We start from the raw sequence: 57,671 nt of genomic DNA, 5'->3' as shown, positions 1-57,671 counted from the left end.
CATAAACCTGCCAATCCAGAAAGTAGTCCGATGATTAATGCCCCGCCAACACCCACAGTACCCGCAGCAGGCGTAACACCGACTAACCCAGCCAAACACCCAGAGCAAGCCCCTAATAATGAAGGTTTCTCCCTGAAAAGCCATTCCGCTAAAGTCCACGATAAGATAGCGCCTGCCGCAGCTGCGATAGTGTTCACAAACGCGAGTGCAGCAATACTATTTGCACTTCCAGCCGAACCTGCATTGAAACCAAACCAGCCAATGAATAATATGGAAGTTCCCATAAATACCATAGGTAGGTTATGAGGTTTAATGGCTTCTTTCCCTAACCCGGTACGATGCCCCAGTAAGTAAGCACCAACTAAGCCTGCAACAGCCGCATTGATATGAACAACCGTACCTCCAGCAAAATCTAATGCGCCATCTTGCGATAAAATACCACCTCCCCACACCATATGTGCCATTGGCAAATAAGCAAATGTAGTCCAAATAAGGGTAAAAATTAGAATTGCAGAAAATTTAATTCGCTCTCCTAATGCACCAATCACTAATGCAACCGTTAAGCATGCAAATGCACCTTGAAACACGACGTGAATAAATTGAGGGATCGGTCCAGATAAGCTTTCTACAGTAATATCTTTCAACATGATCTGGCTAAAACCACCGATAAAATCATTTCCCTCACTAAAAGCTAAACTGTATCCATAAACAATCCAAATAACAGACACCAAAGCAAAAATAACTGCAGTTTGAGCCATCAAAGAAAGGACATTTTTGCTTCTTAGTAGCCCACCATAAAATAATGCGATACCTGGCAGTATCATAAAGATAACTAAAGCAGTCGCTATCATCATGAATGCATTATCCGCTTTATCCAGAGCTTCCTCTGCAGCAAACACGGTTATTGGAAAACCACCCATTAATAAGAATAAGTATTGGAACCCTTTGCGCATAGTTGTTCTCCTACAGTGCTTCGTCTTGTTTTTCACCTGTACGAATACGTACCGCTTGTTCTAATGACAAAATAAATATTTTTCCATCCCCAACTTGGCCCGTATAAGCTTTTTTTTCAATTGTTTCAATTACCTGCTCCACTAACTCATCAGAAACGGCTATTTCCATACGTACTTTAGGTAAAAAGTCGACAGTATATTCAGCACCTCTGTACAACTCGGCATGCCCTTTTTGCCTCCCAAACCCTCTAACTTCAGTAATGGTTAGCCCTTGAACTCCAATATCTGATAACGCTTCTCGGACTTCATCTAATTTAAATGGCTTAATGATCGCGATGATATATTTCATGTTCACTCCTATAAGTCAGGTGAATAAACTGCTCAATGCTTTGAACAGCACTGACGTTATAGCAAACCGTGTGCCAAAATATATTTATTCATATAATTCAATAAGAAAGGGCAAAATAAAAAACCACTCGGATGAGTGGCTTTAGAGGATGCATTATAAGAGTGCAGAACAATTAACTAGGTATAGCCTCAACTTCAGCATCACTATGGGCATTCAGTGATTCCCCAACTTGTTGCAACTGGTACATTTGATAATAGCGTCCTTTTTGTTGCAAAAGCTGTGAATGCTTACCTTGCTCAACAATTGCACCACGATGTAACACAACGACTTGATCAGCATCGACGATCGTCGATAAACGGTGAGCTATCACAACTAGAGTAGTATGTTGGCGGATCATACGTAATGCTTTTTGTATCGCTTGCTCTGTTCCTGAGTCAATGTTCGCGGTTGCTTCATCCAAAATTAAAATTTTAGGTGTCACCACAAGAACTCGAGCCATCGCTAGTAATTGTCTTTGCCCAACAGATAACGTATTTCCTTGTTCTCCGAGCACGGTATCTAACCCATCAGGTAACGCACGAACCAACTCAGCAAGCTGAACAGTTTCAAGAACTTCCCAGACTTTATCTTGGCTAATTTCACGTCCTAATGCGACGTTATCAAAAAATGACGCGGCAAGAACGACAGGATCTTGCTGTACCATCGCAATACCATTACGCAACACTTGGTGCGATAGTGAATTTAAATCGCGCCCATCTAGTAAAATTTCACCTTCCTGCCATGGGTAATATCCCATAATTAAATTTGCAATGGTACTTTTACCACTTCCTGTATGGCCGACCAACGCAATAAAATTATGATCAGGCACTTGTAAATTAATGTCTTTAAGCACAATGTTGTTATCACGATAGGCAAAGGATAAATGGTTAATTGAGATTGAACCACCTTGTAACGGCTCAATACTTGCGCCATAGCCTTGTTGCGGGCTATCCATTAATTCAAAAACACGCTCACCAGAAACAACGGCTTGCTGCAACATTGACTGCTGAGAAGTTAATTCAATGAGCGGTTCATTCAAGCGGCCTAAATAATTAATAAAAGCATATAAAACACCAACACCAATGGTGGTCGTTCCTTCGAATCCAAATAGCAATAGTAAACCACATAATACTGAGGCAGAAAGTAAGCTCAACAATGGCCTTAATAATAAGCCATCAAGCTTTAATGCTTTCATTCTTGCAAAATAATGGTCTTGGCTAAGACTTTGCATTTTTTCGCCAAATCTAGCTTGCTGGATAAATTGCTGGATAACGGTCATTCCATTGATAACCTCATTAAAACCGTTATTAATATCAGCAAGGTAAGACCTAACACGGCGTACTATCGGCGTACTTAGACGCTGATAGACAATCATCACGACACATACCGCAGGAAAAATCATTAAAGCAACTAATGCCATACGCCACTCTAATGAAAACATTGCCACTAACATGGCACAAATGAGTGCTAAGCTGCGAAAAACGGTGGGTACAACCATCACAAACAGGTCTTTAATAACCTCAGTGTCATTTGTCACGCGTGAAATTAGTTGGCCAACAGGTTGCTTATCGAATGCGCTCAAAGGCTGCCTTAATGCAGCGTTCATCACATCCGTTCGTAATGTTTGCACTACCCCCACAGAAGCTTTATTAAATAAAATAATTTGATAGTAATGTAATAGTGCAGCAATAACTTGGAGCAATATAAACCCAACAGCCATATATAAAGCCAGTGGCATGATGATTTGTTTTTTCGCTATCATGTTATCAATAAAATAACTGATTAGCAGAGGCCCACTAACTTCTGCAATAGCAGCTAGCCATAGCATTGCAATGGCAATAGCCATGGTTCCTCGGTACGCTTTTCCATAAGCAAGTAAACGCTTAAGTGCTGGCCACAGCGGTTTCTTTTGGCTCATAGATCACCATCCAAAGCTGCTTCAATCTGTTGATATTGATACATATCTTTATACCAACCCGATTGCTCAATAAGCGCGTCATGTCTACCTCTGCTAACAATAGCACCTTGAGATAGCACTAAAATATTGTCCGCCTCTACCAATGCAGATAGACGATGGGCGCTGATGATCATGGTTCTATCTTGTCGCCAATGGCTTAAATTTTGTAAAATTGTAAACTCAGTCTGCCCATCAACGGCAGAAAGTGCGTCATCTAGCACCAAGATTTCCGCATTCTGCAAGATAGCCCTCGCAATAGAAATTCGTTGTTTCTGCCCGCCTGATAACATGACGCCTCGCTCACCAACCTGAGTGGAATAGCCTTCAGGTAAACGTAAAATATCATCATGTACACAAGCAATGCGTGCAGCCTGTTCAATTTCTTCTTGAGTGGTATCAGGTCGCCCAAGCGCGATATTGCCTGCGACGGTATCTGAAAACAAAAATGGAGACTGATTTACGATAGATAACCGAGCACGCCATTCATCTAAACGAATTTCGGGTAACGGTAAACCTTGATAGAAAATAACCCCTTCCGTAATATCAAATTGACGTTGTAATAACGTCAACAATGTTGATTTTCCAGATCCTGTTGGCCCACATATCCCTAAAAATTGCCCAGGTTTTAGGTCAAACTTAATATCATGTAATGCTGTTCTCGAGGTTTCTGGATAACTAAATTTGATGATATTTACATTCAAATTTCCCTTTTCAGGCTGTAATGAATGCGAACCATCCTGAATGACTAACGGTTCATTGAGTAAACTAAGAATACGGCTATAAGCTGCACTACCCCGTTCAACGATATTAAACATCCATGCGAGCGCTAACATCGGCCAAATCATTAACCCTAGATACATCACAAAGCTCGTTAATTCGCCTAGCGTCAGTGTGTCGTTTAATACCATCCAGCTTCCCCCTGCAATAGCGAGTAAGTTGGCCATACCAATCGCCATAAAAATAGTGGGGTCAAAACGAGCATCAACTTTAGCAACATGCATATTGCGACGCCCTGCCTCGGTAGCTACCTGTTCAAATTGATTTGATTGATGATCTTCGAGGCCAAAAGCTTTAATCATGCGAATACTTGTTAAACTTTCTTGTGCATGATTATTTAAAGACGAAAATGCCCCTTGGGCATGCTTGAAACGCTGATGAAGCTGATCCCCATAACGTTTAATGACTAATGCCATAATTGGCATTGGAATAAGTGCAAGTAAAGTAAGCTGCCAACTAATTTCAACGCTCATCATAATGAGCACCGCACACCCCATCACTAATGAGTCAACTAATGTTAAAACGCCCTCTCCTGCAGCAAACACAACTCGGTCAACATCATTCGTTGTACGTGCAATTAAATCTCCCGTTCGGTACCTAAGGTAAAATGCTTGGTTTTGCAGACTTAGTTGCCGATAAAATTTTTGTCGTAGTTGTACGGCTAACTTATAAGAAGCACCAAATAACCATAAACGCCAGACATAGCGCAAACCATACACAACCAATGCAATCAACAGCATGACTAAAACATAAGTGATCAATTGCTTTGTCGACATTGCCCCTTTACTAATTCCATCAACAACAACACCAACAATGCGTGGGGGAACTAATTGTAAGATAGCAATGATAATTAAAAAGCAAACAGCGCCGAGATAGCGCCGCCATTCACTCAAAAAATACCAACTTAGTTGTGAAAATAATCGCACGTAATACTGCCTTGAATATATTGATTTATTGATGCCTAAGAATGAGAGCCCGTAATTATCTAAGTTATTACAGGGTTAATCAGGAATAGGCAATACTGTCGTATACTTGATTTTTTCCATTGCAAAGCTTGAAGTTACATCGATTAAACCATGAACACCATTAACTAACTTTTTATAAAACAAGTCATATGATTTCATATCATGAACTTCCACTTGCATAAGATAATCATACTCCCCAGCCATACGATAAAACATCAGAACTTCAGGAAGTTGACTAACAAAAGAAACAAATTGCTCATACCACTCACTATTATGATGCTGTGTTTTAATTGTCACAATCACCGTTAAACCTAAACCTAACTTCTCACCATCGAGTAAAGTGACTCGCCCTCGAATATAACCTTCATCTTCAAGCCTTTTTAATCTTTTCCAGCACGGAGTAGAGGTTAAATTAACAGCTTCCGCAAGGGTATTTAAGGATAAGCTGCTGTCATTTTGCAATAAACAAAGCAGTTTTTTGTCTATTTTATCTAACATAATTACTCTCTTGGCTTGGGTGTAAGTGCTTTTATCGTTATTTTATTAGCTGTATAACTATATTATGCAAAATTGAATAATTAAAAAACAATAAAAATGTTACCAAATACCATGATTATAGAATATTTTTATACAGATAACCAAATCAGCATATAAATAGTCCTTCAATCAAACTAATTTGATAAAAATAGAACTATGAATTACATCCCAGTATCGCTAACATGCTTTACTCTCTTTCCATCACATTTTGATAATGATATATCACCAAGGAGTACCTATGAAACGCGCAGTTGTGGTTTTTAGCGGAGGCCAAGACTCAACAACCTGTCTTATTCAAGCTTTGCAAAACTATGATGAAGTTCATTGTGTTACTTTCGATTACGGCCAGCGCCACCGTTTTGAAATCGAAGTCGCACAGAAATTGAGCGTATCTTTAGGTGCTACAGCACATAAAGTGTTAGATGTCACATTACTCAATGAATTAGCAATCAGCAGCTTAACTCGAGATAACATCCCAGTTCCTGATTTTTCAGAAAGCGAGTCCAGTACTTTACCCAGCACTTTTGTTCCAGGGCGCAACATTTTATTCCTCACATTAGCAGCAATTTATGCTTACCAAGTAAAAGCAGAAGCGGTGATAACCGGTGTTTGTGAAACTGATTTTTCAGGTTACCCAGATTGCCGAGATGAATTTGTCAAAGCCCTCAATCATGCTGTAGACCTCGGTCTTGCCAAAAATATTCGCTTTGAAACCCCATTAATGTGGTTAAATAAAGCCCAAACATGGGCTCTTGCCGACAGTTATGGCCACCTTGAAACCATCAGGCAGCAAACACTGACTTGTTATAATGGTATTCAAGGTGATGGTTGCGGTGAATGTGCTGCCTGCCATTTAAGGAGCAAGGGCTTAAATGAATATTTAAATGATAAAGAAGCCATCATGCTCTCATTAAAGCAAAAGCCATAATGAATTAGTCAAACACACAGCCTATCATTAGCTTATTCGTAATATTCAAGCTAATGGTAGGCTAGTTTTGAATAAAATCTTCAGAACCCACCTTGAATGACTCTAACTTCTCACGCAGCTGTTCATCGATAATAATTGCTTTATTCTCGATATTATTGATAAAAACAAATGTCACATAAGCATCTGAAACAACCTCTTGAATTCCTGCTTTAGTGCGAATAATTTGTTGATAACATACTGCGCTTTTACTGCCTATTTTGTCCATACGGGTCACCACAGTCAGCTCATCACCGAGTAAGACACCTTGTATATAATTTACATTAATATTCACCGCAGCTATTGTTAAATTGTTTTCTATAGCCCACCTAATAAAATTGCGTTTATTCATCCATTCCCAGCGGTCTGCTTCATAGAATTCTAAGTAACGTGCATTATTAACGTGCTGAAAAACATCTATATGATAACCATGAACTTTAATGTGTGTTGTCATAACTACTCCGACCAGTTTATTTTTTAATAACATAAAAATAACAAATGTACGGAAAATGTGCTGAATGATTATCAAGAATAAGACTTAGCTCCCAAATTATTTACAAGATGCTTAGTTTTCTGCTTAATTATTAACCTTAAATATATTCCCCCATACTTTGTATGGGGGATTTTAGTTACAAAGTTAACTTATCTTTATTCTTTTCTAAAAATGCAGGACCTATCCCCTGAACTTCTAAAATATTCTCAATGGAATTAAAAGCCCCATATTTTTGCCTATATTCAACGATAGCTTTAGCTTTTTGCCTACCTATGCCATTAAGTTTTTCGGCAAGTTCCTCTTCACCTGCTAAGTTAATATTTACCTTGTCAGACTGCTCATGGTTAGTTGATGGTGAGTTATTACTTACTTGTTTTTTTTGAGTGACAGCCGTAGTGGCTTTTTCTGGCTCAATTTTCTTAGCCAAAGAAAAAGAAGAAAATGAGCATAATAAAGAAAGGAGCAGAACAATACCTAATCTGCATTTATTGACTGAATTCCATAACATATTTGTTCTCCTGTGTATGTTGAGACACAACGATGCCATAGAAAAATATGGAACACTTTTTAATAAAATTAAAAATACGAAAGGCCACCCAAAGGTGGCCTTCTATTCATAACGTTACAATTTTACTTGCGAAGCTGCTCGCAATTATTCAATATTCAGCACTTCAATTTTTGCATTTTCACGCAAGTTAAGCATCAAAGCTTCGTTAACCGCAGAACTCATAGCGCCTTGGTATTCACGAGTTAGTTGTTTTAACTCGTCATCCGTTGGCTGACCTAATGTTACTTTATCTAGCTGAATAACCACATAGTTATCAGACTCATCACGCGCAAGTGCGTAGCTTGGTTTACCATCAACAGGTTGTGGCATTTCCATTGTCGCATTGATAACCGCTGTTTGTGGCATTAAACGAGAAACGGTTTGAGCATCAGAGAATTTAACACCCGTGGCACTTAGAGCTTCAGCCCCTTTACCCGCTTTTAACTCAGTAAGTAATTTATCGCCCGTAGCTTTCAACTCTGCTTCGGCTTTTTGGCGTTTAACCAGTGTTTCAATTTCTGACTTAACCTGTTCAAAAGGTTCAACACTTTCAGGTTTGTACTCTGTAACACGCACAACAAATGCACGGTCACCTTCCACGTTAATAACGTCTGAGTTGATTCCTTTAGAACCATTTTTATCCACTAAACGATCGCTAAATACTTCACTGACCACTTTAGGGAAATTAAGCGCAGCAGGTGGGTTTGTTCTATCAAACCAATCCGTTGTCACAGCCTTCAAACCAGATACAGATTCAACTGATACTAATGATTCCATATCACTCGTGGCCGCTTCACTGACTTTTTGCTGTAAGTCATAGAATTGCTTAATGTTTTTATCTTGAAGCAAGCTAGTTTTAATACTTTCTTCAACTTGCTCAAACGGTTTAATCGATTCTGGCTTAATATCATCTAAACGAAAAATAACATAGCTATTTTGTGATTTAACAGGTGCCGAAAGTTGCCCTTTTTCTGTTAATTTAGCATCCACAATTTCGCTTGGCGTTGATGCAGCTTCCATCCAACCAATCAGGCCTTTTTGCCCTGCACTGAATTTATCCGTTGATTTTTCAGCGGCTAACGTTGCAAAGTCTGCACCTTGTTTTAATTCATCCAGAATATCATTCGCTTCTTTTTCAGAAGCAACCTGAATCATACTGTACTGCTTTTGCTCTGCTTGAGTATAATTTTTCAGGTTTTGCTCATAATAGGTTTTTACTTCTTCATCAGACACTGTCGCTGGTGCCATCGATGCTGCATCCATTTCAACATAGCTTACTTGCACCTTCTCAGGTGAAATAAAGCTATTTTGGTTAGCATCATAATAGGACTTTAATTCTTCTTCAGAGGCTGTTTGTTTTGCTTGAACCTCTGCTAAATCTAAAAGTGCAGTGCGAATTTCACGCTCTTGCATAAATAATTCAGCATACGCTTTAACTTCAGATGGTAAAGCGAAATCCGTTCCAGTAAAAGTTTTGGCTAGCTGAGCACGTGTAAGATCTTGGCGAATTTGAGCCGCAAGGCTATCTGCATTAATGTTGTTACGGCTTAAGATCTCACGATATTTTTCGCTATCAAACCGGCCATCTGTTTGGAAAACAGGCATTGAGAAAATATATTGCTCAATTTGCTGATCGCTTGCTGAGAGTTGTAGTTCATTAGCATACTGATTAATCAATTCATTGTTAATCAAGTTATCAAGAGCTTGGCGGCGCAGTAAATTCATGCTTTCTTCATTACTAGCGACTTCTGAAAATTTATCCCCCAGGTACTCTTGTAATGATTGGCGCTCTTGTTGAAAAGCCTGCTGTAGCTGCTCTCGGCTTATTGACTGCCCGTTAACTTCAGCGGCATTATTTGCACTGTTGCCACCAAGGCCACCCATCATAACGCCACCCAACACGAATGAAAGGATAATCAGCGCCAGTATTATTTTGAGCAAAGGACTATTCGCCTTTGTGCGTAAATTTTCCATCATAAAAAGGCTTAACTCCGCTTTGTTGAATTCAATTTCCTGATAATACGCTAATCTTAACTCAGAAAGAAAAAAAAGCGCACCATTTCAATGGTGCGCTTATATATTAGCTGATTAAAGACATTCCGTCAGTTTGAGTTTTCGCAAAAATACGAGAAAGACAAACTTAAATACCTAATTAGCTATTTACAGCGTCTTTAAGACCCTTACCTGGACGGAAAGCAGGAACTTTCGCCGCAGCTATTTTAATTTCTTTACCCGTTTGAGGGTTACGGCCTGTACGTGCTGCACGCTCACGAACAGAGAAAGTCCCAAAGCCAACTAGAGCAACATCGTCCCCTTTACTCAAAGAACCCGTTACGGTAGCAACGAACGCGTCAACAACACGACCTGCTGCAGCTTTAGAAATATTCGCATCAGAAGCGATTTGATCAATCAGTTGAGCTTTATTCACTCTTATCATCCCCATATTAGTTGGACTATAAATCTCTTAATTAACTATAGCAGTTATTAGTATAGTTAATTAATGATGCAGCCGTTATATCAATCCTGATTACCAATGGCAAGAGAACAGATTGCATACAAACAATTATCAGAATCATCGTTAAATTAGCGATGAAAAAAAAGGCTGACAAGCCCTAAATTAGCTGTCAGCCTTAATTTTATACAAACTTCTTGATTCAGCTCACTCTTTTAGCTTTCTTTTTAACTACTTCAGCTCCAAAAGGAGGATTAACTAAAGCCAAAGATAAGACTTCTTCAATCGTTTTCACAGGGTGAATTTCAAGATCTGCGATCACATTTTGAGGAATTTCTTCTAAATCACGTTCGTTTTCTTTAGGAATTAATACTGTTTTAATCCCTCCACGGTGTGCCGCCAATAATTTCTCTTTTAAGCCACCAATTGGGAAAACTAACCCTCTTAATGTAATTTCACCCGTCATAGCAACATCTGCTCTCACCGGATTACCCGTTAGGCAAGAAACTAATGCTGTAGACATCGCAATACCTGCACTTGGACCATCTTTTGGCGTTGCCCCTTCAGGTACGTGCACATGGATATCGCGTTTTTCATAAAAATCGCTATTAATACCCAGTTTTTCCGCTCGAGCTCTAACAACCGTTAATGCGGTTTGAATAGACTCTTGCATCACTTCACCTAAAGAACCGGTATAGGTTAGTTTGCCTTTACCGGGCACACAAGCAGTTTCAATAGTGAGTAAGTCACCACCAACTTCAGTCCAAGCAAGGCCTGTAACTTGCCCAACACGGTTTTCTGTGTCTGCTTGGCCGTAATCAAAACGACGAACTCCCAGATAATCTTTCAGGTTGTCCGCATTGATTTCAATGTGCTTGAGCTTTTTGTCCATAAGTAGCGCTTTAACCGCTTTACGGCATAATTTAGAGATTTCGCGCTCTAAACCACGAACTCCAGCCTCACGAGTGTAATAACGAATGATGCTCATTAAAGCACTATCATCGATAGTTAACTCATTCTTTTTCAACGCATTACGTTCAATCTGCTTAGACAGCAAATGTCTTTTCGCAATATTCAGTTTTTCATCTTCTGTATAACCAGAAAGGCGAATCACTTCCATACGATCTAACAATGGTGCAGGGATGTTCATTGAGTTCGATGTTGCAACGAACATCACATCAGACAAATCGTAATCCACTTCTAAGTAGTGGTCGTTAAAGGCAATATTTTGTTCTGGATCAAGCACCTCTAGTAATGCAGAGGCTGGGTCGCCACGCATATCAGATGACATTTTATCAATTTCATCCAGTAAAAATAGTGGGTTTTTGACGCCTACTTTTGCCATCTTTTGGATCAGCTTACCTGGCATTGAACCAATATAAGTACGACGGTGACCACGGATTTCAGCTTCATCGCGCACCCCACCTAATGCCATACGTGTATATTGGCGACCCGTAGCCTTAGCAATAGATTGCCCCAAAGAGGTTTTACCTACACCCGGAGGCCCAACCAAGCAAAGGATTGGCCCTTTAATTTTACTGACGCGGCTTTGCACTGCCAGATACTCTAAAATACGGTCTTTCACACGCTCTAAACCGTAGTGGTCGGTATCTAACACTTCTTGTGCTTTAACTAAGTCTTTTTTGACTTTGCTACGTTTATGCCATGGAACCTGCACCATCCAATCAATATAGCTACGGACAACAGTAGCTTCTGCTGACATCGGAGACATCATTTTCAGCTTCTGCAATTCTGCTTCGGCTTTTTCTTGTGCCTCTTTTGGCATTTTCGCTTCTTCGATTTTACGTTTTAGCGATTCATATTCGTCTGGCGCATCATCCATTTCACCCAGCTCTTTCTGAATAGCTTTCATTTGCTCATTCAGATAATACTCGCGCTGGCTTTTTTCCATCTGTTTTTTAACGCGGTTACGAATGCGTTTTTCCACTTGCAGCAACTCAGTTTCTGACTCCATCATGGCCATCAAAAACTCTACGCGTTCAGCAATATTTGCCATTTCTAAAACGCGTTGTTTATCTGCTAATTTTAATGGCATATGAGAGGCAATGGTATCTGCCAGTTTATCTAGCTGATCTTGTTCAATTGCATGTAACGCAGTTAGTACTTCAGGTGGAATCTTTTTATTCAGTTTTATATAGCTTTCAAACTGACTAACAATAGTGCGATACAATACTTCGTTTTCTTTTTCATCAAGTGCATCTGATGATTGAGAACCCGCTGCCGTTTCATCATACGGTGCGTGTTCAGATTCACTATTTTGCTCTGTTGCCAAATACTCTGCTTGCGCTAAGAAATATTCGCCATTATCTGTCAAACTGGTAATACGTGCGCGTCGTAGCCCTTCAACGAGGACCTTAACTGTACCATCAGGCAGTTTTAGCATCTGGATAACGGATGCAACTGTACCGACAGCAAATAAATCATTCACCCCTGGCTCATCAGTCGAGGCTTCTTTTTGTGCAACCAGCATTACCTGCTTGTCATGATCCATCGCTGCTTCCAGACTGTGAATGGATTTTTCACGTCCAACAAACAGTGGGATCACCATATGTGGGTATACCACTACATCACGCAGAGGCAATACTGGTATTTCAATGCGTTCGGAACGCTCAGGATTCATAAAGCTCTCTCTTCGTTTAGCTCACGCTAGTTTAAGGGTTTCTGTCTCTTGCTTTAAAATTGCTTTCTAAAACAAGGAAACCACACCTCAGAATATAAACTATATGGGGACAAGATTTTAGCATTCAATGGCTAGTTGAACATAAAAAACAAAATGAGGGAAACCCCTCATTTCGTTTGATTAACTATTGAACGTTTTATATGGGATTAGTTATCGCCGGAAGCTTGAGCATCAGGTTTGCTATATATCAATAGCGGCTCTGATTGCTCATTAATGACGTTTTCATCAACGACAACTTTTTCAACATTACTCATTGAAGGAAGGTCATACATCGTATTTAACAATGCAGCTTCAACAATAGAACGTAAACCACGAGCTCCGGTTTTACGTGCCATGGCTTTCTTAGCGATGGCTTTTAATGCTTCCTCACGGAACTCAAGCTCTGTATTTTCAAGACTAAATAAGGCTTGGTATTGCTTAGTTAATGCGTTTTTAGGTTCTTTCAGAATCTGAATTAATGCTTCTTCACTTAATTCAGTTAATGTTGCAACAACAGGCAAGCGACCAATAAACTCAGGGATTAAACCAAATTTAATTAAATCTTCTGGTTCTGCCTGCGTTAACAATTCGCCTTCCGTTGCTTTATCTGATTCACCTTTCACTTCTGCAGCAAAACCGATACCTGAACGGGTATTTAAACGCTGACCGATCACTTTATCGAGCCCTGCAAATGCCCCGCCACAAATGAAGAGGATCTTTGAGGTATCAACCTGCAAAAACTCTTGCTGAGGGTGCTTACGTCCCCCTTGTGGTGGTACTGCCGCAACAGTTCCTTCAATTAGTTTCAGAAGTGCTTGTTGCACACCTTCACCGGAAACGTCACGGGTAATTGATGGGTTATCTGATTTACGTGAAATTTTATCAATTTCATCAATGTATACGATACCACGTTGGGCTTTTTCAACATCGTAATCGCATTTTTGCAGTAATTTTTGAATAATATTTTCAACGTCTTCACCAACATAACCAGCTTCAGTTAATGTCGTTGCATCAGCCATTGTAAATGGTACATCCAAATAACGCGCTAAAGTTTCAGCTAAAAGTGTTTTACCACTACCTGTTGGTCCAATTAGCAAAATATTACTTTTACCTAATTCAACACCATCACTGGTTTTATCACCATTACGTAAGCGCTTGTAATGGTTATATACCGCAACAGCTAAAACTTTTTTCGCTTTTTCTTGACCGATGACATAGTCGTCAAGATGCTGCCGAATTTCATGTGGTGTAGGCAGTTCACTACGCTCACGATGCGGCGTAAGTTCTTTGATTTCTTCACGGATGATATCGAGACATAAATCTACGCATTCATCACAAATATAGACTGACGGACCGGCAATCAGCTTACGTACTTCATGCTGACTTTTTCCGCAGAAAGAGCAGTAAAGCAGTTTTCCTGTCCCCTCTTTGCGTTTATCTGTCATCAGTTGACCTCACTTTTATCCATATTGTTTCGTTTTCGTTGATTAAAAAAACAAAACAACGATTTTCTTTAAAATAGTTTATGGTATGAACTAATTATACCAAAAGTTAACCCATTAACGGCTACTATAAATTTGGTCGACTAAACCATACTCTTTTGCTTCATTTGCAGATAAGAAACGGTCACGCTCTGTGTCTCGAGTAATTTCTTCAATGGATTTTCCCGTATGCAGAGCCATTAACTCGTTCATTCGAGATTTCACTTTAAGAATCTCTTGGGCATGGATTTCGATATCTGACGCTTGGCCTTGATAACCCCCTAACGGTTGGTGGATCATCACGCGTGAATTTGGTAAGCAGAAACGTTTACCTTTGGTACCCGCCGTCAATAAAAAAGCCCCCATGGAACAAGCTTGCCCCATACAAATAGTGCTTACATCAGGCTTGATAAACTGCATCGTATCGTAAATTGACATTCCTGCGGTAATAACGCCACCTGGTGAATTAATATACAAATGAATATCTTTTTCAGGGTTTTCTGCTTCAAGAAATAACATCTGAGCGACGATTAAATTCGCCATATGGTCTTCCACTTGACCGGTCAGGAAGATAATACGTTCTTTTAATAGACGTGAGTAAATATCATACGAGCGCTCACCACGAGAAGTTTGCTCTATGACCATAGGCACAAGGGCCATTTGAGATGCTAATTGTTCCTGACTGCCAAAATGTGACATCGAAATCTCCTATTAAAAACGTTCTGGTGCTTGCGCCTAATTTGCTGTCTGCCTGCTATTTTGAGCAGAGATCATGCCACAAACAACGGTTTTAAAAAATTCCTGTGTCTGCAGGCTCTTTCAATTCTCTTATTTTTCTAGTTTAGCTAATATTTAACCAAATAACTGCAGAAATAAGAAGAAAATGCAGCTAAGTATGCTGCAGTAAATAAGACGCTCTTTAAAAGAGTTTAACACAAGTCTATTGGGTTACATGGAATTATACCATTAGAAAACCATACTTGATTTTCAAGGGAAACAAAATAACTCAGTTGGTTAATATCACCGTTTTCGACAATGTTAAGCTATTCAAAATAGTTCAAATTGCAATTAAAATCCCATTTAGACTACTTGAAGTATAGATAATATAATTAGGGTTTAAATGTGTTTTTCAAGGGTATCCTAATTAAATTCGCTAAAGTGATAATTTAAAGGCTTTAATTGACAAAAAACCCGTAGCAGTACACCACGGGTTTCATTATTTTATACAGCAAGAAAAAATTAACCTGCTTGAACTTGGTTCATCAGTTCAGTGAAGTTAGTTTCTTTTTCTGTCACTTTAGCAACTGCCAATACAGTTTCAACAGCTTGTTCTTCTAAAGCTAAATTACGAACGCTGTTCATCAGCTCTTCGTTTTTGCTGTAGTATTCGATAACTTCAGCTGGATCTTCATACGCAGAAGCCATTTCTTCAATCAGCGCTTTAACACGATCTTCATCAGCTTTCAGTTCGTTTTTGTTGATCACTTCGCCTAACAGCAGACCAATCACTACGCGACGTTTTGCTTGTTCTTCAAACAGTTCACGAGGTAATTCCATCGCTTGTTTTTCGTCGCCACCAAAGCGTTGTGCCGCTTGACGACGCAGAACATCAATTTCACCATCAACAACTGCAGCTGGAACTTCGATGTCATTCGCTTTGATTAAGCCATCAAGAACTTGTGCTTTAACACGGTTACGCACGGCATTTTTCAGCTCACGTTCCATGTTTTTACGTACTTCTGCACGCAGGCCATCTAAAGAACCATCAGCGATACCAAAACGCTTGATAAATTCTTCAGTGAATTCAGGCAGTTCACGTTGTTCTACTTTCTTCAGAACGATAGCAAATTTCGCAGCTTTACCTTTCAGGTTTTCAGCATGGTAGTCTTCTGGGAAGTTAACTTCGATATCGAATTCTTCACCCGCTTTATGACCAACAACACCTTCTTCGAAACCTGGGATCATACGACCTTCGCCCATAACCAGAGCGAAATCTTCTGCTTTGCCGCCTTCGAATTCTTCACCATCGATAGAACCGGTAAAGTTGATAGTGATGCGAGAGTCAGCTTCTGCTGCCGCTTCAACTTCTTTCCACTGCGCTTGTTGCTTACGCAGAGTTTCTAACATATTTTCCAGATCTTCGTCTTTTACAGAAACTGCTGGTTTTTCAACTTCAATAGTTTCTAAACCTGCTAATTCGATTTCTGGGTAAACTTCGAATTCAACTGAATAAACAAAATCTTTACCATCTTCGAGTTGCTCAGGCTTGTAGCTAGGCGCACCCGCTGGATTGATTTTTTGTTCAATAATTGCGTTGATGAAGTTACGTTGCATTACATCGCCCAGAACGTCTTGCATAACAGACGCGCCATAACGCTGTTTAACGATGTTCATTGGTACTTTTCCTTTACGGAAACCATCAACACGTACTTTTTTAGCAACACTAACTAATTCGCTATTAACTGCTTTTTCAATATCAGTGGCAGGAACGGTGATTGTTACACGACGCCCAAGGCCTTGAGTCGTTTCAACAGAAACTTGCATCTTCTTACCTCAAAATAAATCTTAGTGATCGGTCTACTCCAGAGTTATGCCATTAAATCATAATGGCTGTCTCCCTTCCAGAACCGGGGGGCGTTACTTTCGTAACGGTCAATCCCTGATATCAGAAGCGTCCCGAAACCTTACTGAAAATTAGACGCAGCATTATACCGATGCATGCGCCCTGAGTCGAGAAAAGCTGAGAAAAGAAGCGTTTTTTCCTCATTATTTGTGACTTTTCTGACTAAATTTTTTGTTTTTTCACCTAAAGTGAAGAAAAAACATTCACCAAGCTCATCATTGAGCATGGCTGATTATGTAAAGCATAGTCTCAGTGTATTAACTGAAACGAAAAACTACCGATTAACACCGCCAACACCACGACAAGCTGGTGATTTTAACGCAGTGTCAGCAAGCTCATTCCACTCTTGTTGTGTATATGTATGCAAAGCAAGGGCATGGATCCCTCCCGATAATTCGTCCGCTAAAATAGCATAAATTTCGCGGTGACGGGCAAGCATTCGTTTATTTTCAAATTTATCACTCACTAAAATAACTTTGAAATGGCTTTCAGACCCCGGTAACACATTGTGTTGGTGGCTTTCATTAATGACCTCCAAATGTGTAGGTTCAAAAGCAACGTGTAACTTTTGGTTCACGAGAGATTGCATACTTTGAGCTGCATTAGCGACCATAAAATGTTCCTTAATTAAAAATTATGCCCAGAGGCAATTATTTTTATTGTACGCGTTGATTATTGCTATCTTCTTATTATAGAAATATCCGATAATAACTTGCCAATGTTATGATAGCGGCACATTGATGCGAATTTTTTCAAAAATTGTTGTCTAATAGTTCAGGATAAATAAGCCGCTAAGCTTTATATTGAACGACGGATACCCGCACCATAACGAAACATTTTCAATTAGGAAAGATGAACTGGAAAAAATTATGTTAAGAAAACTGTGTTTTCCACTTTTAGGGTTATTTCTTCTTGCGGGCTGTGCAACCAGCAGCAATACATTATCACTAGAGCCTAAGATAGCTTTACCTGCGAAAAACCCTACACTGAATGCAACTTCAATTAGTGTCAGCAGTGTCGATAACCGTACGAATAAATCCTTAGCAGAAGTTAATCGTAATGGTAGTTTAGTTGTACTGAACCCTTCACGCGACCCTCGTTATCTGATGCAAGAAGCCGTCGAAAAGCAAATGGCTGCACGTGGGTTTATGGTGACATCACCGGCAAATGTGAATTTAGTCGTTCAATTGAATAAACTCGATACCAAAGTAAGTGAAGGCAGCCTGCGCCATAATATTACTGTAAACTCCAGTGTCAGTATTATTGCAACAGCGCCAAATGGCTCGACAAAAACACGTTCATTTACCCGTAATTTTAATACACAAGAATTATTGGCTGCCAATAATGCCAAGATAGAAACGGCTATCAATAGCGCATTAACTGATTTAATTGCAGATATGGCAACAGACCAAGAAATCACCGATTTTATCAGACAAAATTCACGCTATTAATTGAGCAATCATTATCATTAAGTATTAAGCTACCTAAGCTCTCATTGATTGAGCTTGGGTAGCATAGCGCAGCCAATACCTCTGCAGCGCAATGTATTGCAGCAATATCACACTGGCTTAGAGGGAAATAATGCCTCGTTTTACTCTACCAAATAACATCACTTTAATCCTTTTAGGCTTTGTTTCTGGTCTACCTTTAGCTTTAACTGCAGGTACATTACAAGCTTGGCTAACTGTTGAAAATGTCGATATAAAAACCATTGGTTTCTTTTCATTAGTCGGACAGGCTTATGTGTTGAAATTTCTTTGGTCTCCAATGATGGACCGCTATACCCCACCCTTTCTTGGTCGTCGAAGAGGATGGCTATTAACCACTCAAATTCTGTTGATTATCAGCATTGCCGCTATGGGCTTTATGAATCCGTCAGAACATTTGTGGTACCTTGCTGCACTGGCGGTCACTGTTGCATTTTGTTCAGCCTCGCAAGACATTGTTTTTGATGCTTATAAAACCGACTTGCTGAGTGCAGAAGAACGTGGAATTGGCGCTGCAACCTCAGTTATGGGTTACCGGATCAGTATGTTAGTCTCAGGCGGCCTTGCACTTTGGTTAGCGGATAAGTTTTTAACGTGGAAACAACTTTATTTAGTCATGGCAGGGCTAATGATTATCGGTGTTATTGCTACATTACTTGCGAAAGAACCCGAAGAAAGTTGTGCTGCGCCAACGTCACTAAAAAAAGCGATTTACGAACCACTCGCTGAATTCTTTAGCCGGAACAATGCTTGGCTAATCTTACTACTGTTAGTTTTTTACAAACTCGGTGACGCCTTTGTGATGGCGCTCAACACCAATTTTCTATTAAATGCCCTTGGTTTTAGTTTAAGTGAAGTGGGTACCGTCAATAAAACTGTCGGTATGGCCGCAACCATTATTGGGGCGTTACTTGGTGGTTACTTAATGAAAAACATGAGCTTATTTAAAGCTCTGTTTATTTTTGGGCTTCTACAAGGTGGCTCTAATATAGGCTATTGGTTCTTAGCGATAACACCACCTCATATCCTAACCATGGGGTCGATTATATTTCTAGAAAATATCTTTTCTGGTATGGGAACCGCTGCTTTTGTCGCCCTATTAATGACACTATGTAATAAATCGTTATCCGCAACGCAATTTGCACTTCTTTCCGCTCTTTCGGCTGTAGGCCGTGTTTATATTGGCCCAGTTGCGAGTATTTTCGTCAGTAATTATGGCTGGCCACTATTCTACCTTATTTCAATCGCAGTTGCGGTTCCGGGTGTTTTGCTTTTATTAGCTTGCCGGACATCCCTAATATACACACAAGCAACAGGTTTATTTCAGCGGCGCCAGCTGTATGCAAAAGGCTATCGCATTGCCGTATATGCACTTATTACTGCCGTTAGCTTCCTTGCTATTTGGTTACTTTCATTACTTGTATTTTCATTTAATGGTATGAAAGTTTATCTATTTACTACACAAATTGAATTTTGGCTGAGTTTACCTCACTACCAAAATCTTATTTTTAATACTGGCATTAGTATTGGTGCTATCAGCCTAGTTATTGGTGGTAGTTTAGACTACCTCGCCGTTCGCAAGACAGTACAACAATAACCCTTTCTATACTTTTCTCATTAACCTAACGATTACCTAAATAAAGTTTATTTATTTAGGTAATTTGATCTTTACCTATAAATTAGATCCAAATAACAAAACAAAGCGATAATGTCAAAATATCGTGATTGCGATCACTTCATACGTGCAAAATATTTCTTAATTGCAACTTTCAAGTCTAATATATCACAAGTTATAAATTGGTTAGCTAAAATGTTAATAACTAACGCTTTACTAAACCCCATTAATCTATAAGTGAAAATAATCTATATATGAAAAAAATCATTTACATTGCCACCTTAATTTCTCTAGCAGGTACGGCATATTCTGACGATATTATTGGCTATAAAAATGGCTTTGCTGATGTCAATGTAAACTATTTAGATTGGTCACATCGTACTGAAAATAAAACAGAAAATACGACACGTAAAAAAGACTTTGCCTATATTGAACTTGAAGGAGGTGCCAATTTTAATTGGGGGGAGTTATATGGTTTTTTTGATCTCGAAAACCCATTCCACAGCCAACACACCGATTCAGGACGAAATAAACGTTATACCATTAAAACAACAGGCCGCTTTTATTTAGGTGACACTGGTTTCAACCTATATGGCCATGTTTATGGTACTTGGTCATTACCTGGTGCCAAATATGGTGGTAATTTCCATGATGTGAACACTTTATATGGTATTGGCTATAACACGGCATTCGGTGACTTATGGTTTAAACCTTTTATTGCCCTTAATTACACCGACCAGACATTCTATTCAGGTAATAATGGATATGTCGCGGGTTGGGTAGCCGGCTATAATTTCAGCGTATTTGACGAAAATTTCATGATAACGAACTGGCATGAAATGGAGTTTGCTAGGAACAAACGCTATAACGGAGGCAAGAGTAATGGCATAAATGGCGCTCTCGCTTTTTGGTGGAATGCCACAAACCATGTTTCTGCTGGGGTACAATACCGCTATGCTGATAATAAATTAGGCGATACTTTCTACCAAGATGCAATCATTTATACATTAAAGTATACCTTTTAGCGCTCGATAGAAAATTGTATCAGAGTTAATAGTTTTCTTTTTTTTATCAGTAAAATAAGAATTTTTTTTATGATTTAGCCGATAAAGCAACCAAAATAGCTTTATCGGCAATAAAAACTGTAACTTCCCTTAGCATATTACTAATCATTTATATCAGTTTCACTGTTTTTTCATTTCTTTTGTATATATTTTTCTTTGAAAAATTACTAAGATAATTTACTATTAATTGAGTTTTATCAATGCATACTTATAAATCGCATCAATTTTAACGTTTTCTTTATAAGCTCTTTACATGTGATCATATTAACATAAAGAGCTAACAATTCCGTTTCTTTGCCTTACAATCATTTACACTCGCATAACCTTACCGTAAAATGCCCGCACTGATGAAACGACAATTAGAATCTTTGTCATTTGGGGTCGTGGATGAGACTTATGAACTACAAAAAAAGCATTGGAGCAATCTCACTCGTTGTAGCTACCTTACTATTAGGTGGTTGCGATATGGTGTTGATGGATCCAAAAGGCGCCGTTGGCGTTAAACAAAAAGAGCTAATTCTTATTGCAATTGGCTTAATGCTACTTGTTGTTATTCCTGTTATTTTCATGACGATTATCTTCGCAAGAAAATACCGTGAATCCAACACGTCAGCTACTTACCGTCCTAACTGGGCTCACTCGAATAAAATTGAGTTAGTCTGCTGGACTGTTCCTATCATCATTATCATTATTCTGGGTGCTATCACTTGGAAGACGACACATGAGCTGGACCCGTATCAGCCATTAGTGAGTGATCAGGAACCTGTCACTATTGAAGTTATTTCCGCTGACTGGAAATGGATATTCATTTATCCAGAGCAAGGAATTGCAACAGTTAATGAAATCGCATTCCCTACAGGTGTGCCAGTTAACTTCAAAATCACGTCAGATTCGGTGATGAACTCCTTCTTCATTCCATCTTTAGGTGGCCAAATCTACGCGATGGCGGGTATGCAAACAAAGCTTCACTTAATCGCTAACGAACCAGGTACTTATAAAGGCTTCTCTGCAAGCTACAGTGGCCACGGTTTCTCTGATATGAAGTTTAATGCTATTGCAACTCCAGATCGTCAAGGTTTTGATGAGTGGGTACAAAAGGTAAAAGCTTCTCCTAAAACAATGGACACCATGCAGGCATTCGACGAAGTCGCTAAGCCAAGCATGAACGTTCCTGTTACCTACTTCTCTAGCGTGAAGCCTAAACTTTATGAAGATATCGTTCTGAAGTTTGGTCATGAGCACCATAAAGGTCACGCTCCTGTAGAAAATCAAAGTCATTCAATGACTGACCATAACGATGCTACAGGCAATTCAATGCAAATGAGCCACAGTGCTCATGCAGCAGGCGCTGAGGAATAAGGGCATGTTCGGAAAATTAACACTAGATGCAGTTCCGCTCCATGAGCCGATTATCGTTGTTACACTGATTGCTATTGTCCTTGGTGGGCTTGGCTTAGTCGGTGTGATCTCCTACTTCGGTAAGTGGAAATGGCTGTGGAAAGAATGGTTAACCTCTGTTGACCATAAGAAAATTGGTGTCATGTACATCATTGTGGCGATGGTCATGTTATTCCGTGGCTTCGCTGATGCAATCATGATGCGTGGGCAGCAAGTTCTAGCTTCTGCTGGCCAAGAGGGTTTCTTAAATCCTCATCACTATGACCAAATCTTTACCGCGCACGGCGTTATCATGATTTTCTTCATGGCAACTCCATTCGTTGTTGGTCTGATGAACTTAGTTGTGCCTCTGCAAATTGGTGCACGAGATGTGGCGTTCCCATTCCTTAACTCATTGAGCTTCTGGTTCTTTGTTGTTGGTGTTGTATTAATCAACATCTCTCTAGGGGTAGGTGAATTCGCACAGACTGGTTGGTTGGCTTATCCGCCGTTATCAGGCTTGGAGTACAACCCTGGGGTCGGGGTCGATTACTGGCTCTGGAGTCTCCAGATATCCGGGATTGGTACACTATTAACAGGGGTTAACTTCATCGCGACTATTATCCGTATGCGTACGCCGGGTATGTCGATGATGAAAATGCCTGTATTCAGCTGGGCTGCGTTATGTACTAACGTATTGATTGTTGCTGCTTTCCCTATCTTAACTGTTACATTAACGCTTCTGACGTTAGACCGTTATTTAGGCACCCATTTCTTCACTAATGATATGGGCGGCAACATGATGATGTACATCAACCTGATTTGGGCATGGGGTCACCCTGAGGTGTATATCCTTGTTCTGCCTGTGTTCGGTGTATTCTCTGAAGTTGCAGCAACCTTCTCGAAAAAACGTTTATTCGGTTATACCTCATTAGTTTGGGCGACAATCGTGATTACCGTTATGTCCTTCATCGTTTGGTTGCACCACTTCTTTACGATGGGTTCAGGAGCGAACGTTAACGCCTTCTTTGGTATCGCCACAATGATTATCGCAATCCCTACAGGGGTTAAGATTTTCAACTGGTTGTTTACCATGTACCAAGGTCGTATCGAATTTAAATCACCTATGCTGTGGACTATCGGTTTCATCATCACCTTCTCTGTCGGTGGTATGACGGGTGTTCTGCTTGCTGTTCCAGGTGCAAACTTCGTTCTGCATAACAGTTTATTCCTGATTGCTCACTTCCATAACGTTATTATTGGTGGTGTTGTATTCGGATGCTTCGCGGGTATGACTTACTGGTTCCCGAAAGCATATGGCTTCACGCTAAATGAGAAATGGGGTGTTCGTGCCTTCTGGTTCTGGATCATCGGTTTCTTCATGGCCTTTATGCCACTGTATATTCTTGGCTTTATGGGTATGACCCGTCGTTTAAGTCAGAATATTGACCCGACTTACCACACAATGCTAGTTGTTGCTGCGGGTGGTGCTGCGTTAATCGCAATCGGTATTGCATGCCAAGTTATCCAAATCATCGTGAGTATCCGTGACCGTCATGAAAACCGTGATTTAACCGGTGACCCATGGGGTGGACGTACACTTGAGTGGGCGACATCTTCTCCACCACCATTCTATAACTTTGCGATTGAACCTCACGTTCAAACTCGTGATGCGTGGTGGGATCTAAAAGAAAAAGGCCTTGCTCACAAGAAACCGGCTTCATATGAAGAAATTCATATGCCGAAAAATACAGGCGCTGGCGTTATTATCGCTGCATTTAGCTTGGTTTTAGGTTTCGCAATGATCTGGCACATCTGGTGGCTCGCAATCATTGGTTTCGGTGGAATGATCGTAACTTGGATTGCAAAAAGCTTCGACGAAGATGTTGATTACTACGTACCTGTGGCTGAAATCGAAGAAATCGAGAATAAGCACTTTGAAGAATTGCGTAAGGCAGGTGTGAACGATGTCAACTAATACAATGACTAACCAAAATATCGCCCATGCTGAGCATGGGCACCACGATACAGGTGGAACAAAAGTATTCGGTTTCTGGCTCTATATTATGAGCGACTTGATTCTGTTTGCTTGTTTGTTTGCTACCTATGTTGTTTTGGCCGATGGAACTGCCGGCGGACCAGCTGGTAAAGATATCTTCAGTCTGAAGTTCGTATTAGGCGAAACCTTCTTACTGTTAGTGAGTAGTATTACTTACGGCTTCGCAATGATCGCGATGCATAAAGGTAAGATTGCTGCCGTTAACTTATGGCTGTTTGCAACGTTCCTGTTAGGCCTTGGCTTCGTGATCATGGAAGTCTATGAGTTCCATGAACTGATCGCAGAAGGCTTTGGCCCTGACCGTAGCGGTTTCTTATCTGGCTTCTTTGCACTTGTTGCAACACACGGTCTACACGTAACAGCAGGTCTGATTTGGATTATCATTATGATGATTCAAGTGACTCGCCGTGGCTTAACTGATGTCAATAAAACACGTTTAAACTGCCTAAGTTTGTTCTGGCACTTCTTAGACGTTGTTTGGATTTGTGTATTTACCGTTGTTTATCTTCTGGGGGCTATTTAAATGAGTCATGCAAAAGATGCTCACACTGGAGCAAGCCACGGTAGCGTTAAAACATACCTAATTGGCTTTATTCTATCAGTTATCCTGACAGTGATTCCTTTCTGGATGGTGATGGAAGGTACAGCGTCAACCTCAGCAATCCTTTGGACTGTAGTAGGTATGGCTGTTGTGCAAATTCTAGTTCATTTGGTTTGTTTCTTACATATGAATACATCATCAGATGAGCGCTGGAATTTAGTTGCCTTCCTGTTCACGATGCTAATTGTTGGTATCGTGGTCATCGGCTCGCTGTGGATTATGTACAACCTGAACATCAATATGATGCTCGACTAAAGAGTTGCCGATATGTTTAAGCAATACCTGCAAGTGACCAAACCAGGAATTATATTCGGAAACTTGATTTCTGTGATCGGTGGTTTTTTATTGGCTTCAAAAGGGTCAATTGATTACCCACTGTTCGTTGCGACTTTGCTGGGTGTATCACTGGTCGTGGCTTCTGGTTGTGTTTTTAACAACTACATCGACCGTGATATCGACCGTATCATGGAAAGAACGAAGAATCGCCCTTTAGTTAAAGGGTTGATTGATCCGAAAGTTAGCCTGATTTACGCTGCTGCATTGGGTATTGCTGGTATGGTGCTGCTACTTGTAGCAGCCAATGCGCTGGCAATGCTGCTTGCAGTTATCGGTTTCATTGTTTATGTAGGTGTTTATAGCCTATATATGAAACGTAAATCCGTTTATGGCACGCTGATTGGCAGCCTTTCAGGCGCAGCACCACCGGTTATCGGTTACTGCGCTGTTACAAATGAATTCGATATGGGTGCTCTTATCCTGTTATTGATATTCAGTTTGTGGCAGATGCCTCATTCTTATGCCATTGCTATCTTCCGTTTTAAGGATTACAAAGCCGCAAACATTCCTGTGTTACCGGTTATTAAAGGAATTTCCGTCGCGAAGACGCACATTTTCCTGTATATCCTAGCGTTTATGGTCGCAACATTAATGTTAGCTATCAGCGGATACGCGGGCTATAAGTACCTCATCGTAGGTGCAGCAGTCAGCTTATGGTGGCTAGGTATGGCAATTTCGGGTTTCAAAACCGAAAATGACGACCGAGTCTGGGCAAGAAAACTATTCATCTTCTCAATCGTAGCAATTACTTCATTGAGTGTAATGATGTCAGTTGATCCTATAGTCTCAAGCGATACTGTTATAGCTCTCGTCAGATAACTTATCTGTTTACTGATGATAACAATGTCTAAACGGCGGGCCTTCCCCGCCGTTTTTATTTGTCTCTAACTGCTTTTACAACTCACTTTTACTTATTCTGCCTATCCTTATGAATCTATTTTATGGTTAAATAGCCGCTTGCCATTGATAAGCTAGATATTAAATGCACTATTAAAATTCTAATAGATTGATACTAAAAATATAACACCACAACGTACTGCATATTTGTTCAAGTTGTTGTATTTACTAATATGTGACCTAAGTAGCAGAGAGAAGCCAACACCGCTACAGCACGAAATATGAAGAATAAAAATGAATGATAACAAAATGACATCCGCAGAGCTTAGATCCACTTGGGGATTAGGCTCTGTTTTCTCCTTGCGAATGCTTGGAATGTTTATGGTATTACCTATTTTGACCAGCTATGGGATGCATTTACAGGGAGCTAACGAGTTCTTAGTAGGTGTCGCTATTGGTATCTACGGTCTTAGCCAAGCTATTTTCCAAATCCCTTTTGGTTTGATGTCAGACAAAATCGGAAGAAAGCCTTTAATTATTATTGGGTTAGTCATTTTTATTATCGGAAGTATCGTTGCAGCATTAAGCGATTCTATTTGGGGAATTATTATTGGGCGTGCTTTACAAGGCGCCGGAGCAATTTCTGCTGCTGTTATGGCGCTACTCTCTGACCTAACTCGAGAGCAAAATCGGACTAAAGCCATGGCATTTTTGGGTATTAGTTTCGGTTTAACTTTTGCCATTGCCCTAGTTCTTGGCCCAATACTCACCAACGTGGTGGGGTTAAGTGGCCTATTTTGGGGAATTGCACTACTTGCAGCTGGTGCTATTGCAGTGACGGTTTTTATTGTCCCTAGTACCAATACTCATGTTCTAAACCGTGAATCTGCATTTGTGCAAGGTAATTTAAAAACGGTTTTAATGCACCCTCAGCTACTCAAATTAAATATAGGTATCCTCAGCTTACATACCCTACTGATGTCCAGTTTTGTGGCTCTACCTCTTATTATGACTGATTCTGGTTTTTTAGCGAAAGACCACTGGAAAGCCTATTTAGTCACGATGTTAATCGCCTTTGTTACCGTACTTCCTTTCATAATTTATGCGGAAAAATACCGCAAAATGAAGCAGGTCTTCTTATTTTGTATTGTCGTTTTAGCATTAGCTGAAATTACCTTATGGTTTTCTGGTAATCACTTATGGGTGATTTTCTTAGGTATTCAACTATTTTTTATTGCTTTCAATATCATGGAAGCCATTTTACCGTCACTCATAAGCAAAGAGGCACCTGCGGGCTATAAAGGAACTGCCATGGGCGTATACTCCACCAGCCAGTTTTTAGGTGTTGCCATTGGCGGTATTGTCGGTGGGTGGTTGTACAGCTTTGAAGGTGCTAATACGGTTTTTATTGGCGGACTAATATTAACCATTATCTGGTTTATCATTAGCTTAACTATGCAGCAACCTCCGTATGTCAGCAGTATTCGTATTGAATTACCCAATCATATTGGAGATACAAGGGCTCTTGAGAAGAAATTACAAGCCCAGAAAGGGGTGATGGAAGCACTCGTCGTTGACGAAGAATATAGTGCTTATGTTAAAGTTGATAGAAAAATCATCAATCGAGAACAACTTGAAGCATTAATAAATCAGTAAAAATTAGCCCGCTAGCGCGGGCTTTAAACGAATACTTGAAAAATAACTAGTCGCGGAAGTTATTAAACTGAAAAGGTTGGCCTAAGTTCCCGCCACGTACTAATGCCATAACCGATTGTAAATCATCACGGGCTTTGCCTGTCACACGCACTTGGTCACCTTGAACTTGTGCTTGGACTTTCAATTTACTGTCTTTAATCAATTTAACGATTTTTTTGGCAATTGCAGCATCAATACCTTGTTTGAACGTAACTTCAACGCTATAGGTTTTTCCGCTATGAATGATATCTTCAGGCACATTCAATACCGCACCATCAATACCACGTTTTGCCATTTTTTCTCTTAAAATATCAACTAACTGAAGTACCTGGAAATCAGATTCACTAGTGATTTTAACTGATTCATTTTTGTCATTGAGCTCAAAACTGGCTTCAACATTTTTAAAATCCCAACGGCTGGTTAACTCACGCTGCGCATTCTCCACCGCATTACGTACTTCATTCATTTCCACTTCAGATACAATGTCAAATGATGGCATAGCTAGAACCTCACTGATAATTTTTAGATTGTGCGCATGATAACGTTTTTACTCACATTACTTCAAGTTATCGGAGCCTATGATATTTCGTTAACTACAACTTCGTATGGTAAAAGGTTATACTGGTGATAAATCACTTCCGCCTTACCTTATAAGACGTTAAAGTCCCACATTCAAAGGGGAAACAATGAAAATAACTCTAATTGGTTGTGGTGCGATAGGTAAACTGTGGCTTGCTTCACTTGCAATACAAGGGCATGACATACAAGGTTGGCTACGTGTTGCACAGTCTGATTTATTCGTCGATGTTAATGAACCTGATGGACGTACTTTCCGAGAACTGATTCCTTCTAATAATATTAACCACTTACAAACCAGTGAATTAATCATTGTCTGTTTAAAAGCATGGCAAGTTTCTGATGCTTTATTACCTTTGATTAATACTATCCCAGAAAATACGCCTATTTTATTACTGCATAATGGCATGGGAACGGTTGAAGAGCTGACGCCTTTACGCCATCCTATCTTAGCGGGCGTCACAACCCATGCGGCTTGGCAAGAAAATAACCAAGTATTTCATGTCGCAAATGGGATCACACATATTGGCGCTATCAATTCCCAAGCACAAGCATACTACCCAATAGCAGATATCTTGCATGAAGCCTTACCTGATGTGGCTTGGCATAATAATATTTTAACCACTTGCTGGCGTAAATTGATTGTAAACTGTGTCATTAACCCACTAACAGTAGAACATGACTGTAAAAATGGTGAATTAATCCAACATTCTGCACAAATATCTCGGATCATTGATGAAATATGTCATGTTATGGCGGCAGAAGGGCTGCATACGGATAAAGCAGAGCTAACAGAGTATATTTACGGCATTATTAATAATACCGCTGATAACTATTCTTCTATGTTACAAGATATACGAAACAATCGCCGTACAGAGATTGATTACATCACTGGCTTTTTAATCAAACAAGCACGAGCTCATGGGATCAGTACACCTGAAAACGATCGCCTTTACCATTTAGTCAAAAATAGAGAACAACAATATGACGACATCCGTTCTAATCTGCATCGCTCATGGTAGTGAAGAAATTGAATTTACCATTACTGCTGATTTATTAGTTAGAGCAGGTATTGATGTGACTTTAGCGAGCGTGACGGAAGATGGTTCTTTAACCATTACCGCTTCACGAGGGCTAAAAATTAGTGCCGATACCCCATTGATTAAAGTTGCTGATGAACCTTTTGATGCCATTGTACTGCCTGGTGGTATGACTGGAGCGGAAACATTTCGTGATAGCCCACTGGTTGTGGAAAAAGTTCGCCGAATGCATCTTGATGGTAAAATTGTGGCGGCTATTTGTGCGGCGCCAGCGCTTGTACTTGAATATCACCAATTGTTTCCGCTAGGTAATATGACTGGTTTTCCATCAATGAAAGATAAAATTCCAGCCCATAAATGGGTCGATCGCCGAGTCTACTTTGATGAACGCGTTAATTTATTAACAAGTCAAGGGCCCGCAACGTCCTTTGATTTTGCCTTAAAATTGATTGAGTTATTGGTCGGGCGCGAAATTGCAGGCCAAGTTGCAGCCCAATTAGTTTTACCTAATGGTATTAATGATTATTTAGAGGATTAACGGAAAAATCCGCTATTAACAACGAATGATTAAAATCATTTAATCGTTTGAATAATAAAGGATTAAAATAAAAACCCTCAACAAAAAACCTTTGTTTATCACCATTTTTTGCTATGATTGTCGCGGGTGCTTGGATCATTTTAGTTCAAGCATTTGTGAGAGCCAAAAAGACGAAAGCCCCGAATTTAGATGTTAATCTTAATCCGAGGCAGTTTCCAAATCTCAACAATTTGATTCTGTCTCCTTTTAGAAAAGGAGTCAAGAGGAATGGCCAAAATTGCCCTTCTGGGGCTAGTTACCGTGTGCCTTACGGTGTTGTGTTTTTCGTTATTGATGCAAGAAAGGCTGTGCTCTTTCAGTATCAGTAGCGGAAACACACTGGTTCAAGCTACGTTATCTTGCGATAACTAGTCTTGTGGGGGAAACTTTCCCCCACATTTCTCTTTAGTGATGATTTGGTGGTACAAGCACCCTGTTATTCTTCTACACGCTTTTTCATTGCTATCTCAGCTAAATCAACAATCATATTAATACCAATGATTATCAAAATATCTTAATTACATGAATTTAAACAATTTATTATCGAGATTTAGCTGTAATTAGATTTGTTTATCGCCATTTTTTGCTATGATTGTCGCGGGTGCTTGGATCAGTTTGGTTCAAGCATTTGCCAGAGCCAAAAAGACGAAAGCCCCGAATTTAGATGTTAATCTTAATCCGAGGCAGTCTCCAACTCACACAACTGGATTCTGTCTCCTTTTAGAAAAGGAGTCAAGAGGAATGGCCAAAATTGCCCTTCTAGGGCTAGTTACCGTGTGTCTTACGGTGTTGTGTTTTTCGTTATTGATGCAAGAAAGGCTGTGCTCTTTCAGTATCAGTAGCGGAAGCACGCTGGTTCAAGCTACGTTATCTTGCGATAACTAGTCTTGTGGGGGAAATTCCCCCACATTTCTCTCTGATTGTGAATTGGTGATACAAGCACCCTGTTTTAAGCTATGGGCGATAAACCTTTATATTTTCATAACCTTGCTCTTTTAAGTATAGCGCTTGCAAGCGGCTCATTACCCCACGGTCACAATATAATAAATAGGTTTTATCTTTTGGTAAGTCACCAAATTGCGTGCTCAACTTATAGAATGGAATATGCTTAACCTCCATTCCATCGACATTCAGTGGCTTGTCTTCAAATTCATCAATTGAACGAATATCTAAAATCACTTGATTTTCAATTGAAAGCTCACTCACCATTTCAATTTCAGGAACTTTTTCAAGGCTTTCTTGTGCAATTTGTCGAATATCAATATTTTGCGCTTGCTCAACCACCGACTCTAAGATACCAAAATCAAAATTGGCCTCTTCTGCTTCAATACGCGCTTTCACCGCTTTAACGGTTGGGCTTTTTGAAATCACACCGCAATATTCGGGCATGGTTTTTGCGAAATCTTCAGTGCCAATTTGGCGAGCTAGTTTGATAATGTGTTCTTTATCATGGGAAATTAATGGCCTTAATATTAAGGTATCAGACGCATTATCAATCAAACGTAAGTTTGTTAGGGTTTGGCTGGAAACTTGCCCAAGTGCTTCACCCGTGACAATCGCCTGCACGCCATAACGCTCTGCAACTTTAGATGCAGCTCTTACCATCATACGTTTGAGCACAACCCCCATTTGGCCATCATCAACTTTTTCTAAAATTTCAGCGACAACAGGCTCAAAATTTACAGCAATAAAACGGACTTTATGGGAGCTACCAAAACGGTTCCACAGATAATGTGCGATTTGCTTCACACCAATTTCATGAGCTGCGCCGCCTAAATTAAAGAAACAGTAGTGAACACGACAACCACGGCGCATCAACATATAGCTAGACACACCTGAATCAAAACCACCAGAAATGAGTGATAACACATCTTCTTGAGTCCCAATAGGGAAACCACCGATACCTTCAATACGTGCTTTAACTAAAATAAGTTTATCATCTTCGATTTCTAAGTGAATCGTGGTATCAGGGTCTTTAAGCTTAACTTTTGCAGAGGCAATGTGTTGATTTAACCCACCACCGATATACCGTTCAGCGTCGATAGATGAAAATTCATGTTTACCACGACGTTTTACCCGCACACAGAATGTTTTATTTTCTAATGATTCACCATAGGCTTCGTGTGTCATTTCGTAAATATGATGTAGACTGGTAAATGGTTTTTCTTCCACTTCGAGAATATGGTGAATACCTGGAATGCGCCCTAGCATGTCACAAATTTCGTCGTGTTTTGTTTCTCCCTTCACACGCACTTCAATGTTATCCCAATTACGGACAACCGAAATCTCTTCGCCAAGCGGTTTAAGCACGTTACGGATATTACTGGTCAAAATTTTAATAAAACGTAGCCTAACAGTTTGGCTTTTAATGGTAATTTCTGGGAATAACTTAATGATAAACTTCATAATAGCTGCATGTTCATGGTGGTTGGGGGCAAACGAATGTGCCTTAACAGAGACACATGACACGTTACCAATTGTCAATAAAGAGGCGTATTATAACACTATCTTGCGGGTTGAATCTAAAAACCCCAATAATAAATTGTAACCGTAGCAAGACTGCGTTAGTCTGCTGAATATTTAAAATCCCTCGAATTAACTGATTTCACATTAGTGGCTAAAGACTATGGCTAAAGAAAAAACTCAGCAAGTTCCGACTGTTAGTTTTGAAAACTCGCTTCAAGAGCTAGAGCAGATCGTCGCTCGCCTAGAATCTGGTGAACTTCCCTTAGAAGATGCCCTTAATGAGTTTGAACGTGGTGTTCAAATTGCTAAACAAGGTCAAAAAGTATTACAGCAAGCAGAGCAACGTGTACAAATTTTGCTAAGCGATGACGAAAATAAACCTCTAGCCGATTTTTCACCTGATACAGAATAAATTATGTCTGAACAACATTTAGATAGCTTTACGCAGCAACAAAAGCAAGCCTACGACAGAGTCAATCAATATCTATTAGATGCCTTAAATGCGCTGCCGTTTGCAGACCTCCCACTTGCTCAAGCGATGCGCTATGGCACATTATTGGGTGGAAAGCGCTTACGCCCATTTTTAACTTATGCCGTCGGTTCTATGTTTGGTGTTAGCCAAGAAAACCTTGACGCTCCAGCTGCTGCAGTCGAATGTATTCATGCTTATTCATTAATCCATGATGATTTACCTGCAATGGATGATGATGATTTGCGCCGTGGCCAACCGACTTGCCACATTAAGTATGGTGAAGGCAATGCAGTGCTTGCTGGAGATGCATTACAAACATTGGCATTCCAATTACTGTCATCTGCACCAATGCCGGATGTGACAGACAAAGACCGCATAGCGATGATTGCAGAGTTATCATACGCAAGTGGCTTAGCGGGAATGTGCGGCGGGCAAGCTCTTGATTTAGATGCAGAAGGAAAGCAAGTTGACCTTGAATCTCTTGAGCGCATTCATCAACATAAAACAGGGGCATTAATTCGTGCAGCAATCCGTCTTGGTGCTTTTGCTGCTGGTGAAAAAGGTCAAAAATTACTGCCTGTTTTAGACAAATATGCACAATCCATCGGTCTTGCCTTTCAAGTACAGGACGATATCCTTGATGTTATCGGTGATAGCGAAGTCACAGGTAAACGCCAAGGAACGGATGCCGAACATGAAAAAAGTACCTATCCATCGCTATTAGGGCTTGAAGTTGCTCAGAAAAAAGCACGTGAGCTATATCATGATGCGGTAGACGCTTTAGAGACTCTCCAGTCCCATGGATATAATATAGAAATGTTAAGCGCTTTAGCTAATTTCATTATTGAACGTAAAAGCTGACAATATGCTTTGCCTTTTGGCTACAAGAAGATCGATAATTACGGCAATTTATTACCCTAATGCATCTTCGAATCATTCCTATAACCAAAAAAATAGATGGATTACTTCTTAATCACTCGAGTTATAGGCAGACGATAAACGAAGGCAACCCAACAGCAGATAGAAGCTTTATGCTGCTAAATACTGAGAATAGTCATTTTACTGTGGCTAAGTAAGTTGGGTTTTTTATTAATTATAAGTGAGCAACTAATGAGTATTGATATCGCTAAATATCCCACGCTAGCCTTGGCAGAGACACCAGATGAGCTTCGTCTGTTGCCTAAAGAAAGTTTGCCTAAGCTTTGTGATGAACTCAGACAATTCTTGCTGAGTAGCGTGGGTCGCTCTAGCGGTCACTTTGCTTCTGGCCTCGGTGCTGTTGAACTCACCGTCGCATTACATTATGTCTATAAAACTCCATTTGATAATCTTGTTTGGGATGTCGGCCACCAAGCCTACCCACATAAGATATTAACGGGTCGCCGTGACCGTATTGATACCATCCGTCAAAAAAATGGTCTACATCCCTTTCCATGGCGCGAAGAAAGTGAATATGACATTTTAAGCGTTGGCCATTCCTCAACATCCATTAGTGCCGGTTTAGGTATGGCCATTGCTGCAGAAAAAGAGCAACAAAACCGTAAAACAGTTTGTGTGATTGGTGATGGCGCCATCACCGCTGGAATGGCATTTGAAGCAATGAATCATGCAGGGGATGCCGCACCTGACATGTTGGTTATCTTAAACGATAACGAAATGTCTATTTCAGAAAATGTTGGCGCACTAAACAATCACTTAGCTCACTTACTTTCTGGAAAGCTCTATACAACATTACGTGAAGGTGGGAAAAAAGTTTTTTCTAACATGCCACCTATCAAAGAATTATTGAAAAAGACAGAAGAACACATTAAAGGCATGGTCGTACCGGGGACCATGTTTGAAGAATTAGGTTTTAACTATATTGGCCCCGTTGACGGTCATGATGTTGTTGCCTTAGTTCAAACGTTAAAAAATATGCGTGACTTAAAAGGACCGCAGTTTTTACATATCATGACCAAGAAAGGTCGCGGTTATGAGCCGGCAGAAAAAGACCCAATTAGCTGGCATGCAGTTCCTAAATTTGACCCAAGTACATTCACTTTGCCCAAAAGCAAAGAGACCGGGCCGACATTCTCTAAAATTTTTGGTGATTGGCTGTGTGAAGAGGCTAAAGATGATGGCAAGTTGATGGCTATCACGCCAGCGATGCGTGAAGGCTCTGGTATGGTTCGGTTTTCTAAAGAATTCCCTGATCAATACTTCGATGTCGCGATTGCCGAGCAACATGCAGTCACCTTTGCCGCTGGCCTTGCTATTGGTGGCTATAAGCCTATCGTTGCTATCTATTCGACTTTCTTGCAACGTGGTTACGACCAAGTCATTCATGATGTGGCTATCCAAAAGGTGCCTGTCATGTTTGCGATCGACCGAGCCGGTATTGTGGGGGCTGATGGGCAAACTCACCAAGGTTCTTTTGATATTTCATTCCTGCGCTGTATACCAACCATGGTTATTATGGCTCCAAGTGATGAAAATGAGTGCCGCCAAATGCTACATACTGGCTACCATTATCAAGATGGTCCATGCGCGGTGCGTTACCCTCGAGGCACAGGAACAGGCGCTGAGTTACAGCCGCTATCACCGCTGCCTATTGGTAAGGGTATTGTTCGCCGCAAAGGTGAAAAAGTCGCTATCTTATGCTTTGGTACCTTATTAAGCCACGCATTGGTCGCTGCTGAGCAACTTAATGCAACTGTTGTTGATATGCGCTTTGTGAAGCCTTTAGACGAAGCGCTTATCCTTGAAATGGCCAATACTCATGATGTACTTGTCACTCTCGAAGAGAATGCCATCATGGGTGGAGCAGGTAGCGGTGTGAATGAATTCTTAATGCATGAGAAAAAAATCATTCCAACCTTAAACCTTGGCTTACCTGACTATTTTATTTCTCAAGGTACCCAAGAAGAACTTATTGCTGAACTGGGCTTAGATTCCACAGGTATTGTTAATTCTATTAATAACTACTTAGCCAAATAATTTTTATCTCTAGGAGGGCATTGCATCAACACGCAATGCCCTATTCAATCACAAAGCCAATCACTCTTATTCTCTTTCTTAATATATTAGAAAATTATTTAACTCTTTGTAATTGCTTACTCGCTAATATTCAATTAAAAAAATCACCCATGTCACATTTTTATTATATTTCAAGATCATTATAATCAAATATAAAACCAAATATAATCAGTTTATCTACAACGATATTCAGTTATTTACCTAGAATCTGAATATAAACAAAACTTTTGTCTTGAATGTAAATTTTCACAATAAAGGCATGCAAATCATTTTGAAATCCATTAATATGAAGCTTGTCACTGTATGACGGCGTAATTTAGGCTGTGAATTATATTCGACACCTATCATTATGAAATATAAGTTTTTATATTAAAATAATGATAATTAACATTAAAAACGAATATATTATTTTAACAATTTTAACCAGAAGTTAATAATTAATTATTTTGTTTTCTTAATTAACAAACCAGGAAACAAATAAACGCTATTCCAACTACAATTTGCATATAGTTTCTTTTTATTTAGCCAATTTTAATAAATAGATTTGGGAGCGCTTATGTGTGGACAATATATTAATGAACCCTTGTATTTATCTATCGCAAACTGGGTAATGAAACAAGGCCATTGGACTACAGCTAGAGAAATATCTAATCACTTTGATATTCCGCATCCTAATGCTGTCAATATTGTTTCTTATATTTTATCTGATGTTGCTGAAATTCAGTGTGAAGTAAAAATGATCCCAAATAAATTATCGGGACGAGGCTGCCAATGTCAGCGGCTTATTAAAGTTAAGAAAATTGATAACCAGCTTTATGCTCGTTTAAGAAGCCATCAAACTGAAAAAGTCACTATCGATTCCCCAATGAAAGCGGCCTCTATGCCACCAAGTGAATTAAATCGAGAGCAAAAATGGCAATGGATGCTATCAAAAGCACAACGTCGTTAAACTTATTTTTCAGTTTTATACCAATAAAAAACGCAGACTTCACCATCTGCGTTTTTTATTTTACGGCCTTTTAGTGAATCACTGGCCCTTAGGTTTTACATCTGTTGTACCAAATAATTTGGGTCGATTAACTTCAAGCTCTGTCAGCGGTTGGGTTTCCTGTAATTGTTGATGATATCGGCCTGCTAAGTCTTGATATTCTTTCGTATTTAACCGTTTCCAATGCAGTTCTTCATCAGTTACTGAGCGTAAAAAGCGCGCAGGACTTCCGACCAACATCTGACGATTTTCGCCTTGAAAACCGGCCTTAACAAAACTCATCGCAGCAACAATACTTTCCTCACCAATCACTGCGCCATCCATAACGACACTGTTCATTCCGACCAAAGCATCACGGCCAATAATGCATCCATGTAAAATAGCTCCGTGGCCTATATGCCCACATTCATGGACAATGGTTTCGACATCACTATAGCCATGCATAATGCAGCAGTCCTGAATATTTGCCCCTTTTTCTATGATCAAGCGGCCATAATCCCCACGTAAAGAGGCATTCGGCCCAACGAAAACCCCTTCACCAATAATCACATCACCAATCACTACCGCTGATGGGTGAACATATGCAGTAGGATGAACAACCGGGATAACACCTTCAAAAGCGTAAAAACTCAAAATTCACCTCACTGCTAGATTAATTAGCGACCTTTCCAGTTTGGAGAACGTTTCTCAGAGAAAGCCAATGGCCCCTCTGTGGCATCTTCGGAATGAAGAACCGCAGGATATTGAGTCAGTACACCACTGCGCATTAATTTATAGCCCTCTTCGACAGTAAGCTCTCCTGTCGCGCGGAAAATTTCTTTTAGAGCAGCAACTGCTAATGGCGCACTTTGCGTAACTTGTTCTGCAAGTTCACGGGCTTTATCCATCAGACTCTCAATAGGCACTACATCGTTAGCTATTCCCCAACGTAAAGCTTCTTGTGCATCCATTCTTCTGCCTGTCATCACCATTTCATTCACGATTGGCGCAGGTAAAATTTTAGGTAAACGTAAAACCCCCCCGCTATCTGGAACAATACCGAGCTGAGCCTCAGGTAATGCAAAACTGGCATTTTCAGAACAAATTATCATATCTGCCGCTAAAGCCAGTTCAAAACCGCCACCAAATGCATATCCATTCACCGCCGCAATAACAGGTTTGTTTAAATTAAAAATTTCAGTCAAACCGGCAAAGCCACCTGGGCCAAAGTCAGCATCAGGGGCTTCACCTTCTGCCGCCGATTTTAAGTCCCAGCCTGCAGAGAAAAATCGCTCTCCTGCCCCTGTGATAATTGCAACACGCAACGAAGGGTCATCGCGAAAATTAAGGAAAACCTCCCCCATTTTGAAACTGGTTTTTGCATCTATTGCATTAGCTTTAGGTCTATCGAGTATGATTTCTAAAATAGCGCCATTTCGGGTAATTTTTAATGATTCGCTCATAATATAATCCTTTCTTCGTCGTGCAGTGACGCTTCAGGTTGCAGGTATGCAGCCCGAAATGTATGCAAAATTAATCACGTTTGTCGATTATTGCAGATGTTTTTTCAATACTTTTCCAGAGCAGTTACGCGGTAAATCTTTACGTACCTCAACACACGTTGGCACCTTAAATTTCGCCATTTGTTTTTCACAAAAAGCAAAGAACTCTTCCTGAGTTAAGGTTTCCCCTTCTTCAAGCACAATAAAAGCTTTAATCGCTTCATCTCGGATGTCATCCGCAACGCCGATCACTGCTACATCCACAATGGCAGGGTGTGAGGCAATAATATTTTCAATTTCACTGCAAGAGACATTTTCTCCACCGCGTTTGATCATATTGCTGCTTCTATCGACAAAATAGAAAAAGCCATCTTCGTCTTGGTAGGCAAAGTCCCCCGTGTGCATCCATCCCGCTTCATCAAAGGTTTTTGCGGTCGCTTCAGGGTTGTTGTAATACTCTTTAAAAAGGGTTTTACCACGCTCACCTTTCACACAGAGCTCACCAATAACCCCGGCACCAACACGCTGGTTATTTCTATCCCGAATTTGAGCCTGATAACAAAAACCCGGGCGACCAATGGACGGCCAGCGACGCATATCGCCAGGCCGGTCACCAATCAAACCAACAATAGTCTCCGTCATTCCATACGAAGTTAAAAACCGCTTCACCCCAAAACGGGCCATAAACTGGTCGCGTTCTTCTTCACTTAAATTGAGGTAAAACATGGCTTCTCGTAAACAATGATCTTTTTCGTTATCCGCCAGCGGCTGGCTTAATAATGTGCGGATCATCATGGGGATAAGTTCGATGACAGTCGCTTTGTATTTCACCACTTGTTGCCAAAAACGGCGTGCGCTGTATTTCTCTAATAACACAAACGTTGCACCGACAGAAAATGCAGCCATAGAAGCTGTACATTGGCAGTCAATATGAAAAGCAGGCATGACTGTTAAATAAATATCATCAGAGCGTAAGCTGTTTTGCCAAGAAGAGTAATAACCGGCAAAGCGGAGGTTATAGTGGGTAATAATTACCCCTTTAGGCTTCGAGGTCGTTCCAGAGGTAAATAAAATCTCGGCCGTATCATCGACACTCAATTCAACAACCTGAGTCAATTGCGTATGTTGTTGTGACTGTTCAAACCAAAAGTCAGAAATATGCTCTACGGGTTCAATTTGTGTGTCTGTAATCAAAAAAATATGTTTTAGACTTGTCGCTACGTCAGCGAATACTTGTTGATAAATATCTAAGAAAGAGGAACGAGTGACTACCATTTTGGGTTGGCAGTTCTGCATGATCCAAGCACTTTCATTGTATTTATAACGCGCATTAATTGGGACCATAATCGCCCCAATTTTAGCCAAGCCAAACCAGCAAAAGAAAAATTCCGGGCAATTATCTAAATGTAAAGCCACTTTATCGCCTTTTTGAATGCCATAGGCTAAAAAGAGATTGGCGGTGCGATTAATGTGCTGGTTCATTTCTAAATAGCTGAACTTGCTAGTTTTTCCATCGCAGGATTCAAAGATAAGCGCCTGGCTGTTTCCATGGGTTAACGCTAAATCATCCCACATTTGACGCAAATTTTGTTTACCGATTACATCCATTAATTGTTACCCATCATTTCCCTGATGAATACTCAGCTCAATAGTCATCATTGACCTGAGTACCCATTCAATTAATCAACTATTTTGGCTAGCCCTTTATCGACTAACCCCCGAATATCAGTTTCGCTGTATCCAATATTTTTTAAGATATCTGTCGTGTCCATACCGTGTGATGGCATGCCTCGCCAAATTTGTCCGGGGTTATTTTTGAATTTAGGCATGACGTTAGGACCACGACAGGTTTTTCCTTCCATTGTTTGCCAACTGGTAATAGATTCGCGTGCAATGTATTGAGGATTGGTTTCTAACTCAGGAATAGTAAGGACTTTGGCGCTAGCAATATTCAATTCCGCGAGTCTTGCTAACACTTCATCAATCGAACGTGAACCTAGCCATTCATCGAGTTTTTCTTCAACTAAAGGCCCATAAGGGCATTCCACACGGTGAATTAACTGTGTGCCTTCCGGTATTTCTGGTGTACCTAACAGATGCGCCAACCCAATATCTTTAAAAATTTCCTGAATTTGCGTGATACCAACAATTTCCATCACGATATAGCCATCTTTACAACTATATAGGCCACAACCTGCGTAATAGGGGTCTTTCCCTTTTGTCATACGTGGGCAGATCTCTCCACCATTGAAGTAGTCCATCATGAAGTATTGCCCCATACGCAACATCACTTCATACATAGCAACGTCAATGCTTTCACCTTTTCCAGTCTCACGTGCTTTATACAATGCAGCCAGTGCGGCAGTTGTCGCCGTCATGCCAGAAAAATAGTCTGCGGTATAAGGAAAAGCCGGCATTGGCTGGTCTTTATCACCGTTTTGAATCAGATAGCCGCTGAAGGCTTGAGCAATGGTGTTATACGCTGCGAGGTTGGTATATTGTGGGTCACCGTACTGCCCAAAACCGGATAAGTGTGCAATGACCAGTTTAGGGTTATGTTCCCAAAGTACTTCGTCCGTGATACCACGACGAGCAAATGCGGGGCCTTTACTCGCTTCAATGAAGATATCGGTTGTTTCCATCAGTTTTAGAAACGCGTCACGCCCCTCATCTTTGAAAATATTCAATGATAACGCACGTAAATTACGCCGTGATAGCTGTGGGTAGTTGGGTTGAACGCGAATAGTGTCTGCCCAGGCGACATTTTCTATCCAGATCACTTCAGCGCCCCATTCTGCAAACATTTGCCCTGCAAATGGGCCAGCAATTTCAATTCCTGAAAATACCACTCTAACCCCAGCTAGAGGGCCAAATTCTGGCATAGGTAGATGCTCTGCCATGTTCTTATCTCCTGTGAAGCAGGGTTGGCCTTCTCTTGAAAACCATCCCATTACGTTCAGTTATTAGCGGTATTGTTTCAGTACGCTACGGCCTAATGTCAGTATTTGCATTTCATCTGAACCACCTGATACGCGATCCACACGAAGGTCACGCCAGAAACGGGCAATTCGGTGCTCACCTGCAATTCCTACACCACCGAGTACTTGCATCGCAGAGTCCACGACTTCAAATGCCGCATTTGCACAGAAGTATTTACACATTGCTGCATCACCAGAGGTGATCAATCCGTTGTCACTCTTCCATGCAGTTTCATATAACATGTTGCGCATTGAATTGAGCTTGATCGCCATATGTGCAAATTTTTCTTGAATTAACTGAAAACGACCAATGGCTTCACCGAATTGAACACGCTGGTTAGCGTAACGCGCCGCATCTTCGAACGCACACATCGCGGTACCATAGTTAGTTAATGCCACTAAGAAACGCTCATGGTCGAACTCTTCTTTTACACGGTTAAAACCGTTACCTTCGCGGCCAAACATGTCTTTTTCATCCAGTTCGACGTTATCAAAAGTAATTTCACAACAGCTATCCATGCGTAAACCCAGCTTTTCAAGTTTATTCACCTTGATACCTGGTTTGCTCATATCTAAGAACCATTCGGTGAAAACAGGTTTGTCTGGTGAATCCGCATCGCGACTCATCACCACAATGTATGGTGTGTAAGCACTACTGGTGATAAAACATTTACTACCGTTCAAATACACTTTGCCATTACGGCGTTGGTAGGTGGTTTGTAGGCTACCAACATCAGATCCTGCACCCGGTTCAGTGATCGCCGAGTTCCACATTTGTTTACCCGTACCACGGAACGCCATGATTTTGTCAATTTGCTCTTGAGTTCCTTCTCTAAGCACCGTATTAAAACCGCCCGGTAATTGATACAACACATAGGTTGGTGCACCTAGGCGACCAAGCTCCATCCATACCGCAGCAACGGTGATAAACCCTGCATCTAAGCCGCCATGTTCTTCTGGGATCAGCAGGTTATCGATTTCCATATCCGCTAAGGCTTTGACAAAGCGTTCAGGATATTTACTGTCTCGGTCACATTCGGCGAAATAGCTTTCCCAGTTTTCACTGGCCATCAGTTCACGGATCCCTGCGACAAACAGTTCCTGCTCATCATTCAATCTAAAATCCATATCAATAACCTCTTACATGTTGTTTTTGAATAAATTAGTCATTTTTCCAATGCACTTTGGCATCTTTAATAAAGGAGAGCGTTACCATGATGTTGACGAAAAAAAGTGGGCATCCTCCGGCAATTATCGCGGTTTGAATTGGTTTTAATCCGCCTAAAGCCAGCAAGACAATGCCGATAACGCCAACTAAGACAGACCAACCAATGCGCACTAATAACGGTGGCTCATCGCCATCTTTAACTGCGCGACAAGTTGACATCGCAAGTGTGTAAGAACACGCGTTGATCAGTGTCACCGTGGCGATAAAGCAGAGGATGAAGAAGCCCCAAATTGTTACAGTGCTCAAAGGTAAAGCCGCCCATGTTTCAATGATGGCGCGTGCGACGCCGAACTCTTCGATCAGCTTTGGAATGTTAATAATGTTTTGGTCTACCAGTTGTAGGGTATTACTACCTAATATTGTCCAAATTAGCGTAGTTCCTGCCGTCAAGCCTGCTACCATACCGATACACAGCTCACGGACGGTACGGCCTTTAGAGATACGTGCGAGGAAAATACACATTTGGATGGCATAAATTACCCACCACGCCCAATAGAACACGGTCCAACCTTGTGGGAAACCGCCTTTGCCGACTGCATCTGTATAGAACAACATGCGTGGCATATACATCATTAGAACCCCGATAGAATCGGTAAAATAGTTCACAATGAAGCTAGCGCCGCCAACAATAAATACCCATCCCAGCATCAAGAAACTCAAGTAGCTACGGACGTCACTGGCGATTCTCACCCCTTTTTGCAAACCAAAAGCCACACAAATTGCATTCAGGATGATCCAGCAGAAGATAATGATGGCATCGAGCTCAAGAGTATGAGGAATTCCAAACAAGTATTGAATACATTCGGTAACCAGCGGTGTCGCTAGCCCTAAACTCGTCCCCATTGCTAAAATCAATGCGACCAAGTAAAAGTTATCAATAATGGTTCCAAACCAGCCATTTACGTGTTTCTCACCCACTAATGGAACCAGCGTACTACTTGGGCGAATAACATCCATTTTACGAACGAAGAAAAAGTAACCAAATGCGACCGATAAGAAGCTATAAGTCGCCCATGGGAGCGGTCCCCAGTGGAATAAGCTATAGGCTAACCCGATATTTTTCGCTTCATTTGAATAAGGCTCAAAACCAAATGGAGGCGCAGATACATAGTAGAATATTTCAATCGAACCCCAGAAAAGTACGGCGGCTGAAGTACAAGATGCGAACATCATGAAAATCCAGCTTGCTCGGCTAAACTCAGGTTTTTCTTCCCCTAAGCGCTTCTTCGCATAAGGCCCTAAAATCAACCAAAACCAGCCACCAAACATGACAACCATATACCACTCAAATGCCCAGCCCCACACATTGGTGACATAGCTGAAAACTTGGTTGATAACTTCATTTGACGCATCTAAATCACGAACAGTTAACCAACACAGTAGTCCAACAATGATCAACGGCGGAAAAAAAACCTTCGGTTCTATCCCACCTTTTTTATTTTCTTTGCTCATAGTTCGGTCCCAATTTATTATTTAATATATAAGTTTTAAAATAGATATTATTCTCATTACCTAATATCTATATGCATTTAAAACTTATATTTATTATTAAATCCCAACAAACCTAATTAAGTATTAATTCAAATTCTATCCAAATCATGTCTAGTCCCCATAAACAATTCTGTTATTAAGGTCACAATATTATTCGTGATAAATAATTGTTATTAACTTTAATAATTAAAACACCAATAAATACATAGAGATAAAATATTGTGTAACGTTAATGTTATTAAATACCTTCAGTATTGGTGATTCCAGTAGCAATATTGAACATTTCATTGATAACTAGATGATTTTTACAGTATTGGTGAGTAGGGTATCAGTATGAATATTTAAACCCACTTTAATTTAAGGTTTTCAATATTGGTGACTTAGGTTTTATTTTTAAATATCCAGTTCATGATAATTATATAATCCGAAACCGAAACGGATCATATTTATTAATATTATTTTAGGAGATGTAATGAATATTATTACATGCTATAAATCTGTTCCTGATGAACAAGATATTATTGTAAATAGCGCAGATGGTTCTTTAGATTTTTCACGTGCCGATACCAAAATCAGTCAATATGATTTAAATGCAATTGAAACCGCTAATCAAATAAAAGCACAGCAAGCTGACAGCAAAGTGATTGCGTTAAGTATTGGTGGTAAAGCACTCACGAATATGAAAGCACGTAAAGATGTGCTATCGCGTGGCCCAGATGAGCTCGTTGTTGTGATTGATGACCAACTTGAGCATGCACTTCCCCATCAAACTGCCATTACCCTTGGTGCAGCGGCACAGAAAGTGGGCTTCGATTTAATTATTTGTGGTGATGGCTCCGCAGATCTCAATGCACAACAAGTGAGCATTTTATTAGGTGAAACGCTGCAAATTCCTGCCATCAATGGTGTGAAAAAAATTGTTTCCATCACAGCTGATACGGTCATTGTAGAACGTGAGCTAGAAGATGAAATTGAAACGCTATCCATGCCATTACCGGCCATTATCGCTGTAACCTCCGACATTAACGTTCCTGTTATTCCTTCAATGAAGGCCATTTTAGGTGCCGCTAAAAAACCCGTCCAAGCTTGGACGATGGCAGATATTGGCTTAGATAACGTTGCCGCATTATCGTCTCAATCTATCGCCGCGCCGAAACAAAAAGTCCGCCAGCGCGTCATCATTGAAGGTGATGGCGATGACCAAATTGCGCAATTTGCTGAACATTTAAGAAAAATTATTTAATCGGAGGAGTTATGAGCAAATTATCAACCGTTTGGGTATTTAGTGATATGACTTCTCGCTTACCTGAACTTATCGGTGGTGCCCTCTCGCTTGGCGAGCAAGTGAATGTTTTTGCCCTTGATGAAGCACTAAGCGCACAAGCTTTCCAACTTGGCGCTTCGCAAGTCTTTCTATTAACAGGTAAACCCGATGACCGCATTATTGAAGACTATGCGGACACGATGGTTTCCACCATCAAACAACAAAGCGATAACGGTTTACTGTTGTTACCAAATACCCGCAGAGGAAAATTACTTGCAGCGCGCTTAGGCGCGAAACTACAAGCCGCGGTTTCCAATGATGCCGCCGCAATCACAATTGAATCTGAAAAACCGCTGATTAAACATATGGTTTATGGTGGCTTAGCCTTCGGCCAAGAGACCCTAGATAGCGCATTTTCAATTGCAACCCTTACCTCTGGTACATTTGAAGCAGCCCCAAGTGATGCATCACGTAGCGGCACAGCTCAAGCTACACAATGGGTCGAACCAAAACAATCTATTGTACGTACCTCGATTCAGAAAAAAGCAGGTAACTCAGTGGAATTAGACAAGGCACGCTTAGTTGTCAGTGTCGGGCGAGGTATTGGTAGCCAAGAAAACATTGCGATTGCCAAAACGCTTGCCGATACCATCGGTGCTGAAATCGCTTGTTCTCGCCCAGTCGCAGAAAATGAAAAATGGATGGAACATGAGCGCTATGTGGGTATTTCTAACTTAATGCTCAAACCTGAACTTTATCTTGCCGTCGGCATTTCAGGGCAGATTCAACATATGGTCGGTGCGAATGGCGCACAAACGATCGTCGCAATCAACAAAGATAAAAACGCCCCTATTTTCCAATTTGCAGACTACGGGATCGTTGGCGATCTGTTCAAAATCTTACCTGCGTTAACGCAACAACTGGCGAAATAAACTCAATAACAGTGAGGCATTTTCCTCACTGTTTTCGTGACCTTTGGAGAAACTATGTCCGATGATATTTTTGATGCAATCATTGTAGGCGCAGGTCTAGCTGGCTCTGTAGCTGCATTGGTGCTTGCCCGTGAAGGTGCGCAAGTTCTCCTAATCGAAAGAGGAAACTACGCGGGCGGCAAAAACGTAACAGGTGGGCGAATGTATGCCCATAGCTTAGAACGCATTATTCCAGGCTTTACCCAAGAAGCGCCTATTGAGCGCATGATCACACGCGAAAAACTGTCATTTATGACCGAAACTGGCGCTGTTACAGTTGATTTCCAAAATGGCTCAGAACAAAGCCCTGATGAAACGTCTTGGTCTGTACTACGCGGTAAATTAGATCCATGGCTAGTTGAACAAGCCGAAAATGCTGGTGCACAGTGTATTACGGGTATTCGAGTTGATAAGTTAGTTGAACGTGATGGCAAGGTAGTTGGTGTTGAGGCTGATGGTGATGTACTTGAAGCTAAAGTGGTCATTTTAGCGGATGGCGTCAACTCACTGCTGGCTGAACAACTTGGCATGACTAAACGCGTCAATGCAGAACATGTCGCTGTTGGTGTAAAAGAGCTCATTGAACTACCAAGAGATGTTCTAGCTAACCGTTTTAACCTTAAAGACAAAGAAGGTGTTGCTTGGCTATTTGCTGGCTCACCAACCGATGGCTTGATGGGCGGTGGGTTCCTCTATACCAATGAAGATACCGTTTCACTCGGCTTAGTTTGCGGCCTACACCATATTAAAGATGCTAAAAAATCTGTTCCGCAAATGCTTGAAGACTTTAAACAACATCCGGCTGTTGCACCTTTGATTGAAGGTGGAAAAATGGTCGAATATGCCGCGCACGTCGTCCCTGAAGCGGGTTTAAAAATGCAATCCGAATTGGTTCGTGATGGTGTATTAATTGCTGGTGATGCCGCGGGTATGTGTATGAATTTAGGTTTTACTATTCGAGGTATGGACTTAGCCGTTGCTTCAGGTGAAGCGGCAGCAAAAGCGGTACTTAGCGCAATGAAAACTGACGATTTCAGCAAACAAAATTTAAATCAATACCTCACACTGCTCAACGAAGGCCCACTGCGGGACATGAAAATGTACCAAAAAATGCCTGAGTTTTTGGATAACCCGCGCATGTTTTCTGCTTACCCAGAAATGGCGGTTGGTATTGCAAAAAAACTCTTCACGATTTCAGATGAAGCTCCTGTGCCTTTACGTAAGACCATGTTACAACACGCGAAAAAAGTGGGCTTTATGAACTTGCTCAAGGATGGAATTAAAGGAGTCAGAGCAATATGAGTAATCCAGTCAACGTTGATGTCAAACTCGGTATTAATAAATTTAATGTCGATGAAGAAAACCCGCATATTGTGATAAAAGAGCATCCAGATATGAATGTGCTCGACACATTAACTAAAGCTTGCCCTGCGGGATTATATAAAAAACAAGAAGATGGCTCAGTACGTTTCGATTATGCCGGCTGTCTCGAATGTGGAACCTGCCGCATTCTTGGCTTAGATAGTGCATTAGAAAAGTGGGAATACCCACGCGGCACTTTCGGTATTGAATTTCGTTACGGCTGATTTATTTAGCATCGCTCTCGAAGCTAATAACTTCGAGAGTTTTCAAGCGTTTATTTGCGCTGATCAGGGACACACCCATAATGAAACCAAAAAGTTTTGATGATATTCAATTTTCCTCCGTTCACCGACGGATCATGCTGTGGGGTAGCGGTGGGCCTTTTCTGGATGGTTATGTATTAGTCCTGATCGGCGTTGCATTAGAACAACTCACCCCCGTATTAAGTTTAAGTAGTGAATGGATTGGCTTATTGGGCGCTGCAACATTGGCAGGCCTATTCATTGGTACTTCTCTATTTGGCTATATTTGTGACCAAGTCGGTCGTCGTAAAATGTTTTTAATTGATATTGTTGCCATTGGTGCCATTTCAGTCGCGACCATGTTTGTCTCAACACCGATGGAGCTGCTTATCATGCGGTTCTTAATCGGGATTGTAATAGGTGCAGACTACCCAATTGCAACGTCAATGATCACCGAATTTTCCAATACCAAACAACGTGCATTTGCTGTCGGGTTTATTGCAGCAATGTGGTATGTCGGTGCCACCTGTGCCAATCTCGTCGGCTATATGCTATATGACGTGGAAGATGGCTGGCGCTGGATGCTTGGTAGCTCAGTGATCCCCTGTATTATTATTTTGATTGGTCGTTTTGATTTACCTGAATCACCTCTTTGGCTGATTCGCAAAGGGCGCGTTAAAGAATGTGAAAAAATGATGGAAAAGTTATTTGGCCAACCCGTAATATTTGAAGCCGAAGAACAACAAAAAACACACTTTCTTCAATTATTCACTAAGAGGCATTTTTCTTTCGTCCTATTTACCGCCATTATTTGGACCTGCCAAGTGATCCCGATGTTTGCAATTTACACCTTTGGACCACAAATCGTTGGGCAGTTGGGGTGGGATCAAGGAAAAAACGCTGCACTCGGTAACGTAGTTATCAGCTTATTCTTTATGCTAGGCTGCTTACCTGCGATGTATTGGCTGAATAAAATGGGACGGCGACCATTATTGATTGGTAGCTTTGCCATTATGACCCTCGCACTTGCCATACTTGGGCTATTTTCAAACCTTGGTATTTGCCTTGTGATTATCATGTTTGGGATTTACGCTTTTTTCTCAGGGGGACCCGGTATTTTACAATGGCTTTACCCTAACGAACTGTTTCCAACCGATATTCGCGCATCCGCCGTTGGGGTCATTATGTCTATCAGCCGTATTGGCACTATTTTTTCAACATGGGCATTACCGCTATTTATCACTAAATACGGTGTCAGTTCGGTGGTATTGATGGGTGCAGGCGTTTCTTTGCTTGGACTGATCGTTTCGATCCTATTTGCACCAGAAACCAAAGGCTTAACCCTAGCACAAACCTCAGTGATGGGTATTCGGCGCAAAAAGACATAAGAGAAGTAAAAGAAGTTACTACGATAAACAATCACATCAAATACGCTAAATAATTCGTGCTGCACCAAGGCAGCAAGAGAAACTAATCCCTAGGAGCATAGGAGAGTATGTGACTAGGGTAACGCAGTGGCAGTAAGAAGTATAACGCGTATTTATACGCTAAATAGTTCAGATTGTAGGTAGGCGGCAAGCGAATAAGACCCTAGGAGCATACACAAGTATATGACTAGGGCGAATAAGCGAAGCCAACACTCCTACAATTTGAAATATGACGCGTATTTATACGCTAAATAGTTTGTGTTGTGGCTAGGCGGCAATCGAGGTTATCCCGATGAGCATACACAAGTATGTGATTCGGGTAACCAAGTGCGGCCAACAACGCCACAGCGCAAAATATGACGCGTATTTAGTTGGTAGAGAATGGCATGATGTCATACCATACCAACAACCAAATAGTCACATAAGCAAAAATCGCCGCAATAATATCGTCAATCATGATGCCAAAACCGCCACTGACTTTTCGGTCAAAAATCCGTATCGGCCATGGCTTCCACATGTCATAAATGCGGAAAATAAAGAAGGCGGTGATGACCCATTCATAATCAACAACTGGGATCGCCATGAGAGTAATCCACATCCCGATAAATTCATCCCAAACAATGCTGCCGTGGTCATGAATTTTCATATCATCGGAAGTGCGCTGACAAATTAAGCAACCAATCCAAAAACCCGCGATAATAAGCACCCACAGGCTCCAAATTGGCATGTTGGCCATTAATAACCAGAAAGGTATCGCAGCAAGAGAGCCCATTGTGCCTGGCACAATAGGTGAAAGGCCGCTACCAAATCCTGTAGCCAATAAGTGCCAAGGATTACGCATATTCAGCCGTTTTTTTGCTTCTGCTTTTTCTTGGCGACTAGCCATTCTATGCACCTTCCGAAACAAAATGATCGAAACCTTTTAGGTTTACATCAACTTCTTGGTTATTGCAAAAGTAGCTAATTCCTTCAGACTGCGGCTTAATTTGCCCAATACACGTAAAGCCTGAGCCTGTGTGTGCAAGTGCCATCTCTAGCGCTCCACGGTTAATTTCAGGAACGGTAAAGCAAAGTTCGTAGTCTTCACCACCACTCAAAGACCATAAACGCCCTTGTTCGATACTACAACTTTGTTTCAACGCTTCTGATTGAGGCAATGCATCTAAATTAATGCGCGCACCACAACTGCTCGCTTTCAAGATGTGGTTGAGATCAGAAACTAAACCGTCAGAAATATCAATCGCAGAAGAAGCCAGGTTTCTCAATGCTTGGCCTTGTAAAATCCGTGGCTGTGGACGTAAATGGCGCGCAATTAGCCATTCTTGATGTTCTACATTTTTAACATTCAGTTTATCTTGTAAAATAGCAAGGCCAGCAGCGCTATTACCGAGAGTCCCCGTTACATAAATCCAATCGCCATTACGCGCCCCCGCACGGGACATCGCTTTGCCGTTTGGCACTAAGCCATGAACCGTGTAGGTCAAGCTCATAGGGCCTCGGGTTGTATCACCACCAATTAATTGCATGCCATAATAGTTAAGCTGTTCAAACAAACTATCACTAAAAGATTGTAACCAATCACAATCAACACAAGGCAATGTAATTGCCAAAGAAACCCATGCAGGGTCTGCGCCCATCGCTGCGAGGTCACTTAAATTAGATGCTAATGATTTATAAGCAAGATCAGCTGGTGAAATGGTTGGTAGGAAATGAATACCAGAAACGAGAGTGTCAGTGCTTACAGCAAGTTGCTGTTTTTCTGGAATGGTCATCAACGCACAGTCATCCCCAATACCGATATTAACATCACGTCGGTTAGTGGTTTGACGGTTAAAATAACGCGCGATGAGGTCAAATTCGCCATATGACATGGTAGATTTTCCGTTTTCGCTATATCTATTTTCGTTTAAGACGAAGCAAATAATTTACACCCTAATAATTCAATAATAGGTAAATAGCACTGAATTGCTAACCTGAAGAGTCTATCTAATTGGCTGCAATTATTCTTCGCTCACCGGCCATTGAAATATCGCGAGCATATAAACACAAAGGTAGACTGGAACCCAGGCTACCTATTTATTACCGTAGTGCTACAGGAGGGAACCCTGATATTATTATTTTTTACGGCGTACCGCAGGTGCAGCTTTGTCTAATACACCGTTAACGAATTTATGGCTATCTTCTGCGCCAAAAACTTTCGCTAATTCAATACCTTCGTTGATTGCGACTTTATAAGGTACATCTTCACGGAAACTTAATTCAAACATGGAGACGCGTAAAATCGCTTTTTCTACCTGCCCTAACTCTTCGAGCTGACGAGATAAATAAGGCGCCATCTGTTGATCTAGTTTTGTTGCGTTAGTCGCAACACCTGATAACAGTTCACGAAAATAGTTTACGTCGACGTCTGACATGTCCTGTTCAGCAATAAACTCATATTCGACTTCAGCAATTGGATTGCCAGATAATTGCCATGAATAAATGGCTTGTACAGCACACTCACGAGCGCGGCGACGAGCAGCAGGTTTCACAAGATTCCCCTTAAATTTAAAAACTGTACACAATAAACACTTGTTGCATTGCGTAATCTACACCGTGGTGGCGAAAAAACAGCAACATAGAGCAAATTGTGTATTATTTGCCTTTGATGGCCTTAATTACATTAATCATTTCAAGTGCTGTCAGTGCAGCTTCAGCACCTTTATTACCTGCTTTAGTACCCGCACGTTCAATAGCTTGTTCAATATTTTCAGTGGTTAACACACCAAAAGTCACTGGAACTTCACTGTTCATCGCAACATGAGATAAACCTGAGCTACATTCACCTGCAACGTATTCAAAGTGAGCAGTACCACCACGAATCACAGTACCTAATGCAATCACTGCATCATATTTATTCGTTTCAACCAATGCTTTTGTGGTCAATGGCAGCTCATAAGCGCCTGGAACCCACACAATTGTAATATTGTCATTTGAAACCTGACCAATGCGTTCTAACGCATCAACAGCACCTTCCAGCAGACTATCATTAATAAAGTTGTTAAAACGAGCGATAGCGATAGCAACACGCGCTTGTGGAGCAGCAACAACACCTTTAATTACGTTCATAGCCTTCCTCTAATATTAATTATAACCCGCGGGGCGCGGATTTTATCACATTCTTTCGTGTATCGTACGTATGATTTTCAAAAAAACCACTTACCATACGGGACGAAGCCTGACACGAAGGTCTGGCCCGACTTGCTTCACTTCTGTAAATTCAAATTTTGGCGCATCAACAAGGGCGTTAAGCGGCGGAAAGTCCACCAAACCTCGAGCGCTGTCACCTAATAATTTAGGTGCAATATAGACAATCAGTTCGTCAACTAAACCTAGCTTAAGTAATGAGCCTGCGAGTTTTGCTCCCGCCTCAACCCAAATGCTATTCACATTACGTTTAGCCAGCTGCATCATCAAAATAACCAGATCGGTGCCGTTTTCATCTGCTGGAATAGCGATTTGCTCAATTTTTCCTTGCCATACCGCATTTTCATCTGGGGTTGAGCGCACTAACCAACATTCACCATCTAATTGAGTAACTTTATGGTCAGGAGTCACTCGATTGTGATTATCTAGCACAATACGAATGGGTTGGCGTACTTGGCTTTCTGGATACACTTGTTGGATATCTGATGGGAGCTCATTCCAACGTACCGTTAAAGAAGGGTCATCAGCAACAACCGTGCTGCTCGTACTTAAAATAGCACTTGCCTCGGCTCGAAGAGCTTGTACATCTTTGCGAGCTGCCGGGCTGGTAATCCATTTGCTTTCCCCAGATTCAAGGGCGGTCTTGCCATCAAGCGAAGCAGCAAGTTTCAACTGGATATAGGGAAACCCGGTACGCATACGTTTTAAAAAGCCACGGTTCGCCGCTTCAGCATCGTCTAATAAAACATTACTACGTGTTTCAATTCCTGCTTGCGACAACATATACAGACCACGGCCTGCAACCTGAGGATTTGGGTCTTGCATCGCCGCTACAACTCGGCTTACACCTGCATTAATCAGTGCTTCTGCACAAGGCGGAGTGCGGCCGTGATGACTACAAGGCTCAAGGGTGACATAGGCCGTTGCCCCTTGCGCTTTTTCTCCTGCCATACGCAATGCGTGAACCTCAGCGTGAGGTTCCCCTGCTTTCTGATGATACCCTTCACCGACAATGGCACCATCACGCACAATCACACACCCGACATTTGGATTAGGTGATGTAGTAAAACGCCCTTTTCGTGCCAATTCAAAAGCACGAGCCATATACATGTTGTCTTGTTCAATCATTGGCGTTAATCCTGTAATTTAGCGATTTCTTCGCCAAATTCGCGCACATCTTCAAAGCTGCGGTAAACAGAAGCAAAACGGATATAGGCAACTTTATCGAGCTTTTTCAGTTCATCCATAACCAAACTACCAATCAATTTAGACGGAACTTCACGTTCCCCCGTAGCCCGAAGCTGAGATTTAATAGAAATAATAGCTTGCTCAATGTCATCAGAACTTACAGGCCGTTTTTCTAATGCCTTTTGCATACCTCGATTAAGCTTTTCTTCATCAAAAGGTTCACGAATATCGTCGCTTTTAATGACTCTAGGCATGACAAGCTCAGCGACTTCAAAAGTGGTGAAGCGTTCATGACAAAGTAAGCACTGGCGGCGTCTACGGACTTGGGACCCTTCACCGACCAGACGCGAGTCAATAACTTTCGTATCTACAGCTGAGCAGAATGGGCAGTGCATAGCGTTTCCTGAATCTATTTAGGGGGAGATAGTTTACCCTACTGTGCGAGAAAAAACACCCTAGAAGATGCCTCCTAGGGTGTTCTCGTTGCTCTTCATATTTCGCGTTGTAGGGGTGTTGGCATCGTTTATTAACCCTAGTCACATACTTTTGTATGCTCCTAGGGATTAATTACACTTGCCGCCTACCTACAACACGAACTATTTTGAGCACTAATTGGCTTAACTCTTTATTATTCCCGTTGTAGGGGTATTGGCATCGCTTATGAACCCTAGTCACATACTTTTGTATGCTCCTAGGGATTAATTACACTTGCCGCCTACCTACAACACGAACTATTTTGAGTGCTAATTGGCTTAGTTACCATCGTTTTTAAAACTAAGGCAGTAATGACTCTTGGTCTGCGCCTTCTTTTTCGACTTTCGCTTGCATCAAGTGTTCACGCTTCATACCCATCTTCAGTGCTAATGCAGAAGCCACATAAATAGATGAGATAGTACCGATAGTTACACCGATTAACATAACCAATGAGAAGCCTTCTAACATTGCGCCACCGAACAGGTATAGCATCAGAACCACTAATAATGTGGTGGCTGATGTCATGATGGTACGGCTCAATGTTTGCGTCAAAGAGACGTTCATGATTTCGTACGGTGTACCACGGCGTATTTTACGGAAGTTTTCACGGATACGGTCTGATACAACGATACTGTCGTTCAGTGAGTAACCAATAACTGACATCAATGATGCCACAATAGTCATATCTATCTCTATATGGAACAAAGACAGAATACCTAAAGTGATCACCACATCATGCGCAAGAGATAACACGGCACCCGCGGCCAAACGCCATTCAAAACGGAAACCAACGTAGACTAGGATACAAATCAACGCAGTTAACAGAGCCAAAGCCCCTGTTTGCGCTAATTCAGCCCCAACACTTGGCCCCACGAATTCAATGCGTTTTACGGTTGCTTTATCATCCACATTTTGGTTGATAATCGTGATAATTTCTTTACCGACTTCTTGACCAGCAGTGCCTTCAATTGGCGGAATACGGATCATGATATCGCGGCTGCTACCAAAGTTTTGGATTAATGGATCTTTATGATTCGAGTTAGACAAGCTATCACGAATTTTATCCAAATCAGCTGGCTGACTTAAGTTGATTTCAATTACCGTACCACCGGTGAAATCTAAGCCCCAGTTAAAACCTTTGACGCCAATAATCACAAAAGAAGCTATCAGTAATACGATAGAAATGCTAAAGGCAACGTTGTCCCAGCGCATAAAGTCATAAACTTTACGGCCATAGTTCAATTGTTCAACAGTATAATCCTGTGCCACAACGTGCTCCTTAAATTGACAGCTTGTTAATACGTTTACCGCCGTAAAGCAGGTTCACGATAGCACGTGTACCAACGATAGCTGTAAACATAGAGGTTGCGACACCAATCGCTGTCGTAATCGCAAAGCCTTTAATAGACCCAGTACCCACTGCGTAGAGAATAATCGCGGTGATCAGTGTCGTTAAGTTTGCGTCTGTAATACTTGAGAAGGCGCCTTTATACCCTTCATGAATTGCTTGCTGAACAGATCGACCGTTCTTGAGCTCTTCTTTAATCCGTTCGTTAATTAGAACGTTCGCATCGACGGCAACCGCAAGGGTTAATACGATACCGGCAATACCAGGCATAGTCAGTGTTGCGCCCGGTAATAAGGACATCACCCCAACAATTAACACCAAGTTTGCCAACAGCGCGCTACTCGCAATCAGACCAAATTTACGATAGTAAATAATCATAAATAGGATAGAAGCTAACAGACCTGCGATACAGGCTTTCAGCCCTTGCTCGATATTTTGCATACCTAGTGTTGGGCCAATGGTACGTTCTTCAACAATTTGGATTGGCGCAATCAACGCACCTGCACGTAACAGTAATGAAAGCTGGCGAGCTTCAGTGCCGTTAGTAATACCAGTAATACGGAATTTGCTACCAAAACGTGCAGAAATACGTGCCGCATTGATGACTTTTTCATCTTTCACCAAAATTGAACGGCCCGTTGCATCTTTCTTGCCACTGTCTTTGTATTCAACAAACAGCGTTGCCATCAGCTTGTCTTGGTTATCACGTGTAAAGTCAGACATGATAGAACCACCAGAACTATCAAGACTGATACTCACTTGTGGTTGACCGTTTTCATCCGCATCAGATGTTGAGTCGGTAATATGGTCACCCGTTAAGATCACACGCTTATATAAGACATAAGGCATGCCTTCACGGTCATATTTAACTTCTGAATCACCTGGTACACGGCCACTTTCCGCTGCAGAAGAATCCACAGCGGTATTCACTAGACGGAATTCTAATGTCGCAGTCGCACCTAAAATTTCTTTTGCGCGCGCGGTATCTTGAATACCCGGTAATTCAACCACAATTCGGTCAGCGCCTTGGCGTTGAACGAGTGGCTCCGCAACACCTAATTGGTTTACACGGTTGCGAATAATAGTAATGTTCTGAGAAACCGCGTAGTTACGTGCTTCACGTAAACGCTCGTCGGTCATCACTGCGATCATGGTGTTATCGCTGCCATCACTAAAGACTAAGTCTGGGTATTTACGAGACAATGCTTTTTCAGCTTGGCTACGATCATCCGCGTTACGGAAACGAACTTCCACGCTATAATCATTGCCTTTACGAATAGAAGAGTACGCAATGCCTTCTTGACGCAGGTCATTACGCAAACCATCCATGTTTTGTTCCTGCAATTTACCTAATGCAGTGTCCATATCAACTTCCATCAGGAAGTGAACCCCACCACGCAGATCAAGACCAAGCTTCATCGGTTCACCACCGATAGCTTCGAGCCACTTAGGCGTTGCAGGTGCAAGGTTTAATGCAACAACATACTGGTCACCCAGTGCATTCATGATCACTTCACGCGCACGTAACTGAACATCAGAGTTGTTGAATCGGGCTAAAATGGCCCCATTTTCTAGAGAGATAGATTTACTCTCAATTTTATCGTCTTTTAACGATTTCTGGACTTGGATCAGCGTTTGTTCATTGGCGGCGGTTCCCCGCACGCCAGTGATCTGAACAGCCGGATCCTCACCATATAGGTTTGGAAGTGCATAAAGCAAACCGATGAGGATCGCGAAGATCAACATCAGATACTTCCACAAAGGATAACGGTTTAGCACGGCAGTTCCCTTCGGGAGAATCAGAATTAAATTGCTTTCATTGTGCCTTTAGGTAAAACAGCAGCAACGAAATCACGTTTGATGGTTACTTCTGTGTTCTCACTCAGCTCAAGAACCACATAACCGGTTTCAGACACTTTAGTTACACGTCCGATTAAACCGCCAGTTGTTAAAACTTCATCACCTTTAGTGATAGATTCCATCAATTTACGGTGTTCTTTCGCACGTTT

At 41.1% G+C, this 57,671-nt stretch carries 54 protein-coding genes (2 of these 54 only partly in view); 23 read left to right on the top strand and 31 right to left on the bottom strand.

Translation table 11 applies throughout. The annotated features are described in order from the left end of the window. The 5 genes from amtB to P3L37_RS03395 form a co-directional block, all read right to left on the bottom strand. Positions 1-953 carry the 5' portion of an ammonium transporter AmtB gene (gene amtB, locus P3L37_RS03415; RefSeq protein WP_109911900.1) on the bottom strand. 328 nt of this gene lie to the left of the window's left edge, so the window shows 953 of its 1,281 coding nt (coding positions 1-953); it begins with the start codon at positions 951-953; its stop codon lies off the left edge, out of view. A 10-nt stretch (positions 954-963) separates the two neighbouring features. After that, on the bottom strand, positions 964-1,302 hold the full coding sequence (glnK, locus tag P3L37_RS03410) for a P-II family nitrogen regulator (protein WP_004905421.1): 339 nt from the start codon (positions 1,300-1,302) through the stop codon (positions 964-966). A gap of 172 nt (positions 1,303-1,474) precedes the next feature. Continuing rightward, on the bottom strand, positions 1,475-3,259 hold the full coding sequence (locus P3L37_RS03405) for a SmdB family multidrug efflux ABC transporter permease/ATP-binding protein (RefSeq protein WP_272667452.1): 1,785 nt from the start codon (positions 3,257-3,259) through the stop codon (positions 1,475-1,477). After that, a complete protein-coding gene (locus tag P3L37_RS03400) occupies positions 3,256-5,001 on the bottom strand; it encodes a SmdA family multidrug ABC transporter permease/ATP-binding protein (protein WP_272667453.1) in 1,746 nt (581 codons plus the stop codon). The genes P3L37_RS03405 and P3L37_RS03400 overlap by 4 nt, the downstream gene beginning before the upstream one ends. Positions 5,002-5,076: 75 nt before the next feature. Continuing rightward, positions 5,077-5,538, bottom strand: a complete 462-nt coding sequence (locus P3L37_RS03395; RefSeq protein ID WP_004905429.1) for an Lrp/AsnC family transcriptional regulator — start codon at positions 5,536-5,538, stop codon at positions 5,077-5,079. Between the two features lie 277 nt (positions 5,539-5,815). Between P3L37_RS03395 and queC the strand changes: the two genes are divergently transcribed. Beyond that, on the top strand, positions 5,816-6,505 hold the full coding sequence (gene queC, locus P3L37_RS03390; RefSeq protein ID WP_109911897.1) for a 7-cyano-7-deazaguanine synthase QueC: 690 nt from the start codon (positions 5,816-5,818) through the stop codon (positions 6,503-6,505). Between the two features lie 61 nt (positions 6,506-6,566). Here queC and P3L37_RS03385 read toward each other — a convergent pair whose 3' ends face one another. From P3L37_RS03385 to bolA, 9 genes are all read right to left on the bottom strand, one after another. Then, entirely contained in the window at positions 6,567-6,995 is a 429-nt protein-coding gene (locus P3L37_RS03385) for an acyl-CoA thioesterase (RefSeq protein WP_109911896.1), read from the bottom strand. Between the two features lie 175 nt (positions 6,996-7,170). Beyond that, positions 7,171-7,542, bottom strand: coding sequence for a ComEA family DNA-binding protein (locus tag P3L37_RS03380; protein ID WP_110731391.1), 372 nt, complete (start codon positions 7,540-7,542; stop codon positions 7,171-7,173). A gap of 144 nt (positions 7,543-7,686) precedes the next feature. Next, positions 7,687-9,558 (bottom strand): peptidylprolyl isomerase, encoded by a 1,872-nt coding sequence (ppiD, locus tag P3L37_RS03375; protein WP_109911894.1) that lies wholly within the window; start codon positions 9,556-9,558, stop codon positions 7,687-7,689. 175 nt (positions 9,559-9,733) lie between these two features. Next, positions 9,734-10,009 (bottom strand): nucleoid-associated protein HU-beta, encoded by a 276-nt coding sequence (hupB, locus tag P3L37_RS03370; RefSeq protein ID WP_004914513.1) that lies wholly within the window; start codon positions 10,007-10,009, stop codon positions 9,734-9,736. Positions 10,010-10,235: 226 nt separating this feature from the next. Then, on the bottom strand, positions 10,236-12,674 hold the full coding sequence (lon, locus tag P3L37_RS03365) for an endopeptidase La (RefSeq protein ID WP_004914515.1): 2,439 nt from the start codon (positions 12,672-12,674) through the stop codon (positions 10,236-10,238). A 206-nt stretch (positions 12,675-12,880) separates the two neighbouring features. Beyond that, a complete protein-coding gene (gene clpX / locus P3L37_RS03360; RefSeq protein WP_004914518.1) occupies positions 12,881-14,158 on the bottom strand; it encodes an ATP-dependent protease ATP-binding subunit ClpX in 1,278 nt (425 codons plus the stop codon). Positions 14,159-14,272: 114 nt separating this feature from the next. Further along, entirely contained in the window at positions 14,273-14,893 is a 621-nt protein-coding gene (gene clpP / locus P3L37_RS03355) for an ATP-dependent Clp endopeptidase proteolytic subunit ClpP (protein WP_004905443.1), read from the bottom strand. 540 nt (positions 14,894-15,433) lie between these two features. Next, complete coding sequence (gene tig, locus P3L37_RS03350; protein WP_004914522.1) at positions 15,434-16,738, bottom strand: trigger factor; 1,305 nt, start codon at positions 16,736-16,738, stop codon at positions 15,434-15,436. A 353-nt stretch (positions 16,739-17,091) separates the two neighbouring features. Then, positions 17,092-17,430: a transcriptional regulator BolA gene (gene bolA / locus P3L37_RS03345; protein WP_004914525.1), complete on the bottom strand. Its 339-nt coding sequence runs from the start codon at positions 17,428-17,430 to the stop codon at positions 17,092-17,094. Between the two features lie 256 nt (positions 17,431-17,686). Between bolA and P3L37_RS03340 the strand changes: the two genes are divergently transcribed. The 9 genes from P3L37_RS03340 (at position 17,687) to P3L37_RS03300 (ending at position 27,849) form a co-directional block, all read left to right on the top strand. Next, positions 17,687-18,268 (top strand): YajG family lipoprotein, encoded by a 582-nt coding sequence (locus tag P3L37_RS03340; protein WP_004914528.1) that lies wholly within the window; start codon positions 17,687-17,689, stop codon positions 18,266-18,268. A gap of 130 nt (positions 18,269-18,398) precedes the next feature. Continuing rightward, positions 18,399-19,901: a muropeptide MFS transporter AmpG gene (gene ampG / locus P3L37_RS03335; RefSeq protein WP_109911892.1), complete on the top strand. Its 1,503-nt coding sequence runs from the start codon at positions 18,399-18,401 to the stop codon at positions 19,899-19,901. Positions 19,902-20,173: 272 nt separating this feature from the next. Continuing rightward, positions 20,174-20,944 carry an outer membrane protein OmpK gene (locus tag P3L37_RS03330; protein WP_004914534.1) on the top strand — a complete coding sequence of 257 codons (771 nt, stop codon included), beginning with the start codon at positions 20,174-20,176 and terminating at the stop codon, positions 20,942-20,944. A gap of 426 nt (positions 20,945-21,370) precedes the next feature. Further along, entirely contained in the window at positions 21,371-22,342 is a 972-nt protein-coding gene (gene cyoA, locus P3L37_RS03325; protein ID WP_042851662.1) for a cytochrome o ubiquinol oxidase subunit II, read from the top strand. 4 nt (positions 22,343-22,346) lie between these two features. Continuing rightward, positions 22,347-24,338: a cytochrome o ubiquinol oxidase subunit I gene (gene cyoB, locus P3L37_RS03320; protein ID WP_004914540.1), complete on the top strand. Its 1,992-nt coding sequence runs from the start codon at positions 22,347-22,349 to the stop codon at positions 24,336-24,338. Beyond that, positions 24,328-24,942, top strand: coding sequence for a cytochrome o ubiquinol oxidase subunit III (locus tag P3L37_RS03315; protein ID WP_109911890.1), 615 nt, complete (start codon positions 24,328-24,330; stop codon positions 24,940-24,942). Before cyoB ends, P3L37_RS03315 begins: the two co-directional genes overlap by 11 nt. Next, a complete protein-coding gene (locus P3L37_RS03310) occupies positions 24,943-25,275 on the top strand; it encodes a cytochrome o ubiquinol oxidase subunit IV (RefSeq protein ID WP_004905459.1) in 333 nt (110 codons plus the stop codon). Positions 25,276-25,287: 12 nt separating this feature from the next. After that, positions 25,288-26,175, top strand: a complete 888-nt coding sequence (cyoE, locus tag P3L37_RS03305) for a heme o synthase (protein ID WP_004914545.1) — start codon at positions 25,288-25,290, stop codon at positions 26,173-26,175. A gap of 312 nt (positions 26,176-26,487) precedes the next feature. Next, positions 26,488-27,849, top strand: a complete 1,362-nt coding sequence (locus tag P3L37_RS03300; RefSeq protein ID WP_123382492.1) for an MFS transporter — start codon at positions 26,488-26,490, stop codon at positions 27,847-27,849. Positions 27,850-27,895: 46 nt separating this feature from the next. Here the strand turns inward: P3L37_RS03300 and P3L37_RS03295 are convergent, their stop codons facing one another. After that, positions 27,896-28,387: a YajQ family cyclic di-GMP-binding protein gene (locus P3L37_RS03295; protein ID WP_109911888.1), complete on the bottom strand. Its 492-nt coding sequence runs from the start codon at positions 28,385-28,387 to the stop codon at positions 27,896-27,898. Between the two features lie 187 nt (positions 28,388-28,574). Here P3L37_RS03295 and panE point away from each other — a divergent pair, with 187 nt between their 5' ends. The 4 genes from panE to P3L37_RS03275 all read left to right on the top strand — a co-directional run bounded on the left by panE (position 28,575) and on the right by P3L37_RS03275 (position 30,966). Beyond that, a complete protein-coding gene (panE, locus tag P3L37_RS03290; protein WP_109911887.1) occupies positions 28,575-29,486 on the top strand; it encodes a 2-dehydropantoate 2-reductase in 912 nt (303 codons plus the stop codon). Further along, positions 29,449-30,042 carry a protein deglycase YajL gene (gene yajL, locus P3L37_RS03285; protein ID WP_004914556.1) on the top strand — a complete coding sequence of 198 codons (594 nt, stop codon included), beginning with the start codon at positions 29,449-29,451 and terminating at the stop codon, positions 30,040-30,042. The genes panE and yajL overlap by 38 nt, the downstream gene beginning before the upstream one ends. Before the next feature lie 267 nt (positions 30,043-30,309). After that, positions 30,310-30,453, top strand: coding sequence for a Hok/Gef family protein (locus P3L37_RS03280; RefSeq protein WP_004905468.1), 144 nt, complete (start codon positions 30,310-30,312; stop codon positions 30,451-30,453). Positions 30,454-30,822: 369 nt separating this feature from the next. Beyond that, positions 30,823-30,966 carry a Hok/Gef family protein gene (locus P3L37_RS03275; RefSeq protein WP_004914564.1) on the top strand — a complete coding sequence of 48 codons (144 nt, stop codon included), beginning with the start codon at positions 30,823-30,825 and terminating at the stop codon, positions 30,964-30,966. A gap of 69 nt (positions 30,967-31,035) precedes the next feature. Here P3L37_RS03275 and thiI read toward each other — a convergent pair whose 3' ends face one another. Then, positions 31,036-32,487, bottom strand: coding sequence for a tRNA uracil 4-sulfurtransferase ThiI (gene thiI, locus P3L37_RS03270; RefSeq protein ID WP_109911886.1), 1,452 nt, complete (start codon positions 32,485-32,487; stop codon positions 31,036-31,038). 220 nt (positions 32,488-32,707) lie between these two features. On the opposite strand from thiI, the gene xseB reads away from it, so the two are divergent. The 4 genes from xseB to caiF all read left to right on the top strand — a co-directional run bounded on the left by xseB (position 32,708) and on the right by caiF (position 36,983). Continuing rightward, positions 32,708-32,959, top strand: coding sequence for an exodeoxyribonuclease VII small subunit (gene xseB / locus P3L37_RS03265; protein WP_004914571.1), 252 nt, complete (start codon positions 32,708-32,710; stop codon positions 32,957-32,959). Positions 32,960-32,962: 3 nt separating this feature from the next. Then, complete coding sequence (ispA, locus tag P3L37_RS03260) at positions 32,963-33,880, top strand: (2E,6E)-farnesyl diphosphate synthase (RefSeq protein ID WP_004914574.1); 918 nt, start codon at positions 32,963-32,965, stop codon at positions 33,878-33,880. A gap of 249 nt (positions 33,881-34,129) precedes the next feature. After that, positions 34,130-35,995 (top strand): 1-deoxy-D-xylulose-5-phosphate synthase, encoded by a 1,866-nt coding sequence (gene dxs / locus P3L37_RS03255; RefSeq protein WP_004914577.1) that lies wholly within the window; start codon positions 34,130-34,132, stop codon positions 35,993-35,995. Between the two features lie 595 nt (positions 35,996-36,590). Next, entirely contained in the window at positions 36,591-36,983 is a 393-nt protein-coding gene (caiF, locus tag P3L37_RS03250; RefSeq protein WP_004914580.1) for a carnitine metabolism transcriptional regulator CaiF, read from the top strand. Positions 36,984-37,061: 78 nt separating this feature from the next. On the opposite strand, the gene caiE is transcribed toward caiF, so the two are convergent. From caiE to caiT, 6 genes are all read right to left on the bottom strand, one after another. Continuing rightward, positions 37,062-37,655: a carnitine operon protein CaiE gene (gene caiE, locus P3L37_RS03245; protein WP_109911885.1), complete on the bottom strand. Its 594-nt coding sequence runs from the start codon at positions 37,653-37,655 to the stop codon at positions 37,062-37,064. Positions 37,656-37,678: 23 nt separating this feature from the next. After that, entirely contained in the window at positions 37,679-38,464 is a 786-nt protein-coding gene (caiD, locus tag P3L37_RS03240) for a crotonobetainyl-CoA hydratase (RefSeq protein ID WP_004914585.1), read from the bottom strand. 87 nt (positions 38,465-38,551) lie between these two features. Continuing rightward, positions 38,552-40,111, bottom strand: coding sequence for a crotonobetaine/carnitine-CoA ligase (gene caiC, locus P3L37_RS03235; RefSeq protein ID WP_004914587.1), 1,560 nt, complete (start codon positions 40,109-40,111; stop codon positions 38,552-38,554). A gap of 71 nt (positions 40,112-40,182) precedes the next feature. Further along, positions 40,183-41,403: an L-carnitine CoA-transferase gene (gene caiB, locus P3L37_RS03230; protein ID WP_094961956.1), complete on the bottom strand. Its 1,221-nt coding sequence runs from the start codon at positions 41,401-41,403 to the stop codon at positions 40,183-40,185. 63 nt (positions 41,404-41,466) lie between these two features. Then, on the bottom strand, positions 41,467-42,609 hold the full coding sequence (gene caiA, locus P3L37_RS03225) for a crotonobetainyl-CoA dehydrogenase (RefSeq protein WP_004905499.1): 1,143 nt from the start codon (positions 42,607-42,609) through the stop codon (positions 41,467-41,469). Positions 42,610-42,643: 34 nt separating this feature from the next. Then, complete coding sequence (gene caiT, locus P3L37_RS03220; RefSeq protein ID WP_117162857.1) at positions 42,644-44,161, bottom strand: L-carnitine/gamma-butyrobetaine antiporter; 1,518 nt, start codon at positions 44,159-44,161, stop codon at positions 42,644-42,646. A 511-nt stretch (positions 44,162-44,672) separates the two neighbouring features. Here caiT and fixA point away from each other — a divergent pair. From fixA to P3L37_RS03195, 5 genes are all read left to right on the top strand, one after another. Then, a complete protein-coding gene (fixA, locus tag P3L37_RS03215) occupies positions 44,673-45,443 on the top strand; it encodes a putative electron transfer flavoprotein FixA (protein WP_109911882.1) in 771 nt (256 codons plus the stop codon). A gap of 11 nt (positions 45,444-45,454) precedes the next feature. Next, on the top strand, positions 45,455-46,396 hold the full coding sequence (locus P3L37_RS03210; RefSeq protein WP_109911881.1) for an FAD-binding protein: 942 nt from the start codon (positions 45,455-45,457) through the stop codon (positions 46,394-46,396). Positions 46,397-46,450: 54 nt separating this feature from the next. After that, complete coding sequence (fixC, locus tag P3L37_RS03205; protein WP_117162858.1) at positions 46,451-47,737, top strand: FAD-dependent oxidoreductase FixC; 1,287 nt, start codon at positions 46,451-46,453, stop codon at positions 47,735-47,737. Beyond that, on the top strand, positions 47,734-48,021 hold the full coding sequence (gene fixX, locus P3L37_RS03200) for a ferredoxin-like protein FixX (RefSeq protein ID WP_004914610.1): 288 nt from the start codon (positions 47,734-47,736) through the stop codon (positions 48,019-48,021). The genes fixC and fixX overlap by 4 nt, the downstream gene beginning before the upstream one ends. A gap of 80 nt (positions 48,022-48,101) precedes the next feature. Next, entirely contained in the window at positions 48,102-49,427 is a 1,326-nt protein-coding gene (locus tag P3L37_RS03195; RefSeq protein ID WP_231136785.1) for an MFS transporter, read from the top strand. A 406-nt stretch (positions 49,428-49,833) separates the two neighbouring features. Here P3L37_RS03195 and pgpA read toward each other — a convergent pair whose 3' ends face one another. From pgpA to yajC, 9 genes are all read right to left on the bottom strand, one after another. Next, positions 49,834-50,352 carry a phosphatidylglycerophosphatase A gene (pgpA, locus tag P3L37_RS03190; RefSeq protein ID WP_109911879.1) on the bottom strand — a complete coding sequence of 173 codons (519 nt, stop codon included), beginning with the start codon at positions 50,350-50,352 and terminating at the stop codon, positions 49,834-49,836. A gap of 1 nt (position 50,353) precedes the next feature. Beyond that, positions 50,354-51,337 (bottom strand): thiamine-phosphate kinase, encoded by a 984-nt coding sequence (thiL, locus tag P3L37_RS03185; RefSeq protein WP_272667454.1) that lies wholly within the window; start codon positions 51,335-51,337, stop codon positions 50,354-50,356. Between the two features lie 243 nt (positions 51,338-51,580). Then, on the bottom strand, positions 51,581-51,997 hold the full coding sequence (nusB, locus tag P3L37_RS03180) for a transcription antitermination factor NusB (RefSeq protein WP_004914619.1): 417 nt from the start codon (positions 51,995-51,997) through the stop codon (positions 51,581-51,583). A gap of 103 nt (positions 51,998-52,100) precedes the next feature. Continuing rightward, positions 52,101-52,574, bottom strand: a complete 474-nt coding sequence (gene ribE / locus P3L37_RS03175) for a 6,7-dimethyl-8-ribityllumazine synthase (protein WP_004905531.1) — start codon at positions 52,572-52,574, stop codon at positions 52,101-52,103. Between the two features lie 90 nt (positions 52,575-52,664). Further along, a complete protein-coding gene (ribD, locus tag P3L37_RS03170; protein WP_004914622.1) occupies positions 52,665-53,780 on the bottom strand; it encodes a bifunctional diaminohydroxyphosphoribosylaminopyrimidine deaminase/5-amino-6-(5-phosphoribosylamino)uracil reductase RibD in 1,116 nt (371 codons plus the stop codon). Between the two features lie 5 nt (positions 53,781-53,785). Beyond that, positions 53,786-54,235 (bottom strand): transcriptional regulator NrdR, encoded by a 450-nt coding sequence (gene nrdR / locus P3L37_RS03165; RefSeq protein ID WP_004914623.1) that lies wholly within the window; start codon positions 54,233-54,235, stop codon positions 53,786-53,788. 379 nt (positions 54,236-54,614) lie between these two features. Next, positions 54,615-55,583, bottom strand: a complete 969-nt coding sequence (gene secF / locus P3L37_RS03160; protein ID WP_004914625.1) for a protein translocase subunit SecF — start codon at positions 55,581-55,583, stop codon at positions 54,615-54,617. 10 nt (positions 55,584-55,593) lie between these two features. Further along, entirely contained in the window at positions 55,594-57,441 is a 1,848-nt protein-coding gene (gene secD, locus P3L37_RS03155) for a protein translocase subunit SecD (protein ID WP_004914628.1), read from the bottom strand. A gap of 26 nt (positions 57,442-57,467) precedes the next feature. After that, a protein-coding gene (yajC, locus tag P3L37_RS03150) for a preprotein translocase subunit YajC (protein WP_004905542.1) crosses the window boundary here: on the bottom strand, positions 57,468-57,671 show its 3' portion. Its footprint extends 129 nt past the window's final position; the window shows 204 of its 333 coding nt (coding positions 130-333); its start codon lies beyond the right edge, outside the window; it ends in the stop codon at positions 57,468-57,470.

The sequence above is a fragment of the Providencia sp. PROV114 genome (genome assembly GCF_032704305.1).
GTDB classification, from domain to species: domain Bacteria; phylum Pseudomonadota; class Gammaproteobacteria; order Enterobacterales; family Enterobacteriaceae; genus Providencia; species Providencia rettgeri.
Note: the sequence above shows the minus strand (reverse complement) of the source record. Positions and strands in the feature narration are given on the sequence as shown.

What these genes read in the sequence shown, in the direction of transcription:
- P3L37_RS03385 (WP_109911896.1), bottom strand. Translation starts at nt 6,995, where the DNA reads ATGACAACACACATTAAAGTTCATGGTTATCATATAGATGTTTTTCAG.
- bolA (WP_004914525.1), bottom strand. Translation starts at nt 17,430, where the DNA reads ATGGTCGCTAATGCAGCTCAAAGTATGCAATCTCTCGTGAACCAAAAG.
- cyoB (WP_004914540.1), top strand. Translation starts at nt 22,347, where the DNA reads ATGTTCGGAAAATTAACACTAGATGCAGTTCCGCTCCATGAGCCGATT.
- clpP (WP_004905443.1), bottom strand. Translation starts at nt 14,893, where the DNA reads ATGTCACATTTTGGCAGTCAGGAACAATTAGCATCTCAAATGGCCCTT.
- caiD (WP_004914585.1), bottom strand. Translation starts at nt 38,464, where the DNA reads ATGAGCGAATCATTAAAAATTACCCGAAATGGCGCTATTTTAGAAATC.
- caiB (WP_094961956.1), bottom strand. Translation starts at nt 41,403, where the DNA reads ATGGCAGAGCATCTACCTATGCCAGAATTTGGCCCTCTAGCTGGGGTT.
- queC (WP_109911897.1), top strand. Translation starts at nt 5,816, where the DNA reads ATGAAACGCGCAGTTGTGGTTTTTAGCGGAGGCCAAGACTCAACAACC.
- ribE (WP_004905531.1), bottom strand. Translation starts at nt 52,574, where the DNA reads ATGAACGTAATTAAAGGTGTTGTTGCTGCTCCACAAGCGCGTGTTGCT.
- P3L37_RS03310 (WP_004905459.1), top strand. Translation starts at nt 24,943, where the DNA reads ATGAGTCATGCAAAAGATGCTCACACTGGAGCAAGCCACGGTAGCGTT.
- ppiD (WP_109911894.1), bottom strand. Translation starts at nt 9,558, where the DNA reads ATGATGGAAAATTTACGCACAAAGGCGAATAGTCCTTTGCTCAAAATA.
- caiA (WP_004905499.1), bottom strand. Translation starts at nt 42,609, where the DNA reads ATGGATTTTAGATTGAATGATGAGCAGGAACTGTTTGTCGCAGGGATC.
- ispA (WP_004914574.1), top strand. Translation starts at nt 32,963, where the DNA reads ATGTCTGAACAACATTTAGATAGCTTTACGCAGCAACAAAAGCAAGCC.
- thiL (WP_272667454.1), bottom strand. Translation starts at nt 51,337, where the DNA reads ATGTCATATGGCGAATTTGACCTCATCGCGCGTTATTTTAACCGTCAA.
- P3L37_RS03275 (WP_004914564.1), top strand. Translation starts at nt 30,823, where the DNA reads ATGGCCAAAATTGCCCTTCTAGGGCTAGTTACCGTGTGTCTTACGGTG.
- clpX (WP_004914518.1), bottom strand. Translation starts at nt 14,158, where the DNA reads ATGACAGATAAACGCAAAGAGGGGACAGGAAAACTGCTTTACTGCTCT.
- P3L37_RS03380 (WP_110731391.1), bottom strand. Translation starts at nt 7,542, where the DNA reads ATGTTATGGAATTCAGTCAATAAATGCAGATTAGGTATTGTTCTGCTC.
- ampG (WP_109911892.1), top strand. Translation starts at nt 18,399, where the DNA reads ATGCCTCGTTTTACTCTACCAAATAACATCACTTTAATCCTTTTAGGC.
- P3L37_RS03315 (WP_109911890.1), top strand. Translation starts at nt 24,328, where the DNA reads ATGTCAACTAATACAATGACTAACCAAAATATCGCCCATGCTGAGCAT.
- P3L37_RS03395 (WP_004905429.1), bottom strand. Translation starts at nt 5,538, where the DNA reads ATGTTAGATAAAATAGACAAAAAACTGCTTTGTTTATTGCAAAATGAC.
- thiI (WP_109911886.1), bottom strand. Translation starts at nt 32,487, where the DNA reads ATGAAGTTTATCATTAAGTTATTCCCAGAAATTACCATTAAAAGCCAA.
- fixA (WP_109911882.1), top strand. Translation starts at nt 44,673, where the DNA reads ATGAATATTATTACATGCTATAAATCTGTTCCTGATGAACAAGATATT.
- xseB (WP_004914571.1), top strand. Translation starts at nt 32,708, where the DNA reads ATGGCTAAAGAAAAAACTCAGCAAGTTCCGACTGTTAGTTTTGAAAAC.
- P3L37_RS03295 (WP_109911888.1), bottom strand. Translation starts at nt 28,387, where the DNA reads ATGCCATCATTTGACATTGTATCTGAAGTGGAAATGAATGAAGTACGT.
- ribD (WP_004914622.1), bottom strand. Translation starts at nt 53,780, where the DNA reads ATGATTGAACAAGACAACATGTATATGGCTCGTGCTTTTGAATTGGCA.
- P3L37_RS03280 (WP_004905468.1), top strand. Translation starts at nt 30,310, where the DNA reads ATGGCCAAAATTGCCCTTCTGGGGCTAGTTACCGTGTGCCTTACGGTG.
- caiT (WP_117162857.1), bottom strand. Translation starts at nt 44,161, where the DNA reads ATGAGCAAAGAAAATAAAAAAGGTGGGATAGAACCGAAGGTTTTTTTT.
- fixC (WP_117162858.1), top strand. Translation starts at nt 46,451, where the DNA reads ATGTCCGATGATATTTTTGATGCAATCATTGTAGGCGCAGGTCTAGCT.
- cyoE (WP_004914545.1), top strand. Translation starts at nt 25,288, where the DNA reads ATGTTTAAGCAATACCTGCAAGTGACCAAACCAGGAATTATATTCGGA.
- P3L37_RS03195 (WP_231136785.1), top strand. Translation starts at nt 48,102, where the DNA reads ATGAAACCAAAAAGTTTTGATGATATTCAATTTTCCTCCGTTCACCGA.
- lon (WP_004914515.1), bottom strand. Translation starts at nt 12,674, where the DNA reads ATGAATCCTGAGCGTTCCGAACGCATTGAAATACCAGTATTGCCTCTG.
- caiC (WP_004914587.1), bottom strand. Translation starts at nt 40,111, where the DNA reads ATGGATGTAATCGGTAAACAAAATTTGCGTCAAATGTGGGATGATTTA.
- tig (WP_004914522.1), bottom strand. Translation starts at nt 16,738, where the DNA reads ATGCAAGTTTCTGTTGAAACGACTCAAGGCCTTGGGCGTCGTGTAACA.
- P3L37_RS03210 (WP_109911881.1), top strand. Translation starts at nt 45,455, where the DNA reads ATGAGCAAATTATCAACCGTTTGGGTATTTAGTGATATGACTTCTCGC.
- P3L37_RS03330 (WP_004914534.1), top strand. Translation starts at nt 20,174, where the DNA reads ATGAAAAAAATCATTTACATTGCCACCTTAATTTCTCTAGCAGGTACG.
- P3L37_RS03300 (WP_123382492.1), top strand. Translation starts at nt 26,488, where the DNA reads ATGAATGATAACAAAATGACATCCGCAGAGCTTAGATCCACTTGGGGA.
- cyoA (WP_042851662.1), top strand. Translation starts at nt 21,371, where the DNA reads ATGAGACTTATGAACTACAAAAAAAGCATTGGAGCAATCTCACTCGTT.
- pgpA (WP_109911879.1), bottom strand. Translation starts at nt 50,352, where the DNA reads ATGGCTAGTCGCCAAGAAAAAGCAGAAGCAAAAAAACGGCTGAATATG.
- glnK (WP_004905421.1), bottom strand. Translation starts at nt 1,302, where the DNA reads ATGAAATATATCATCGCGATCATTAAGCCATTTAAATTAGATGAAGTC.
- yajL (WP_004914556.1), top strand. Translation starts at nt 29,449, where the DNA reads ATGACGACATCCGTTCTAATCTGCATCGCTCATGGTAGTGAAGAAATT.
- nrdR (WP_004914623.1), bottom strand. Translation starts at nt 54,235, where the DNA reads ATGCACTGCCCATTCTGCTCAGCTGTAGATACGAAAGTTATTGACTCG.
- panE (WP_109911887.1), top strand. Translation starts at nt 28,575, where the DNA reads ATGAAAATAACTCTAATTGGTTGTGGTGCGATAGGTAAACTGTGGCTT.
- caiF (WP_004914580.1), top strand. Translation starts at nt 36,591, where the DNA reads ATGTGTGGACAATATATTAATGAACCCTTGTATTTATCTATCGCAAAC.
- P3L37_RS03340 (WP_004914528.1), top strand. Translation starts at nt 17,687, where the DNA reads ATGTTAAGAAAACTGTGTTTTCCACTTTTAGGGTTATTTCTTCTTGCG.
- P3L37_RS03405 (WP_272667452.1), bottom strand. Translation starts at nt 3,259, where the DNA reads ATGAGCCAAAAGAAACCGCTGTGGCCAGCACTTAAGCGTTTACTTGCT.
- fixX (WP_004914610.1), top strand. Translation starts at nt 47,734, where the DNA reads ATGAGTAATCCAGTCAACGTTGATGTCAAACTCGGTATTAATAAATTT.
- dxs (WP_004914577.1), top strand. Translation starts at nt 34,130, where the DNA reads ATGAGTATTGATATCGCTAAATATCCCACGCTAGCCTTGGCAGAGACA.